The organism is Stenotrophomonas sp. 63632_Sma, from assembly GCF_056482875.1.
The window spans coordinates 1357664-1415181 of sequence record NZ_CM151220.1 but is presented as its reverse complement, the minus strand read 5'-3'; the positions used below and the strand labels follow the sequence as shown (position 1 = coordinate 1415181).

51 protein-coding genes (2 of these 51 running past the window's edge) are annotated in these 57518 nt (G+C 66.7%); 32 read left to right on the top strand and 19 right to left on the bottom strand.

The window, feature by feature from the left end; translation table 11 throughout:
* The 22 genes from ACZK45_RS06475 to ACZK45_RS06370 all read left to right on the top strand — a co-directional run.
* Positions 1-1090: the final stretch of a fimbria/pilus outer membrane usher protein gene (locus tag ACZK45_RS06475; RefSeq protein ID WP_478445601.1), read on the top strand. It extends 1289 nt beyond the left edge of the window; the window shows 1090 of its 2379 coding nt (coding positions 1290-2379); its start codon lies off the left edge, out of view; its stop codon occupies positions 1088-1090.
* On the top strand, positions 1087-2124 hold the full coding sequence (locus ACZK45_RS06470; RefSeq protein WP_346484886.1) for a Csu type fimbrial protein: 1038 nt from the start codon (positions 1087-1089) through the stop codon (positions 2122-2124). The genes ACZK45_RS06475 and ACZK45_RS06470 overlap by 4 nt, the downstream gene beginning before the upstream one ends.
* 260 nt (positions 2125-2384) lie before the next feature.
* Positions 2385-2603 carry a hypothetical protein gene (locus tag ACZK45_RS06465; RefSeq protein ID WP_049399532.1) on the top strand — a complete coding sequence of 73 codons (219 nt, stop codon included), beginning with the start codon at positions 2385-2387 and terminating at the stop codon, positions 2601-2603.
* Positions 2603-3301 (top strand): fimbrial biogenesis chaperone, encoded by a 699-nt coding sequence (locus ACZK45_RS06460; RefSeq protein ID WP_125893837.1) that lies wholly within the window; start codon positions 2603-2605, stop codon positions 3299-3301. The genes ACZK45_RS06465 and ACZK45_RS06460 overlap by 1 nt, the downstream gene beginning before the upstream one ends.
* Positions 3302-3521: 220 nt before the next feature.
* Positions 3522-4328: a 30S ribosomal protein S2 gene (gene rpsB, locus ACZK45_RS06455; protein ID WP_005408748.1), complete on the top strand. Its 807-nt coding sequence runs from the start codon at positions 3522-3524 to the stop codon at positions 4326-4328.
* Between the two features lie 126 nt (positions 4329-4454).
* Positions 4455-5330, top strand: a complete 876-nt coding sequence (tsf, locus tag ACZK45_RS06450; protein ID WP_032127939.1) for a translation elongation factor Ts — start codon at positions 4455-4457, stop codon at positions 5328-5330.
* Positions 5331-5588: 258 nt separating this feature from the next.
* Positions 5589-7127, top strand: coding sequence for a GGDEF domain-containing protein (locus ACZK45_RS06445; RefSeq protein WP_132809702.1), 1539 nt, complete (start codon positions 5589-5591; stop codon positions 7125-7127).
* Between the two features lie 121 nt (positions 7128-7248).
* Positions 7249-7977, top strand: coding sequence for a UMP kinase (gene pyrH / locus ACZK45_RS06440; protein ID WP_032127941.1), 729 nt, complete (start codon positions 7249-7251; stop codon positions 7975-7977).
* Between the two features lie 96 nt (positions 7978-8073).
* On the top strand, positions 8074-8628 hold the full coding sequence (gene frr / locus ACZK45_RS06435; protein WP_032127942.1) for a ribosome recycling factor: 555 nt from the start codon (positions 8074-8076) through the stop codon (positions 8626-8628).
* A gap of 5 nt (positions 8629-8633) precedes the next feature.
* On the top strand, positions 8634-9401 hold the full coding sequence (uppS, locus tag ACZK45_RS06430) for a polyprenyl diphosphate synthase (protein ID WP_032127943.1): 768 nt from the start codon (positions 8634-8636) through the stop codon (positions 9399-9401).
* Positions 9398-10234, top strand: coding sequence for a phosphatidate cytidylyltransferase (locus ACZK45_RS06425; RefSeq protein ID WP_010486331.1), 837 nt, complete (start codon positions 9398-9400; stop codon positions 10232-10234). The genes uppS and ACZK45_RS06425 overlap by 4 nt, the downstream gene beginning before the upstream one ends.
* A gap of 2 nt (positions 10235-10236) precedes the next feature.
* Positions 10237-11427 carry a 1-deoxy-D-xylulose-5-phosphate reductoisomerase gene (locus ACZK45_RS06420; protein WP_049399539.1) on the top strand — a complete coding sequence of 397 codons (1191 nt, stop codon included), beginning with the start codon at positions 10237-10239 and terminating at the stop codon, positions 11425-11427.
* A gap of 55 nt (positions 11428-11482) precedes the next feature.
* Positions 11483-12841 (top strand): RIP metalloprotease RseP, encoded by a 1359-nt coding sequence (gene rseP / locus ACZK45_RS06415; RefSeq protein WP_197614916.1) that lies wholly within the window; start codon positions 11483-11485, stop codon positions 12839-12841.
* A gap of 74 nt (positions 12842-12915) precedes the next feature.
* A complete protein-coding gene (gene bamA / locus ACZK45_RS06410) occupies positions 12916-15279 on the top strand; it encodes an outer membrane protein assembly factor BamA (RefSeq protein ID WP_049463624.1) in 2364 nt (787 codons plus the stop codon).
* Between the two features lie 434 nt (positions 15280-15713).
* Positions 15714-16736: a UDP-3-O-(3-hydroxymyristoyl)glucosamine N-acyltransferase gene (lpxD, locus tag ACZK45_RS06405; RefSeq protein WP_010486339.1), complete on the top strand. Its 1023-nt coding sequence runs from the start codon at positions 15714-15716 to the stop codon at positions 16734-16736.
* Positions 16733-17191, top strand: coding sequence for a 3-hydroxyacyl-ACP dehydratase FabZ (gene fabZ, locus ACZK45_RS06400; RefSeq protein WP_032128326.1), 459 nt, complete (start codon positions 16733-16735; stop codon positions 17189-17191). Before lpxD ends, fabZ begins: the two co-directional genes overlap by 4 nt.
* A gap of 16 nt (positions 17192-17207) precedes the next feature.
* The gene (lpxA, locus tag ACZK45_RS06395) at positions 17208-17999 is read left to right on the top strand and encodes an acyl-ACP--UDP-N-acetylglucosamine O-acyltransferase (RefSeq protein ID WP_032128327.1); all 792 of its coding nucleotides are present in this window, start codon (positions 17208-17210) and stop codon (positions 17997-17999) included.
* A 53-nt stretch (positions 18000-18052) separates the two neighbouring features.
* Entirely contained in the window at positions 18053-19255 is a 1203-nt protein-coding gene (lpxB, locus tag ACZK45_RS06390; RefSeq protein ID WP_100437555.1) for a lipid-A-disaccharide synthase, read from the top strand.
* Positions 19252-19920, top strand: coding sequence for a ribonuclease HII (locus tag ACZK45_RS06385; RefSeq protein ID WP_253143335.1), 669 nt, complete (start codon positions 19252-19254; stop codon positions 19918-19920). The genes lpxB and ACZK45_RS06385 overlap by 4 nt, the downstream gene beginning before the upstream one ends.
* 218 nt (positions 19921-20138) lie before the next feature.
* Complete coding sequence (dnaE, locus tag ACZK45_RS06380) at positions 20139-23729, top strand: DNA polymerase III subunit alpha (protein WP_121503847.1); 3591 nt, start codon at positions 20139-20141, stop codon at positions 23727-23729.
* A 64-nt stretch (positions 23730-23793) separates the two neighbouring features.
* Positions 23794-24663: a hypothetical protein gene (locus ACZK45_RS06375; RefSeq protein WP_125893830.1), complete on the top strand. Its 870-nt coding sequence runs from the start codon at positions 23794-23796 to the stop codon at positions 24661-24663.
* A gap of 113 nt (positions 24664-24776) precedes the next feature.
* Entirely contained in the window at positions 24777-25736 is a 960-nt protein-coding gene (locus tag ACZK45_RS06370; protein ID WP_032128332.1) for an acetyl-CoA carboxylase carboxyltransferase subunit alpha, read from the top strand.
* 140 nt (positions 25737-25876) lie between these two features.
* On the opposite strand, the gene ACZK45_RS06365 is transcribed toward ACZK45_RS06370, so the two are convergent.
* The gene (locus tag ACZK45_RS06365) at positions 25877-26332 is read right to left on the bottom strand and encodes a CopD family protein (RefSeq protein ID WP_032128333.1); all 456 of its coding nucleotides are present in this window, start codon (positions 26330-26332) and stop codon (positions 25877-25879) included.
* Positions 26333-26481: 149 nt separating this feature from the next.
* On the opposite strand from ACZK45_RS06365, the gene ACZK45_RS06360 reads away from it, so the two are divergent.
* Together ACZK45_RS06360 and ACZK45_RS06355 are read left to right on the top strand one after the other, a co-directional pair.
* Complete coding sequence (locus tag ACZK45_RS06360) at positions 26482-27072, top strand: class I SAM-dependent DNA methyltransferase (RefSeq protein ID WP_253143336.1); 591 nt, start codon at positions 26482-26484, stop codon at positions 27070-27072.
* 93 nt (positions 27073-27165) lie between these two features.
* Positions 27166-28473 (top strand): polyhydroxyalkanoate depolymerase, encoded by a 1308-nt coding sequence (locus ACZK45_RS06355; RefSeq protein ID WP_049461547.1) that lies wholly within the window; start codon positions 27166-27168, stop codon positions 28471-28473.
* A gap of 199 nt (positions 28474-28672) precedes the next feature.
* Here the strand turns inward: ACZK45_RS06355 and ACZK45_RS06350 are convergent, their stop codons facing one another.
* Both ACZK45_RS06350 and ACZK45_RS06345 read right to left on the bottom strand, forming a co-directional pair.
* The gene (locus ACZK45_RS06350) at positions 28673-29662 is read right to left on the bottom strand and encodes a sensor domain-containing protein (protein WP_253143337.1); all 990 of its coding nucleotides are present in this window, start codon (positions 29660-29662) and stop codon (positions 28673-28675) included.
* On the bottom strand, positions 29659-30024 hold the full coding sequence (locus ACZK45_RS06345; RefSeq protein ID WP_032128337.1) for a PadR family transcriptional regulator: 366 nt from the start codon (positions 30022-30024) through the stop codon (positions 29659-29661). The genes ACZK45_RS06350 and ACZK45_RS06345 overlap by 4 nt, the downstream gene beginning before the upstream one ends.
* Positions 30025-30160: 136 nt before the next feature.
* Here ACZK45_RS06345 and ACZK45_RS06340 point away from each other — a divergent pair, with 136 nt between their 5' ends.
* Complete coding sequence (locus tag ACZK45_RS06340; RefSeq protein WP_478445600.1) at positions 30161-31063, top strand: peptidylprolyl isomerase; 903 nt, start codon at positions 30161-30163, stop codon at positions 31061-31063.
* A 561-nt stretch (positions 31064-31624) separates the two neighbouring features.
* On the opposite strand, the gene ACZK45_RS06335 is transcribed toward ACZK45_RS06340, so the two are convergent.
* Positions 31625-32497, bottom strand: a complete 873-nt coding sequence (locus tag ACZK45_RS06335; RefSeq protein WP_313300470.1) for a DMT family transporter — start codon at positions 32495-32497, stop codon at positions 31625-31627.
* 115 nt (positions 32498-32612) lie between these two features.
* Here ACZK45_RS06335 and ACZK45_RS06330 point away from each other — a divergent pair, with 115 nt between their 5' ends.
* The gene (locus tag ACZK45_RS06330) at positions 32613-33557 is read left to right on the top strand and encodes a LysR substrate-binding domain-containing protein (protein WP_478445599.1); all 945 of its coding nucleotides are present in this window, start codon (positions 32613-32615) and stop codon (positions 33555-33557) included.
* Positions 33558-33625: 68 nt separating this feature from the next.
* Positions 33626-33919: a hypothetical protein gene (locus tag ACZK45_RS06325; RefSeq protein ID WP_005415831.1), complete on the top strand. Its 294-nt coding sequence runs from the start codon at positions 33626-33628 to the stop codon at positions 33917-33919.
* Between the two features lie 31 nt (positions 33920-33950).
* On the opposite strand, the gene ACZK45_RS06320 is transcribed toward ACZK45_RS06325, so the two are convergent.
* Entirely contained in the window at positions 33951-34730 is a 780-nt protein-coding gene (locus ACZK45_RS06320; RefSeq protein WP_197655712.1) for a DUF4349 domain-containing protein, read from the bottom strand.
* A gap of 32 nt (positions 34731-34762) precedes the next feature.
* On the bottom strand, positions 34763-35119 hold the full coding sequence (locus tag ACZK45_RS06315; RefSeq protein ID WP_046983156.1) for a GFA family protein: 357 nt from the start codon (positions 35117-35119) through the stop codon (positions 34763-34765).
* A gap of 113 nt (positions 35120-35232) precedes the next feature.
* On the opposite strand from ACZK45_RS06315, the gene ACZK45_RS06310 reads away from it, so the two are divergent.
* Positions 35233-37041 carry a DUF885 domain-containing protein gene (locus tag ACZK45_RS06310; protein ID WP_012510496.1) on the top strand — a complete coding sequence of 603 codons (1809 nt, stop codon included), beginning with the start codon at positions 35233-35235 and terminating at the stop codon, positions 37039-37041.
* A gap of 142 nt (positions 37042-37183) precedes the next feature.
* Here ACZK45_RS06310 and agp read toward each other — a convergent pair whose 3' ends face one another.
* From agp to ACZK45_RS06290, 4 genes are all read right to left on the bottom strand, one after another.
* Positions 37184-38413, bottom strand: coding sequence for a bifunctional glucose-1-phosphatase/inositol phosphatase (gene agp, locus ACZK45_RS06305; RefSeq protein WP_478445598.1), 1230 nt, complete (start codon positions 38411-38413; stop codon positions 37184-37186).
* 44 nt (positions 38414-38457) lie between these two features.
* Entirely contained in the window at positions 38458-40290 is a 1833-nt protein-coding gene (gene smrA / locus ACZK45_RS06300) for a multidrug efflux ABC transporter SmrA (protein WP_180838104.1), read from the bottom strand.
* Positions 40291-40377: 87 nt separating this feature from the next.
* Positions 40378-41262: a hypothetical protein gene (locus ACZK45_RS06295; protein WP_478445597.1), complete on the bottom strand. Its 885-nt coding sequence runs from the start codon at positions 41260-41262 to the stop codon at positions 40378-40380.
* Between the two features lie 119 nt (positions 41263-41381).
* On the bottom strand, positions 41382-42947 hold the full coding sequence (locus ACZK45_RS06290; protein ID WP_478445596.1) for a serine hydrolase: 1566 nt from the start codon (positions 42945-42947) through the stop codon (positions 41382-41384).
* Positions 42948-43057: 110 nt separating this feature from the next.
* On the opposite strand from ACZK45_RS06290, the gene ACZK45_RS06285 reads away from it, so the two are divergent.
* Genes ACZK45_RS06285 through ACZK45_RS06275 form a run of 3 tightly spaced genes read left to right on the top strand, consistent with a single transcriptional unit; the run spans position 43058 to position 45310 of the window.
* Entirely contained in the window at positions 43058-43501 is a 444-nt protein-coding gene (locus ACZK45_RS06285; RefSeq protein WP_032128347.1) for a VOC family protein, read from the top strand.
* Positions 43498-44328 carry a DUF72 domain-containing protein gene (locus tag ACZK45_RS06280; protein WP_478445595.1) on the top strand — a complete coding sequence of 277 codons (831 nt, stop codon included), beginning with the start codon at positions 43498-43500 and terminating at the stop codon, positions 44326-44328. Before ACZK45_RS06285 ends, ACZK45_RS06280 begins: the two co-directional genes overlap by 4 nt.
* Before the next feature lie 34 nt (positions 44329-44362).
* Positions 44363-45310, top strand: a complete 948-nt coding sequence (locus ACZK45_RS06275; RefSeq protein WP_049461762.1) for a DMT family transporter — start codon at positions 44363-44365, stop codon at positions 45308-45310.
* 30 nt (positions 45311-45340) lie between these two features.
* Here the strand turns inward: ACZK45_RS06275 and ACZK45_RS06270 are convergent, their stop codons facing one another.
* The 6 genes from ACZK45_RS06270 to ACZK45_RS06245 form a co-directional block, all read right to left on the bottom strand.
* Positions 45341-46501 carry an AAA family ATPase gene (locus tag ACZK45_RS06270; RefSeq protein ID WP_032128350.1) on the bottom strand — a complete coding sequence of 387 codons (1161 nt, stop codon included), beginning with the start codon at positions 46499-46501 and terminating at the stop codon, positions 45341-45343.
* Between the two features lie 117 nt (positions 46502-46618).
* Complete coding sequence (locus tag ACZK45_RS06265) at positions 46619-47689, bottom strand: sensor domain-containing diguanylate cyclase (RefSeq protein WP_125893804.1); 1071 nt, start codon at positions 47687-47689, stop codon at positions 46619-46621.
* Positions 47690-47833: 144 nt separating this feature from the next.
* The gene (locus ACZK45_RS06260) at positions 47834-48556 is read right to left on the bottom strand and encodes a pseudouridine synthase (RefSeq protein WP_032128352.1); all 723 of its coding nucleotides are present in this window, start codon (positions 48554-48556) and stop codon (positions 47834-47836) included.
* A 34-nt stretch (positions 48557-48590) separates the two neighbouring features.
* The gene (locus ACZK45_RS06255) at positions 48591-50255 is read right to left on the bottom strand and encodes a sensor domain-containing diguanylate cyclase (protein WP_125893802.1); all 1665 of its coding nucleotides are present in this window, start codon (positions 50253-50255) and stop codon (positions 48591-48593) included.
* A gap of 109 nt (positions 50256-50364) precedes the next feature.
* Complete coding sequence (locus ACZK45_RS06250) at positions 50365-52788, bottom strand: putative bifunctional diguanylate cyclase/phosphodiesterase (RefSeq protein ID WP_478445594.1); 2424 nt, start codon at positions 52786-52788, stop codon at positions 50365-50367.
* Positions 52789-53015: 227 nt separating this feature from the next.
* The gene (locus ACZK45_RS06245; protein ID WP_478445593.1) at positions 53016-54962 is read right to left on the bottom strand and encodes a DEAD/DEAH box helicase; all 1947 of its coding nucleotides are present in this window, start codon (positions 54960-54962) and stop codon (positions 53016-53018) included.
* A 265-nt stretch (positions 54963-55227) separates the two neighbouring features.
* Between ACZK45_RS06245 and ACZK45_RS06240 the strand changes: the two genes are divergently transcribed.
* Positions 55228-55449, top strand: a complete 222-nt coding sequence (locus ACZK45_RS06240) for an RNA-binding S4 domain-containing protein (RefSeq protein WP_004150681.1) — start codon at positions 55228-55230, stop codon at positions 55447-55449.
* A gap of 25 nt (positions 55450-55474) precedes the next feature.
* On the opposite strand, the gene ubiM is transcribed toward ACZK45_RS06240, so the two are convergent.
* The 3 genes from ubiM to ACZK45_RS06225 all read right to left on the bottom strand — a co-directional run.
* Positions 55475-56653 carry a 5-demethoxyubiquinol-8 5-hydroxylase UbiM gene (ubiM, locus tag ACZK45_RS06235; protein ID WP_071228464.1) on the bottom strand — a complete coding sequence of 393 codons (1179 nt, stop codon included), beginning with the start codon at positions 56651-56653 and terminating at the stop codon, positions 55475-55477.
* An 80-nt stretch (positions 56654-56733) separates the two neighbouring features.
* On the bottom strand, positions 56734-57123 hold the full coding sequence (locus ACZK45_RS06230; RefSeq protein ID WP_032128357.1) for an MAPEG family protein: 390 nt from the start codon (positions 57121-57123) through the stop codon (positions 56734-56736).
* 11 nt (positions 57124-57134) lie between these two features.
* Positions 57135-57518, bottom strand: the 3' portion of a protein-coding gene (locus ACZK45_RS06225; protein WP_032128358.1) for a DUF4019 domain-containing protein. Its footprint extends 162 nt past the window's final position; 384 of the gene's 546 nt are visible here — the last part of the coding sequence; its start codon lies beyond the right edge, outside the window — the gene reads right to left on this strand; it ends in the stop codon at positions 57135-57137.

Sequence of the window (57518 nt, the reverse complement as noted above, 5' to 3'; positions counted from 1 at the left end):
CACCGTGCGCAGCCATGGTGATTACCGCGACCTGGGCGCACTGCAGGGCAACCTGCCACCCAGCATCAGCGAACAGGCCACGGTCGGCGCCGATCTGCTGCGGCTGGGCACGCTCAGCGCCAGCTACCTGCGCCTGCGCTACCCCGATGGCGAAGACAACCGCTACGCCAGCCTGTTCTGGTCGCGGACCTGGAGCCAGCGCTGGTCGGCCTACCTCTCGGTGAACCAGAACCTGGACCAGAGTGATGACCGCAGCATCTATCTGTCGGTGACGGCCAGCCTGGGCAACAACCGCCAGGCCAGCCTGTCCAGCCAGCGCAATGGCGACAGCCAGACCTGGGTGGCCGACGTCACCCAGCCGGTGCCCGGCGATGGCAGTGCAGGCGGCATCGGTTGGCGCGCGCAGGTGCGCCACGGCGAGGACGGCAGTGGCGGCCTGGCCGAAGTCGGCATCCTCAATGACGTCGGCCGCTACTCCTTCGGGGCCTCGCGCCAGGGCGGGCTCAACTATGCCTACGGCAGCGCCAGTGGCAGCCTGGTCTGGATGGGCGGGCACGCGTTTGCCACCCGCGAGGTCTCCGATGCATTCGCGGTGATCAGCACCAATGGTGTTGGTGGCGTGCCGGTGCGGCTGGAGAACCGCCTGATCGGCGTCACCGATGATCGTGGCCTGTTGCTGGTCAGCCCGCTGCTGTCCTGGCAGCGCAACCGGGTCTCGATCGACACCCTGGACCTGCCCGAGGACATGCGTGCCGACCGCATCGAGGACTGGGTGACGCCGCGCCAGCGCGCTGGGACCCACGTGACATTCCAGTTGCGCTCGCGGCCCTCTCTGAGCCTGACGCTGCAGAGCATGGACGGGCAGCCGCTGGAAGTGGGCAGCGAAGTGCAGTTGCCCGGCGGACGCCAGGCCACGGTGGGCTATGACGGCCTGCTGTATCTGGAAGACGTCGCTGCCGGCAGCGTGCTGTACATCACCACCAGCCGCGGCCAGTGCCGGGTGAAGGTACCCGAGCAGCCCAAGGTAGTGGCGTCCGGCGCCCGGCCGAAGCCGGCACCGCTGCCGTGCATCCCGGAGGTGGCGCAATGAGAGTGCTGCTGCTCGGCATGCTGCTGTTCGCCGGCCTGCTCGTGGCACTACCGGCCCAGGCGACAGCGGTCTGCACGGCAACCGCGAACCCGACTCTGCCGTTCGGCAACATCAACAGCAACGCTCCCGGCCCTACGGCGGCGACGCTGAACATCACGGTGACCTGCACCACCGCCGCACTGAGCCTGCTGGCCACCACCGGCGTCCGCGTCTGCGTGGGTATCGGCGCAGGCAGTGGCGGCGGCAGCACCTCCACCTTCCGCACGATGTCCACTTCCAGCAGCGACACCATGAATTTCCAGCTCTACAACAACGCCAGCTACGGCCAGGTCACCGGCCTGGTGCCACGCGGCACGCCGCCGGCGCAGGAACTGACCATGAGCTACAACGTGCCGCTGCTGACCGGCGGCAGCGGTGCGCAGTCCGTGCAGCTGTTCGCGCAGATCCCCGCCAACCAGATCCTCGCTTCGGGTGCTTACAGCAGCACCTTCAGTGGCGCCAACGTGGTGCTCACCTGGGCCTGGAATGAAGTCCTGCTCGGCAACGCCACCGTGCCGGCCACCTGCAACGGCGGCGCAACCGGCACCAACAGCGCCAGTGCGGCCTTCAGCTTCACTGCCACTGCCAACGTGCTGCCGCAATGCGGCAGCTACGTCACCACCAACATGGACTTCGGCAACGTCACCGGCAGCATTTCCGCCAACATCGACCGGACCGCCACGCTCACGCTGACCTGCCTGAAGAACACCGCCTACCAGATCAGCCTCAACAACGGCCAGAACAACCCCGCCGCCTCCACCACCCGGCGCATGGCCACCACCATTGGCAGCGGCACCTACTACCTCCCCTATGAGCTGTACCGCGACGCCGCGCGCAGCCTGCGCTGGGGCAATACCCTCAATGTCGATACCGTTGGCGGCACCGGAAATGGCAGCGCGCAGCAGCTGACCATCCATGGCCGGGTGCCGCCGGTCACCGGCCAGCCCCCGGCCGGTACCTACAACGATCTGGTGCAGGTGACGATCACTTACTGACCTGTGTGCCGACCAACGGTCGGCATCCACCGGGATGGATTGGAATGGTCGGCACCCACCGGGGTGGGTTTGGAATCGTCGGCACCCACCGGGGTGGGTTCCGGTAGATCCACGCCGTGCGTGGATGTGCGCATCCCTCCTGCGCCAGGACCAGTCGACTGGCAGTCGAGCCTACAGATTCGGCCGATCCGGCCGATACCGCGCAACGGGTCCTACAGTACGGTGGATGGCAGGTGGTTCGCGCACTTCTGATCGGGGCGATGCTGGTCGCCAGTACGCCCGCGTGGGCCGATCCCGGCAGCACCTCCCTGCAGATCCGGCTGACTGTGGTCGAGGGCTGCAGCAGTGATGCCGGCAACACCCGATGCACGGCACCGCACCGGCGCAGCGACGCGCCCGAGCTTCCGCAACAGATCCGCGACCTCGCGCCGCCGGCCGACAGCGACGACGCGGCGCCTGCCGTGACCCTCATCTACTGATGCGCATCCTGCTGAGCCTGCTGGCACTGCTGCTGGCACTGCCCGCTGCGGCGCTGGACCTGGTGCCCACCACCCTGCAGCTGCCCGCCGAAGGGGGGCACGGCGAGCTGTGGCTTTACAACCCCGGGCCCGGCCGCTGGCAGGGCGAGGTTCGGATCCTGGCCTGGGAACAGCAGGTCGATGCGGAAAAGCTGCGGCCCAGCGACCAGATCCTGGCCAGCCCCGCCCGGCTCGACCTCCCGCCCGGCACCCGTCAACGCATCTGGCTGCTGCCTCGGGAGACGTCGCCCGTTGCCGTCGAGCAGGCCTACCGGGTGATCCTGAGCCCCAGCGGACCGGGCCTGCCACGCTACTCGCTGCCCTTGTTCCGGGGGCATGCGGCGCCCCTGGCGCGGCCGGACCTGCATGCCGGAATCGAATCCGGCACGTCGCAGCCTCTTCTGCGACTGCGCAACGCAGGTTCCGTTCACGCCCGCCTGCACGATCTTGCGTTCGTCGCCGGCGATGGACGCCGCACCCTGCTGCTGCCGGGACTGGCCGGCTACCTGCTGGCGGGCCGGGAACGCCGCTGGGCCCTCCCCGTCCATGCCGACAGCTATGCCGGTGGCCATTTCCAGGCCCGGCTGCAGGACGGCCGCGTGGTCGATCTGACCGCGCCGGACCCGGCAATTGCAGCGAGCGCTCCCAGCGGGCTATAATCGACCGGATTCCTGCCGCCTGCGTGCGCGGGAGACCGTCCACACCGGACGTCACCGGTGAATCCACACCTGCTGCCCCCATCCGTGCCGGGGTGCTCCGCAAGGAGTTCGGCCACGGAGGCAACAGGGAAGCCCAACCCCGGAACCATCCGCGCTTCCACGCGTCCCGCATACCTATCCCCGCGGGCGGAATCGCCGGTTCCATATCAGGAGTATTGCAATGCCCCAGGTCACCATGCGTCAGATGCTGGAAGCCGGCGTCCACTTCGGCCACCAGACCCGCTACTGGAACCCGAAGATGGCTCCGTACATCTTCGGCGCCCGCGGCAAGATCCACATCATCAACCTGGAAAAGACCGTCCCGCTGTTCAACGATGCGATGAACTTCATCTCGTCGGTTGCCCAGAAGCGCGGCACCGTCCTGTTCCTGGGCACCAAGCGCAGCGCCCGCGAAACCATCAAGGAAGAAGCCGAGCGTTGCGGCATGCCGTTCATGAACCAGCGTTGGCTGGGCGGCACCCTGACCAACTTCCGTACCGTCAAGCAGTCTGTTGCCCGCCTGAAGGAACTGGAAGCCGGTGAAACCGACGGCACCTTCGAGAAGCTGGTCAAGCACGAAGTGCTGGGCCTGCGTCGCGAGCGCGACAAGCTGGAAGCCTCGCTGGGCGGCATCAAGGACATGAACCGTCTGCCGGACGCCATCTTCGTGATCGACATCGGCCACGAAGACATCGCGATCAAGGAAGCCAAGAAGCTGGGCATCCCGGTCATCGCCGTGGTCGACACCAACTACAACCCGGAACTGGTGGACTACGCCATCCCGGGCAACGACGACGCCATCCGCGCTGTGCAGCTGTACGCCCGCGCCGCTGCCGACGCCGTGCTGGAAGGCAAGGCTGCTGCTCCGCACGCTGCTTCGGTGCGTGAGGAAGAGTTCGCCGAAGCCGCTGCTGAAGGCGAAGAGAAGCCGGCCCGCCGCGCTCCGGCCAAGAAGGCTGCCAAGAAGGGCGACGACGCCCAGGCCTGATCCAGGCCCCGGGGTGGACGCCCGGCGTCCACCCTCCCTGCGCGCAGCCTTTGGCGCGTGACAGGACCGTGTCACACGGGCCGGCCACCATGCCGGCCCAACCCCTTTCTTTCGTGAGGTAATCCCGTGGAAATCACTGCTTCCCTGGTCAAGGAACTGCGCGAGCGCACCGGCGCCGGCATGATGGAATGCAAGAAGGCTCTCACCGAAGCCAACGGCGACATCAACGCTGCTGCTGAAGCCATGCGCAAGTCCGGCGCTGCCAAGGCCGACAAGAAGGCTGACCGCGTGGCCGCCGAAGGCCGTCTGGGCCTGGCCCAGGATGGCGGCAAGGCCGTGCTGGTCGAAGTCAACTCGGAAACCGACTTCGTCGCCAACGATGACAACTTCAAGTCCTTCGTCAATGCCGTCGCCGCTGCCGCCCTGGCATCGGGCGCCAACGACGTCGAAGCCGTGAAGGCTGCCAAGCTGGCCGATGGCCGCACCGTTGAAGAAGCCCGCGCCACCGCCGTGCAGACCCTGGGTGAAAACATCCAGATCCGTCGCATGGTGAAGGTTGATGGCAACAACACCATCGGCGCCTACGTCCACACCAACGGCAAGGTTGGCGTGCTGGTCGACCTGGTCGGCGGCGACGTCGAGCTGGCCCGTGGCCTGGCCATGCACGTGGCAGCCCTGAAGCCGCCGCACAACAAGGCTGCGGACGTCCCGGCCGAGTTCGTCGAGAAGGAAAAGGAAATCGAGCTGGCCAAGATGTCCGAAAAGGACAAGGCCAAGCCGGCCGAGATCCTGGAAAAGATCATCAGCGGCAAGATCAACAAGATCGTCAGCGACGTGACCCTGTACGGCCAGACCTACGTGCTGGGCGACACCACCGTCGAGCAGGTGGTCAAGGCCGCTGGCGCCGACGTGGCGGGCTTCAAGCTGCTGATCGTCGGCGAAGGCATCGAGAAGGTGGTGGAAGACTACGCCGCTGAAGTTGCCAAGGCGATGCAGGTCTGATTCCAGCCTTCCGGCTGTGAAGCGACCAGAAGGAGCCGCGGGAAACCGCGGCTCTTTTTTTATGTATGGGCCAAGGGATGAACCCATGCCCCATCGGCCGGTGCGCACCGTTGGTGCGCACAACCGGCACCTTTGCGTTGCGCGCGAATCAAGCCGATACTCGGCGCAGGGAATCCACAGTCACATAGCAGGAACGAAAATCGCGGACTGTGATGCATTCCTAGGTATTCTTGTCCCAATGGAATTGAACGACCCGACATGCCTCCCGAGCTGACAGCTGCCCTGGCGCTCTGCCGCAACCTGCCCTCGCCACCCGGTATTGCCCTGCGCATCATCGAGCTGGCCCAGGACCCGGAAGCGGATATCGCCACCGCCGCCGACATCATCGCCATCGACATGGCGCTGAGCGCTCGCATGCTGCGCATCGCCAATTCGCCGCTGTACGCCAGCCGCCGCCGCATCGAGAACCTCGGCCAGGCGCTGACCATGCTCGGCCTGAATGCCACGATCAGCCTCGCCCTCGGCTTCACCGTCACCCAGGGCCTGACCGGTGGCGGCGGTGCCGACCACGACCTGCGCCAGCGCGCGTGGAAGCGCAGCATTCTCAGCGCCCTGGCCGCCAGCCAGCTGGGCCAGGCACGCGGCCTGCGTCGGCTGGAGGAACTGATGCTGGCCGGGCTGCTGCAGGACCTGGGCGTGCTGTGCCTGGCCCAGGCCGAATCGGAGCGCTACCTGCCACTGCTGCGCGAAGCCCGTGACAATACCGATCTGGTCGCACGCGAGCGCGAGGAACTGGGCTGCAGCCACGCCGATGTCGGCGCCTGGGTGGCCGAACAGTGGGGCCTGCCGCGCTACCTGGTGGAAAGCATCAGCCACAGCGAGGACGACGACGCTGCCGATTCGCCGTTCCAGGCATGCGTGCAGCTGTCCGGCGCTGTTGCCGACATCTGGCTGGACGAAGACGCCGATGCCGCCCGCGAACGCGCTCTGCACCAGGTGCATGACCGGCTGGAGCTCGACAGCGCCCGTTTCGATCAGGTGCTGACCCGCATCAGCGATGCCCTTCCGGATATCGCCAGCTTGTTCGAGGCCGGCCTGAACTCGCCCTCGCGGGTCCGGGAGCTGATCGACCACGCGCAGGAACTGGCCACCCTGCGCAACCTGCGCGAGCTGCAGGATGCCGATCAGGCACGCCGCCGCGCCGACGAATTCGAGGCGCGGGCCAAGCGCCTGGCCGACCAGGCCCACCGCGACGCCCTGACCGGCGTGCTCAACCGCCGCCAGCTGGAGGCGGTGCTGGAACAGGAGTTCCTGCGCGCCGGGCGCCAGGGCTGGCCGCTGTCGGTGGCCTTCATCGACCTGGACGACTTCAAGAAGATCAATGATGCCCACGGCCACCTGACCGGCGACGAGGTGCTGCGCGCCTTTGCCGGCAAGCTGCAGGGCCAGCTGCGCAACAGCGACACCGTGGCCCGCTTCGGTGGCGAGGAATTCGTCGCGCTGCTGCCCAACACCAGTGAATCGGTGGCGCTGGACGTGATCCGGCGCGTGCTGGCCAACATCGTCGCCACGCCGATGGCCGAGCTGGAGGAAGGCCCGCTGTTCGTCACCTTCTCCGCCGGCGTGGCCACCCAGGGCGGCTACGAACGCTTTGCCGACGTGCAGGACCTGCTGCGCGCAGCCGACGATGTGCTGTACCGCTCGAAGAACCTGGGCCGCAACCGGGTGATCGCCCGCTCCCCCGGCGCCCTCGGCCACGACGAGCTTTCAGCCACCGCCGGCGCCGAGCTGGGCTGAACGGGACGCCCCGCGTGAGCGGGGCGGACGGCAGGATTTCGCGCCGCAGTGCACAAAACACTTTGGCCCAACGCCGCATGCGCGTAGAATCGCCCGCGATTTCCACGCACCCGAGGTCCCTATGTCCAAGCTCGCCTATCGCCGCATCCTTCTGAAACTGTCCGGGGAGGCGCTGATGGGAGATGAGGACTACGGCATCGACCCGAAGATCATCAATCGCCTGGCCCGTGAGGTCATCGAAGCCCAGCAGGCCGGTGCCGAAGTGGCGCTGGTGATCGGCGGCGGCAACATCTTCCGCGGCGCCGGCCTGGCCGCTGGCGGCATGGACCGGGTCACCGGCGACCAGATGGGCATGCTGGCCACGGTCATCAACGCCCTGGCCATGCAGGACGCCCTGGAAAAGCTGGGCGCCAAGGCCCGCGTGATGAGCGCGATCAAGATCAACGACGTGTGCGAGGACTACATCCGCCGCCGCGCCATCCGCCACCTGGAAAAGGGCCGCCTGGTGATTTTCGCCGCCGGCGTCGGCAGCCCGTTCTTCACCACCGACTCCGGCGCCGCGCTGCGTGCGATCGAGATCGGTGCCGACCTGCTGCTGAAGGCCACCAAGGTCGATGGCGTGTACGACAAGGACCCGAACAAGCACAGCGACGCGGTCCGTTTCGACAGCCTGAGCTACGACGAAGTGATCCGCCGCGGCCTGGAAGTGATGGATACCGCGGCCTTCGCACTGGCCCGCGACAGCGACCTGCCGATGCGCGTGTTCGACATGGGCCAGCCGGGCGAGCTGCTGAAGATCCTCAGCGGCGCGAACATCGGCACCCTGGTCCAGGGCCGCGACCCGGCCTGAGCCTGAGCGCCAGGCGAGCTCCGGGCCGATTCTGGCCCGGCAGCGTCCCGTATTCGCCTATAATCGCCCGATTCCAGTTACACCCAGGACCGGGCGATGCTCAACGACATCAAGAACAACGCGCAGACGCGCATGGCCAAGAGCATCGACGCTCTGAAGCACACCCTCACCTCGATCCGCACCGGCCGCGCCACCCCGGCCCTGCTGGACCGCGTCACGGTCAGCGCCTATGGCAACGCCAGCACCCCGCTGAACCAGGTCGCATCGATCTCCAACGCCGACGCCCACTCGCTGCTGGTCACGCCGTTCGACAAGAGCATGATCAAGGAGATCGAAAAGGGTCTCTACAACGCCGAGTTCACCCCGAACACCCTGGGCACCGCGATCCGCATCAACATGCCGCCGCCGACCGAAGAGCGCCGCAAGGAGCTGGCCAAGCAGGTGCAGAAGGAAGGCGAAGGCGCCAAGATCGCGATCCGCAACATCCGTCAGGACGCGAACAAGGAAATCGCCAAGCTGGTCAAGGACAAGGCGATCAGCGAAGACGAGAAGAAGCGCGGTGAGGACGACATCCAGAAGTTGACCGACACCAACATCAAGGACGTCGACAAGGTCGTTGCCGACAAGGAAAAAGAACTGCTGTCGGTCTGAAGTCGATGCCTTCAGTCCCGCCTCCGTTGCCGGCCGCCCTGCCCCGCCACATTGCCATCATCATGGATGGCAATGGGCGCTGGGCACAGCAGCGCCGTCGTCCGCGCGTGATCGGCCACCGGGCCGGCGCGCGTGCGGTCAACCGCACCATCGAGCGCTGCCTTGAGCTGGGAATTCCGGCGCTGACCCTGTTCGCGTTTTCCAGCGAGAACTGGGGCCGGCCGCAGGAAGAAGTCGATGCGTTGATGAAGCTGTTCCTCGGCGCGCTCGACCGCGAAGTGGACGAGCTGCATCGGCGCGGCGTGCGCGTGCGCTTCATCGGCGAGCGCGAACGCTTCGGTGCCGGGCTGGTCAGCCGCATGCAGCTGGCCGAGCAGCGCACCGCAGACAACACCACCCTGACCCTGTCGATCGCCGCCAGCTACGGTGGCCGCCAGGACATCGCCCGTGCCGCGCGCGCGCTGGCCGCTGAAGTCGCCGCCGGCCGCCTGCTGCCCGAACAGATCGACGAATCGCTGCTGGGCAGCCAGGTCGCCCTGGCCGACCTGCCGCCACCGGACCTGTTCATCCGCACCGGTGGCGACACCCGCATCAGCAACTTCCTGCTGTGGCAGCTGGCGTACACCGAGCTGTGGTTCACCGAGGCGCTGTGGCCAGACTTCGATCCCGCCCTGCTGCAGCAGGCGCTGGACGCCTACGGCAGCCGTGAGCGTCGTTTCGGCCTGACCAGCGCCCAGATCGCCGCACTGGCCACCGAGACTTCCAGCCCATGACCAAGACCCGAGTCCTTGCCGCGCTGATCATGGCGCCGGTCGCCATTGCCGCGATCCTGCTGCTGCCGACCCAATGGCTGGCAGCGGCGGCCGCTGCGGTGCTGCTGATCGGCCTGTGGGAGTGGCTGAAGCTGGCCGGCATCGAAGACACCCTGGCGCGCACCGTGCTGCTGGTACTGAACCTGCTGCTGATGGTGCTGCTGGTGTGGGCCGATGGCAGCACGCTGGTGCTGTTCCAGATCACCACATTGGCCGGTGTTGCCTGGTGGCTGGCGGCGCTGGTCTGGCTGCGCTTCTTCAATTTCGGCGCGCAGCCGTCGGCACCCTCGCGCATCGTGAAGATGCTGGCCGGTACGCTGGCCATCGTTCCGGCCTGGGCCGCGCTGGTGCTGATCCATGCCGGCGGCGATCCGCCGGGCAAGCAGGGCCACCTGTGGCTGCTGGCAGCGCTGGCACTGGTCTGGGCGGCCGATTCGGGCGCCTATTTCGCCGGCCGTCACTTCGGCAAGCACAAGCTGGCCCCGCGCATCAGCCCCAACAAGACCTGGGAAGGCCTGTTCGGCGGCCTGCTGGCCGGTGTCGCCGTGGCCGTCGGCCTGGGCTGGCTGGCCGGCATCGATACCGCACACCTGCCGGGCCTGCTGATCACTTCGGTGGTGGCCGTGTTCGCCTCGGTGCTGGGTGATCTGTTCGAAAGCCTGATCAAGCGCCACGCGGGCGCCAAGGACTCGGGCCACCTGATTCCGGGCCATGGTGGCGTACTCGACCGTGTCGACGGCGTCCTGGCTGCAGTGCCGGTGTTCGCACTCGGCAAGGAAATCTTCGGGTTCTGACCATGAATGCTGTCGCAGACCTGCGCCGGGTCGCCGTATTCGGCGCCACCGGCTCGATCGGTGCCTCCACGCTGGACGTGATCGCCCGCCACCCGCAGCGCTACCAGGCCACCGTGCTGGCCGCCGGTCGTCAGGTGCAGGCGTTGCTGGCACTGTGCCGCCAGCACCGGCCCGCGCACGCGGTGATCGCCGACGAATCGCTGTTCGCTGAGCTGCGCGATGGCCTGCGCGATGCCGGACTGGCCACCGAGGCGCATGCCGGCCATGCCGCGCTGGACCAGCTGGCCGCCAGCGATGCCTGCGACACCGTGGTCGCCGCCATCGTCGGTGCGGCCGGGCTGTCTTCCACCCTGGCCGCCGCCGCCGCGGGCAAGCGCATCCTGCTGGCCAACAAGGAATCGCTGGTGCTGGCCGGTGAGCTGCTGACCCGCACCGCAGAACGCGCCGGCGCCGAGATCATCCCGATCGACAGCGAACACAGCGCGATCTTCCAGTGCCTGCGCTCGCGCGATGCCAGCGTCGATGGCGCCGGCGTGCGCCGCATCCTGCTGACCGCCTCCGGCGGCCCGTTCCGTGGCCGCAGCCGCGCCGAGCTGGCCCAGGTCACCCCGGCCCAGGCCGTTGCCCACCCGAAGTGGTCGATGGGGCCGAAGATCTCGGTCGATTCGGCGACGTTGATGAACAAGGGCCTGGAAGTGATCGAGGCCCACCACCTGTTCGGCATCCCCGGAGAGCGCATCGAAGTGCTGGTGCACCCGCAGAGCCTGGTCCACTCGCTGGTCGAGTTCGTGGACGGCTCGACCCTGGCGCAGATGGGCCTGCCGGACATGCGCACCACACTGGCCGTTGGCCTGGGCTGGCCACAACGCATTGAATCGGGCGTATCCGGGCTGGATCTGCTGGCCCAGGGCCGGCTCGATTTCGAGGCCCCGGACACCGACGCCTTCCCCTGCCTGGCCCTGGCCTGGCAGGCGATGCAGGCCGGCGGCACCGCCCCGGCGGTGCTGAACGCTGCCAATGAAGAGGCGGTTTCAGCGTTTCTTCAGGGCCGGATCGGTTTCCTGACCATCCCGGAGCTGGTTGCTAACGCTCTTTCAACACTGCCGACCCAGCCAGCCGATACACTGGAGGTCCTGTTGTCCGCCGACCAGCGGGCACGCCAGCTGACCCTGAACGCCATCGACGCCGCCTGAACGACCGCCTCGCCCAGCATGACGACGCCGCCCCTGCCCGCCACTGTGAGCCTGCATGACTGACTTCATCGGATCGGTCTGGTGGATGATTGTCAGCCTCGGGCTGCTGGTCACGTTCCACGAGTTCGGGCATTACTGGGTCGGGCGCCTGTGCGGGGTCAGGATCCTGCGCTTCTCGGTCGGCTTCGGCCGGCCGCTGTGGTCGCGCCGGGACAGGCACGGCACCGAGTTTGCCATCGCCGCCATCCCGCTGGGTGGCTATGTGAAGTTCCTGGACGAGCGCGAGGTCGAAGTGCACCCGCACGAGCGCGGCCAGGCCTTCAACCACAAGACCGTCTGGCAGCGCATCGCCATCGTCGCCGCCGGACCGATCGCCAACCTGCTGCTGTGCATCCTGCTGCTGTGGGCGATGTTCGTGATCGGCAAGCAGGATTATTCGCCGACCATCGGCCGTGTCAGCGGCATCGCCGCCAGCGCCGGCCTGACCAGCGGCGACCGCGTGCTGCGCGTGGACGAGCGCCCGGTGGTCACCCTCGGCGAGGCCAGCATGGCGCTGACCGCCGCCGCGATGGACCGCCGCGACGTGAAGCTGGAAGTGCTGGACCCGGCCGACCAGGTGCGCGTGCGCAGCCTGCCGCTGTCGCAGCTGCCCCCCGGCTTCGATGAACGGCGCGTGCCGATCCTGGCTGGCCTGTACTGGCAGTCGTGGCTGCAACCGGCGCTGGTCGAGTCGCTCACCGCGGACTCCGTGGTGGCCGGGCAGCTGCAGCCGGGCGATCTGATCGTAGCGATCGACGGCCAGCGCATCGACGGCGCCGACCAGGTCATCGGCGAGATCCAGACGCTGGGCCGCGCCGGCGGCCCGGGCATGATCGAGGTCCTGCGGGGCGGCGAGCGCCTGGCGCTGGAAGTCACCCCGCGCCAGGGCAAGGATTCAAAGGGCGAGCCGATCTGGCAGATCGGCGTGCAGTTCCCGACCTCGTTCAGCCCTCCCTACGACACCCTGCTGCGCTATGGCCCGCTCGACGCGGTCACCGTGGCCGTGCGCGAAACCGGCCGCCTGGCGGCCGATTCGCTGGGCATGATGGGCCGCATCGTCACCGGCAAAGCCTCGCTGCAGAACGTTTCCGGGCCCGTCACCATCGCCCGGGTAGCCAACATCTCGGCCAAACGCGGCCTGGACTGGTTCCTGCAGTTCCTTGCCCTGCTGTCACTCAGCCTGTGCATCATCAACCTGTTGCCGATCCCGATCTTGGACGGCGGCCACCTGCTGTATTACCTTATCGAGTTGGTCAAGGGCAGCCCGCTGAGCGAGCGTGCCATCGCCGCCGGCCAGTACATCGGCCTGGCGTTGCTGGCCGGGCTGATGGGGTTGGCGTTCTACAACGACATCCTCGGCCTGGTCCCGCGATGAACTTTTCCACGTTGTTGCCGTCTACAGCGTCGGCATCCCGCACCAATGAAATCGACCTTCCTACCGGACGTGACATGACGCGACTCCCCAATCGCCGCCTGCTGGCCCTCGCCCTCGCCGCCGTCACCGGCGCTCCCGCCCTGGCCCAGGCAGCCGAGCCCTTCACTGTCAGCGACATCCGCGTGGATGGCCTGCAGCGCATCAGCTCGGGCACGGTATTCACCTACCTGCCGGTGGAGCGTGGCGAGACGGTCACCGACAACAAGGTCGGCGAGACCATCCGCGCCCTGTACAAGACCGGCTTCTTCGAAGACGTGCAGCTGGACCGCCAGGGCAGCATCCTGGTGGTGACCGTCAAGGAACGCCCGGCGATCAACAAGCTGACCGTGACCGGCAACAAGGACATCAAGTCCGAGCAGCTGCTCAAGGGCCTGTCCGACATCGGCCTGACCGAGGGCGGCACCTTCGATCGCCTGAGCCTGGACCGCGTGACCCAGGAACTGCGTCGCCAGTACAACGACCGCGGCAAGTACAACGTCGAGATCACCCCGACGGTGAGCCCGCTGGACCGCAACCGCGTGGACATCGCGATCGCCATCAAGGAAGGCAAGGCGGCCAAGATCCGTCACGTCAACCTGGTCGGCACCGAGAAGTTCGAGAGCAAGGACATCCTGGAGACCTGGGAGTCCAAGGAGCACAACTGGGCATCGTGGTACCGCCGTGACGACCAGTACTCCAAGGAAAAGCTGTCCGGCGACCTGGAAAAGCTCAATTCCTGGTACCTCGACCGCGGCTATGTCGACTTCAGCATTGATTCGACCCAGGTGTCGATCAGCCCCGACAAGCGCGACATGTTCCTCACCGCCGGCGTGACCGAAGGTGCGCAGTACAAGATCTCCGAGATCAAGGTCAGCGGCGACACGATCCTTCCGCAGGAGGACGTCGAGCGCATGGTGATCCAGAAGTCCGGCGACACGTTCTCGCGTGCGCTGCTGGAATTCAGCTCGGACACCATCACCAACTCGCTGTCCAACATCGGCTACGCGTTCGCCAAGGTTAACCCGATCCCGACCACCAACCGCCCCGAGCAGACCGTGGCGATCAACATGCAGGTCGTGCCCGGCCCGCGCGTGTCGGTGCGTCGCATCCTGTTCCGTGGCAACACGCGTACGTCCGACGAAGTGATGCGTCGCGAAATGCGCCAGTTCGAGAACAGCTGGTACTCGCAGGCCGCGATCGACCGCTCCAAGATCCGCCTGCAGCGCCTGGGCTACTTCGAGTCGGTGGATGTTGAAACCCCGGCCGTAAGCGGCAGCAACGACCAGGTCGACGTCGTCTACAACGTCAAGGAAACCACGTCCGGCAGCTTCGTGTTCGGCCTGGGCTACTCGCAGTCCTACGGCATGACCACCTCGGTGCAGCTGTCGCAGAACAACTTCCTCGGCGGCGGCAACCGCGTGTCGGTCGAAGCCTCGCGCAGCAGCTACCTGCAGCGCTACGGCTTCAGCTACACCAACCCGTACTTCACCGATGACGGCGTGTCGCTGGGCTACAACCTGTCCTGGCGCGAACTGGACTACTCCGACTTCAACACCGCGCAGTACAACAGCACCAATGGTTCGGCGCAGGTGGTGTTCGGCGTGCCGATCACCGAGACCGATACCGTCTCGCTGATGTTCGGCATCGACAGCAACCAGATCACCACCTACCAGGGCTCGACCCCGCAGTCGATCATCGACTACATCAACGCCGTCGGTAGGCGCACGTTCCATGCCTGGCGCACCGAGCTGGGCTGGGCGCGTGACTCGCGCAACGACTACTTCATGCCGACCCGCGGTACCTACCAGCGCATCGGCCTGGAAACCACGCTGCCGGGTTCGACCATCGAGTACTACAAGCTGAACTACCAGATCAGCAAGTACTGGCCGATCATGCCGTCGCTGGTGATCAACACCCGTGCCGAAGTGGGCTACGGCGATGCCTATGGCAACGACTACACCCGCACGCTGACCAACCCGGACGGCACCACCCGTACGGTGACCGCCAGCGGCCTGCCGTTCTTCGAGAACTTCTACGCCGGCGGTACCAACTCGGTGCGCGGCTTCGAAGACAACACCCTCGGCCCGCGCGAAGTCACCAACGGCTACCCGGAAGGCCAGCCGCTGGGTGGTTCGCTGAAGACCGTCGGTTCGGTCGAAGCCTACTTCCCGCGCCTGTTCGACAGCCCGTCGGCACGCGTGTCCGCCTTCGTCGACTTCGGTAACGTCTACAACGGCACCAAGAACTTCAAGGCCAACGAACTGCGCGTGTCCACCGGTGTGGCCCTGCTGTGGCGCGCCCCGGTCGGCCCGATCTCGATCAGCTACGCCTTCCCGCTGAAGAAGGAAGACGATGACAAGATCGAACGTCTGCAATTCACGTTCGGTGGCCAGTTCTGAGGAACAACGTTCCTCAGAACTGATCCACCTCCGGTGAATTGCCCGCGCATTTCACCTATCCCCCGCGCCGCTGGCGCGCCCCCCTTAACAGAAGGGGGGCTCTCCACCAGACGGGATGCGAAGCGCCGGGCTCTGCCCGGCGTTTTCGTTTGGCCTGGATGCCGGAAGCGCCCGCTCTGCTTTTGATCTTTTCTGTTTTTCCGTGGCTGGCACTCGCGCCACGCCCTCGGAGGTCGGACGGGGTGGGGCTGCGGGGGTGTGAGCCGCATGGATGCGGCGACCAAGGCTACATGGACGTACTTGCGCCGCCCCCCGCAGCCCCGCCCCGTCCGACCCAGCCCATGACACTGGCTCTGCCGGCCGCGAGGGGCCCTGCCGTTGGCTGCATGACCGCCCCGCATGACCGCAATGCCGTCACACGTTAAACTCCCGCCGTGAATACTCCCACCTACACCGCCCAGCAACTCGCCGAGCAGTTCGGCCTGCAGGTCCACGGCGACCCCGCCACCGCCATCCATGGCGTGGCCACCCTCGCCCATGCCGGTCCTGGCCAGCTGACCTTCCTCGCCAACCCGCGCTACCGCGCCCAGCTGGCCGACAGCCAGGCCTCGCTGGTGGTCCTGCGTGCCGACGACGCCGAGGCCGCCCCCGGCGCCGCGCTTGTGGCCAAGGACCCGTACACCACCTTCGCCAAGATCGCCGCGCTGTTCGACATCGCGCCGACGCGCCCGCCGGGCATCCACCCCAGCGCCGTCATCGATCCCAGCGCGCAGGTCGCCGCCAGCGCGCATATCGGCCCGTTCGTCTCCGTCGGCGCACGCAGCGTGGTCGGCGAAAACTGCATCATCGGCACCGGCAGCGTGATCGGCGAAGACTGCAGCCTGGACAACGGCTGCGAACTGATCGCGCGGGTCACCCTGGTCACCCGGGTCAAGCTCGGCAAGCGGGTTCGTGTGCATCCCGGTGCCGTGCTCGGCGCCGATGGCTTCGGCCTGGCCATGGACGCCGGCAAATGGATCAAGGTGCCGCAGCTCGGCGGCGTGCGCATCGGCGATGACTGCGAGATCGGCGCCAACACCTGCGTCGACCGTGGTGCGCTGGAAGACACCGTGCTGGACGAAGACGTGCGCCTGGACAACCTGGTGCAGATCGCGCACAACGTGCAGATCGGTGCGCACTCGGCCATCGCCGGCTGCACCGGCATCGCCGGCAGCGCCAAGATCGGCCGCTACTGCCTGCTCGGCGGCCACGTTGGCGTGGTCGGCCACCTCGAGATCTGCGACAAGGTCGTGATCACCGGCAAGTCGGTGGTCCGCAATTCCATCCATGAGCCGGGCGAGTACTCGTCCGGCACCCCGTTGACCGACAACCGCACGTGGCGCAAGAACGCCGCGCGCTTCAAGCAGCTGGACGCATTGGCTCGCCGCGTCCTGGCTGCTGGCAAGGAGAAAGAATGAACGACACGCTGCAGCTTCCGATCGACGTCTGCCAGATCCAGGAACTGCTCCCGCACCGCTACCCGTTCCTGCTGGTGGACCGGGTGCTTGAGCTCGACATCGACGCCAAGCGCATCCTTGCGCAGAAGAACGTCAGCATCAACGAGCCGTTCTTCCAGGGCCACTTCCCGGGCCGCCCGATCATGCCCGGCGTACTGATCATCGAAGCGCTGGCGCAGGCCGGTGGCGTGATGACCCAGCTCACGCTCGGCCGTGACTCGCAGTCCAAGCTGTTCTACATGGTCAAGGTGGAAAACGCCCGCTTCAACAAGCAGGTCGTTCCCGGCGACGTGCTGATGCTGGATGTGCAGATGAAGCGCCTGATCCGCAACATGGGCTGGTACTACGGCGAAGCCAAGGTCAACGGTGAAGTCGTTGCCTCGGCCGAAGTCATGTGCGCCGGCGCCAAGGGCTGATCCACTGGAGGCAGGAATGACTGACAACGCACCGCGGATCCACCCGACCGCCGTCATCGACCCGGCCGCGCGCCTGGCCGATGACGTCCAGGTGGGCGCGTTCACCCTGATCGGTGCCGATGTGGAAATCGGTGCCGGCACGGTGATCGGCCCCCACTGCAGCATCCACGGCCCGACGAAGATCGGCCGCGACAACCGCTTCATCGGCCACGCAGCCGTCGGTGGCGAACCGCAGGACAAGAAGTATGCAGGGGAGCGCACCGAGCTGGTGATCGGCGACCGCAATGTGTTCCGCGAGTTCGTCACGCTGAACCGTGGCACCGGCGGCGGCGGCGGCATCACCACCATCGGCGACGACAACTGGATGCTGGCCTACACGCACGTGGCGCATGACTGCCATGTCGGCAACTTCTGCGTGTTCTCCAACAACACCACCCTGGCCGGCCACGTGACCGTGGGTGACTACGTGATCATCAGCGGCTTCGCCGGGGCCCACCAGTTCTGCCGGATCGGCGCGCATGCCTTCCTCGGCATGGGCGCGCTGACCAATGGCGATGTTCCGCCGTTCACCATGGTCGGCACCGATTCGTTGGGCCGCCCGCGCGGCATCAACAGCGAAGGGCTGAAGCGCCGCGGCTTCGACGCCGAGCGCATTTCCGCCATCAAGCGTGCCTACCGCACGCTGTACGTGGCGGGCCTGCCACTGGCCGAAGCCAAGGTGCAGCTGACCGAACAGGCGCGCGACAGCGATGACGTGAAGGCCATGCTGGACTTCATCGAGCACGCCGAGAGGCCCTTGCTGCGATGAGCAGCACGACCGGCCAGGCGCCGGCCGGCGCCGCCGTGATTCCGCTGGCCTCGATGGCCGGCAGCGTCCCCGCGCAGCGGGTGCTCAGCGAGCGCCCCTTGCGGATCGCGCTGGTGGCCGGTGAGGCCTCTGGTGATCTGCTGGGTGCGGGACTGGTGCGCGAACTGAAGGCACGCTTTCCGAATGCCGAATTCGCCGGCATCGGTGGCGATGCCATGCGCAGCGCCGGCTGCCTGACCTGGCACGATGCCAGCGAGCTGGCGGTGATGGGCCTGACCGAAGTACTGCGCCATCTGCCACGCCTGCTCAAACTGCGTTCCGCGTTCCGCCAGCGTGCGCTGGAATGGCAGCCGGACGTGTTCATCGGCATCGACGCGCCCGACTTCAACCTGGGCATCGAACGCTGGCTGAAGCAGCGCGGCGTGCGCACCGTGCATTACGTGAGCCCCTCGGTCTGGGCCTGGCGCGAGAAGCGCGCCGAGAAGATCGGCAGCAGCGCCGACCTGGTGCTGTGCCTGTTCCCGATGGAACCGCCCATCTATGCCAAGCACGGCATCGACGCGCGTTTCGTTGGCCATCCGATGGCCGATGACATCCCCCTGCAGGGCAACCGCGAGGAAGCGCGCGCCGCGCTTGGCCTGCCGACGTCGGCCAAGGTGCTGGCGGTGTTGCCAGGCAGCCGCCTGGGCGAAATCTCGCGCCTCGGTGAACCCTTCTTCGAAGCCGCCTGGCAGGTCTCCGAGCGCATCCCCGGCCTGCACGTGGTGGTGCCTGCCGCCAACCCCGCATGCAAGCGGCTGATCGAAGAGCAGCTGTCGCGCTCGGCGCTGCCGGTCGCGTACTCGCATGTGCTCGACGGCCAGGCGCGCAACGCCATGATCGCGGCCGACGTGGTGGTGTTGGCGTCCGGTACCGCGACCCTGGAGGCGATGCTGGTGAAGCGGCCGATGGTGGTCGGCTACCGTGTCAACGAGCTGACCTACCGTCTGGTCAAGGCATTCGGCCTGATCAAGGTCGACCGCTTTGCCCTGCCCAACATCCTGGCCGGCCAGGACCTGGCACCGGAGCTGATGCAGCATGACTGCACGCCGGACAAGCTGGCTGCGGCCATCCAGCAATGGTTCGACCACCCGCAGCGGGTGACCGACCTGCAGGACACCTATGCCCGCCTGCATGAGCGCCTGCGCCGCAATGCGTCGGCACGTGCCGCCGACGCCGTCGGCGAGCTGCTGATGCGCGACCAGGCCCAGGCATGAGCCGCCGCCACGCCGCAGCGGCCAGCCTGACCCTGTTCGATGGCGCGGCGGTGGTCGAGCCGGAGCGCCTGGTCGCCGGCGTCGACGAAGCCGGTCGTGGCCCGCTGGCCGGGCCGGTCGCGGTGGCGGCCGTGGTGTTCGACCCGGCACGGCCGCGCATCAACGGCCTGGACGATTCCAAGCAGCTGACCGCGGCGCGCCGCGAGCAGCTGCATGACCGCATCATCGAGCGCGCCCTGGCCTGGCATGTGGTGCTGGTGGACGTGGACACCATCGACCGTCTGAACATCTACCAGGCCACCCTGCAGGGCATGCGCGACGTGGTCGCAGCGGTCGCCCACGTGGCCGGCTTCGCGCGCATCGATGGCAACGTGGTGCCCAAGGGTCTGGTACTGCCGGCGCAGGCGCTGGTCGGCGGCGATGGCATCGACCGCGCGATCATGGCCGCCTCGATCCTGGCCAAGGTCTCGCGCGACCGCTACATGCAGGAGATGCATGCCCGCCATCCGCAGTACGGCTTCGAGCAGCACAAGGGCTACGGCACCCCGGCCCACCTGGCCGCCCTGCGCGAGCACGGCCCCTGCGTGGAGCACCGGCGCAGCTTCGCCCCGGTGCGCGAGTGCCTGGAAACAGCGCCAGCCCCCGCGATCACAGCCATCGCTTGAACAACGGCTGCCGGGTATCGTCCGGCGCTTTCACGGCAATGTGAACGCCTCCGCTGGCGCCGGGCCATGCCCGGCGACATTCGCGCAATCGGCGCACCGTCAAGTCCTTGTCGCTTCCCCCTGCCCTCGCTACCCTGACCGGGCACTCCAGCGCATCCCGACCCCGGCGACGATCTTCCGTCAGCACCCGGGGCCCGCGCGCTCCAACCTGGTCCGGCATGTCCAACTCCCGCTTCGTACATCTCCACGTCCACACCGAGTTCTCGCTGGCGGACTCGACCATCCGCGTGCCGGCCAAGCCCGACCAGGCGGACCCGAAGAAGGCCAAGCAGGCCAACCTGCTGTCGCGCTCGGTCGAGCTCGGCCTGCCCGCGCTGGCGGTGACCGACCTCAACAACCTGTTCGCGCTGGTCAAGTTCTACAAGGCCGCCGAAGGCGTAGGCATCAAGCCGATCGCGGGCGCCGACGTACTGATCGCCGAGGAAGGCCAGGACCCGTGGCGGATGACCCTGCTGTGCCGCGATCGCGAAGGCTACCTGAGCCTGTCGCGGCTGCTGACCCGCGCCTGGATGGAAGGTCATCGTCCGGAAGGCGGCGTGGCAATCCACCCGGACTGGCTGAAGGCCGGCAACGCCAACCTGTTCGCACTCGCTGGCCGGCAGAGCCTGGCCGGGCGCCTGGCGTTGGACGGCAAGCATGAACTGGCCGAGCAGCAGCTGGCCGACTGGCAACGCGTGTTCGGCGACGGCCTGCACCTGGAGCTGACCCGCACCGGCCGCGAGGGCGAAGAAACCTTCAACCAGTTCGCGCTGATGGCGGCCGGCCAGCGTGGCCTGCCAGTGGTGGCCAGCAACGACGTACGCTTCCTGTCGCCGACGGATTTCAGCGCGCACGAAGCGCGCGTGTGCATTTCCACCGGCCGCGTGCTGGACGACCCCAAGCGCCCGCGCGAATACAGCGACCAGCAGTACCTGAAGTCGGCCGAGGAGATGTGCGCGCTGTTCGCCGACATCCCCGATGCGATCGACAACACGCTGGCGCTGGCCGAGCGCTGCAACATCGAGATGCGGCTGGGCACCTACTTCCTGCCCAACTACCCGGTGCCGGACGACGAGACCCTGGACACCTGGATCCAGAAGATGTCGCGCGATGGCCTGGAAGAGCGCCTGGAGAAGAATCCACTGGCGCCGGGCAAGACCCGCGAAGAGTATTTCGAGCGCCTGGAGTTCGAGCTCAACACCATCATCAAGATGGGCTTCCCGGGCTACTTCCTGATCGTGGCCGACTTCATCCAGTGGGGCAAGAACCAGGGCATTCCGATCGGCCCCGGCCGCGGTTCGGGTGCCGGTTCGCTGGTGGCCTGGGCGCTGAAGATCACCGACCTGGACCCGCTGCCGTACAACCTGCTGTTCGAGCGATTCCTCAATCCCGAACGCGTGTCGATGCCCGACTTCGACATCGACTTCTGCATGGACCGCCGCGACGAGGTGATCGACTACGTCGCGCGCAAGTACGGGCGCGAGCGCGTCAGCCAGATCATCACCTACGGCACCATGGCCGCCAAGGCGGTGGTGCGCGACTCCGGCCGCGTGCTCGGTTTCCCGTATGGCCTGGTCGACGGTGTCTCCAAGCTGATCCCGAACATCCTCGGCATCCACCTGAAGGATGCGCTGGGCAAGGGCAAGGAAGGCCCGAGCTCGGAAATGGCGTCGGCCGAACTGATCCAGCGTTACGAGACCGAGGACGATGTCCGCGACCTGATCGACCTGGCGCTGCAGCTGGAAGACCTGACCCGCAACGCCGGCAAGCACGCCGGTGGCGTGGTGATCGGGCCCGAACCGCTGAGCGAGTTCTGCCCGCTGTACGCCGAACACGACGAGAACGGCCTCGGCAAGAACCCGGTCACCCAGTTCGACAAGAACGACGTGGAAGAAGTGGGCCTGGTGAAGTTCGACTTCCTCGGCCTGCGCACGCTGACCATCATCGACTGGGCGGTGAAGGCGATCAACAAGCGCCATGAGCGCGCCGGCATCCCGCCGGTGGACATCGCCGCGATCCCGCTGGACGACACGCCCACCTACAAGGACATCTTCGCCAACGGCAATACGGGCGCAGTGTTCCAGTTCGAATCCTCGGGCATGCGCCGCCTGCTGAAGGACGCGCGCCCCGACCGTTTCGAAGACCTGATCGCGCTGGTGTCGCTGTACCGCCCCGGCCCGATGGACCTGATTCCCTCCTTCAATGCGCGTAAGCACGGCCAGGAAGAAATCATCTATCCCGATCCGCGCACCGAAGCGATCCTGAAGGACACCTACGGCATCATGGTGTACCAGGAGCAGGTGATGCAGATGGCGCAGATCGTCGGCGGCTACTCGCTGGGCGGCGCCGACCTGCTGCGCCGCGCGATGGGCAAGAAGGTGCCGGCCGAAATGGCCAAGCACCGTGAGATCTTCCGCGAAGGCGCGGCCAAGGACGGCGTGGACGAGGCCAAGGCCGACGCGATCTTCGACCTGATGGAGAAGTTCGCCGGCTACGGCTTCAACAAGTCGCACGCCGCTGCCTACGCGCTGGTCAGCTACCAGACCGCATGGCTGAAGCGCCATTACCCGGCCGAGTTCATGGCGGCCACGCTGTCCTCGGACCTGGACAACACCGAGAAGGTGGTCGGCTTCCTCGACGAGGTGCGCAACCTCGGCCTGACCGTGCTGCCGCCGAAGGTGAACCACTCGGCCTTCATGTTCGAAGCCGTCACCCCGGACACCATCCAGTACGGTCTGGGCGCGATCAAGGGCGTCGGCCAGGGTGCCTGCGAAGCGGTGGTGGACGAGCGCCTGAAGGGTGGCGACTACAAGGACCTGCTCGACTTCTGCACCCGCGTCGGATCGGCCAAGCTCAACCGGCGCACGCTGGAAGCGATGATCAACTGCGGCGCACTGGATGAGCTCGGGCATAACCGCGCCTCGCTGATGCTGCAGCTGCCGGAAGTGATCAAGGCCACCGACCAGATGGCGCGCGAACGTGCGTCCGGGCAGAACTCGCTGTTCGGCGGCCCCGACCCGAGCGCGACCACGATCCAGCTGGACCTGCCCGAAGCCGAGGAATGGCCGCTGCTGCAGCGCCTCAATGGCGAGCGCGACACGCTGGGTTTCTATCTCAGTGGCCACCCGTTCGATCCCTGGCGCGACGATGTGCGCGACCTGGTCGGCAACGACCTGGGCTCGGTGGAGAAGATCTGGAGCGCCAACAGTGGCGGCGGCGGCGGCGGCGAGAAGCGCTGGCGCCCGGAAGTACAGACCGTGCTGGCCGGCCAGGTGGTCGGCGTGCGCCGCAAGGGTGAGAGCCAGATCTTCATCCAGCTCGAGGACGGCCGTGGCCGCGTCGAGTGCAGCGCGTTCTCCGACGCGATGGCCGAGTTCGGCCACCTGATGACCAAGGACCGCATCCTGGTGGTCAAGGGTGGCCTGCGCGAGGACGAATTCAACGGTGGCTTCGCGCTGCGCATCCGCCAGTGCTGGGACTTCGACGAAGTCTGCGCCAACTACGCCACCCGGCTCTCGCTGCGCCTGGACCTGCGCCAGCAGCGCCCGGTCTGGGAACGCATTGATGCGCTGCTCGACCGCCATCGCCCTGGCCGCACGCCGCTGCGCCTGGACCTGCTGCTGAAGGGGCCGCACGGCGGCGTCGCCGGCATGCTCGATGTGTCCGGGCAGAGCGCGGTACGCATCGATTCCAAGCTGATGGAGGCGCTGCGCGCCGACCCCGCCGTGCGCACCCTGAAGGTGCGCTACAGCCCGCCGTGGGCCAGCTGAAGCTGGCTCCCTGGTTTTGCTGAAACCCCTGCTTTCCCGTTCCATGTATCAAGGACGATTGCCGATGAAGACCCTGCTGTTCCCGTTCGCCGCCGCGCTGGCCCTGGCCGCCTGTTCGCCCTCGAAGGTCGAGTTCCAGATCGACAACCCGACCGACACGCCGCTGGCACTGAGCATCGATGGCAAGGACCTGCCGGTGGCCGCACAGGGCTCGCGCCCGATTTCGCTGGCCGTCGGCGAACATCGCCTGCACACCGAAAAGCTCGGCGACGTGCGCTTCATCGTCTACGTCGACGGTCGTGGCGGGCTGATCAACCCAACCCTGAGCGAGTACGTGGTCGCCCGCGAGATCTATGTCACCGATGAGAGCAAGCTGAAGAACTTCGGCACCGGCAAGGCCGGCATCGAGCTGGGCGGCGTCGACTTCGAAGGCCCGTTCGAAAAGAGCCACGAACTGTTCATCGACAAGACCTGGACCTACGGCGTGCGCGAACCGTTCCCCAAGGAAAAGGTGGTCGCCCACGTCGATTCCAGCGGCGGCCAGATCGTGGCCAAGGTGTTCACCGCGCCGGACTTCATCGCTTACGTGGAAGAAGGCATGGGAGAGCCCGGTGCGTTCAAGCGCGAGCAGCCGGCCGGCTACGTGGCCCCGGCGTTCAGCCTGGAACCGGCCCCGGCCAGCCTGCCGGCGCTGGTGCCGGCCTTCGAGGCGCATGCCGCGCCGCTGCGTGAGGTCTATGCGCGCTGGCTGAAGGCCACCACCGCCGATGAACAGAAGGCCCTGCGCAAGCAGGACTTCGCCGCGCAGATGGCCTTCACCTCGGCCACCGCCACCCTGGGCAGCGGGCTGGGCCGGGAGGCCAACGAGGCCTACAACGACTTCGTTTCCCAGCGCAGCCAGCTGATGGGCCGCAGCGCCCTGGTGGTGCCCTGAGCTGACTGGCGCCCCCTGCCCGGCTGCGCTACCGTCGCCTTCCAGACGAAGGCGTACGGGTGGTTTGCACGCATTCGGCTAGAATTCCCCTCTTCTTTACACGACGGCTTCCGATGAATCCGAACTACCTCGACTTCGAGCAACCCATCGCCGACCTGGAAGCCAAGATCCAGGAACTGCGCAACGCCAGTGCCGGGCCGGCGGTCAATGTCGAGGCGGAAGTGCACGCGCTGCAGGACAAGCTGCGCATGCGCACCGCGCAGATCTTCCGCAACCTGACCTCGTGGCAGGTGCTGCAGCTGGCCCGTCATCCGTCGCGCCCGTACACCGCCGACTACCTCCGCGTCATGTTCGATGAGTTCCAGGAGCTGGCCGGCGACCGTGCCTTCGCCGACGACAAGGCGATCATGGGCGGCCTGGCACGCATCAACGGCCGTGCAGTGATGGTGATCGGCCACCAGAAGGGCCGTGACACCAAGGAAAAGATCAAGCGCAACTTCGGCATGCCCAAGCCGGAGGGCTACCGCAAGGCCCTGCGCCTGATGAAGATGGCCGAGCGCTTCGGCCTGCCGGTGCTGACCCTGATCGACACCGCCGGCGCCTGGCCGGGCATCGATGCCGAATCGCGTGGCCAGTCCGAAGCGATCGCACGCAACCTGATCGAGATGGCCGAACTGAAGGTGCCGATCATCTGCACCGTGATCGGTGAAGGTGGCTCCGGCGGCGCGCTGGCGCTGGGCGTGGGCGACCGCACCGTGATGCTGGAGTACTCGGTGTACTCGACCATCACCCCGGAAGGCTGCGCCTCGATCCTGTGGAAGGATGCCGGCAAGGCCAAGGATGCCGCCGAACAGCTGGGCCTGACCGCCCCGCGCCTGAAGAGCCTGGGCCTGGTCGACAAGGTCGTGCGCGAGCCGACCGGCGGCGCCCACCGCAACCCGACGCAGATGGCCAAGCGCCTGAAGGCGGTGCTGCTGAACGAGCTGGACGCGCTGGACAAGCTGTCCACCGAGCAGCTGCTGGAACAGCGCTACGCCCGCCTGCGCAGCTACGGCACGTACGAAGCGGCCTAAGCCCGGTAGTGCCGGCCGCTGGCCGGCAACACGCAGGTGATTGCAGAAACGAAAGAGCCGGGCAATCGCCCGGCTCTTTCGTTTGCGCCCTGGCGGCATCCACGCATGGCGTGGATCTACCGGGTGCAGATGACCCCGCGTCAGAACGGCTTGGCCAGCACCAGCCACACGATCGGAATGAACGCCAGCAGCGGGATCTCGTTGATCCAGCGCAGCGCGCGCGACGACGGCAGCGCCCTGCCCTTGGCCACGCCCTTGAGCAGGCGCCCGATCCAGCTGAAGTACACCAGCAGCAGCACCACCAGCCCCAGCTTGGCATGCAGCCAACCGGCGCCGCCCGAGGCAACCATCGTCGGGAAATCCGGAATGACCTTGTAGCCCAGCCACAGCACCAGGCCCAGCAGGAACGCCAGACCGAACATCGAGTGGCCGAAACGGTACAGGCGCAGGCCCATCAGCTGCAGGCGCTCGGTCACCGCCGGCTGGCCTGCGGTCTCGGCCAGGTTCACCAGGATGCGCGGCAGGTAGAACACCGTCGCCATCCACGCCACCACGAACACGATGTGGAAGGTCTTGACCCAGTAGTAGCTCTGCATGCGCTCGCTCCGGCGGCTGGCGTAGGTTGGCGGCCATTCTCGCATGCCGTGGCCGGGCCACCCCACGCCCCAGCGCCGCGACACATCGACGCATGGCACGCCGCAACGCCGTACGATAAGCGCCGTTTTCCCCGATCGTGCACCGCCCCATGGACAAGACCTACGACGCCGCCTACTTCCAACGCTGGTACCGCAGCGCCGACATCGGTGGCAGCGCCCGCCTGGCACGCAAGGTGGCATTGGCTGTGGCCAGCGCCGAGTACTACCTGGAGCGACCGATCCGCAGCGTGCTGGATATCGGCTGCGGCGAAGGCGCCTGGCGCGCGCCGCTGCTGAAGCTGCGTCCGAAGGTCGAATACCTCGGCTTCGACAGCAGCGAGTACGCTGTGCGCCGCTACGGCCGCACCCGCAACCTGCACCTGGCCCGCTTCGGTGATTTCGCCTGGCTGCGGCCCTGCGCCCCGGTCGACCTGCTGATCTGCTCGGACGTGATGCACTACGTGCCCGACCGTGAGCTGCGTGCCGGACTGGCCGGCGTGGCGGAGCTGACCGGCGGCGTGGCCTTCCTGGAGACCTTCGCCGCCGAGGACGCGTTCGAGGGCGACCACGAGGGTTTCCAGGCCCGCCCGGCGCGCTGGTACCGGCGGACGCTGGCCCGGCACGGTCTGCAGCCGGTAGGGTCGCATTGCTGGCTCGGCCCCGCCCTGGCAGGCGATGCGGCCGCGCTGGAACGGATGTGAATCCGGATTCATTATTTTCAGCCAACTTAACCTGCGGGACACCCGGATGGGATATGCTGCGCGGCAACATATGACCATACATATTCGGTCGTCATGCTCTATCAACTGCACGAACTGACCCGCAACCTGCTCGCCCCCTGGGTGCACCAGGCCCAGGCCAACGCCAGGTTCTTCGCCAACCAGGGCCACTGGTGGTCGCAGATGCCCGGCGCTGATCGCCTGGCGGCGGTCAATGAACTCTTCCATCGCATCGGCAAGGATTACGAGAAGCCCGAGTGGGGCATCAACGAAATCGACGTCGATGGCGAGCGCGTGCCGATCGTCGTGCACGAGGAAGTGAGCAAGCCGTTCTGCAAGCTGCTGCGCTTCAAGCGCCACAGCAATGAAGCCGACCAGCTGCACACCATGCTCAACCAGCCGTTCGTGCTGGTGGTGGCGCCGCTGTCCGGCCACCACGCCACGCTGCTGCGCGACACCGTGCGCACGCTGCTGCGCGACCACCGCGTGTATGTGACCGACTGGGTCGACGCGCGCATGGTGCCGGCCAGTGAAGGCGAGTTCGGCCTGGACGACTACATCGCCTACATCCAGGAGTTCATCCGCCACCTCGGCGTGGAGCGCCTGCACGTGGTCAGCGTGTGCCAGCCGACCGTGCCGGTGCTGGCGGCAGTTTCACTGATGGCCAGCCGTGGCGAGCCGACGCCGCGCACGCTGGTGATGATGGGTGGCCCGATCGATGCACGCTGCAGCCCGACTGCAGTGAACAACCTGGCCACGCAGAACCCGCTGTCGTGGTTCGAGAACAACGTCATCCACACCGTGCCGGCCAGCTATCCCGGCGCCGGCCGCCGCGTGTACCCGGGCTTCCTGCAGCACGCCGGGTTCCTGTCGATGAACCCGAGCCGCCACTTCAGCTCGCACTGGGATTTCTACACCGACCTGGTCAAGGGCGACCTGGAAGACGCCGACGCGCACCGTCGTTTCTACGACGAGTACAACGCGGTGCTGGACATGCCGGCCAAGTACTACCTGGATACCATCCGCGTGGTATTCCAGGACTTCCTGCTGCCGCGTGGCGAGTGGGTGGTCAACGGTGAGAAGGTCGATCCGTCGGCGATCCGCGACACCGCGCTGCTGAGCATCGAGGGTGAGCTGGACGACATCGCCGGCCTCGGCCAGACCGAAGCCGCGCAGGCGCTGTGCACCGGCATCGACGCTGGCCGCCGTGAGCATTTCATCGTCGAAGGTGCCGGCCACTACGGCATCTTCAGCGGCCGTCGCTGGCGCGAAGTCGTGTACCCGAAGGTGCGCGACTTCTTCGCCGCGCATGCCGAAGCACCGGCGGCGAAGGTCACGAAGAAGAAGAGCAACGTCACCCCGTTGCGGCGAAAGGCGGGGTAACTCGCCCAGGGTGGGTGCCGACCTTGGTCGGTACGCCCTGATAGATGCCAACCTTGGTTGGCGCTCTACCCTGAATCCCGGTATCTGAAGGATTGTGCCAACCAAGGTTGGCACCTACCAAAGCGAATTCCGCCAAGCGCCCCTGCACTGATGGATCGTGCCAACCAAGGTTGGCACCTACCGGAGCGTCCGCACCCGCTTACAGCCGCACGAGCAGGTTCTTGGCGATCAGCCCATGCAGCTTGCCGATGCCGCGTGCCAGATGCATCGTCAGCAGCAGCAGCAGCGCCCCCGCCGCGGCAACCGCGATTGCCACCAGCGGCGAGGCCGCCATCGGCAGTACGTTCACGTCGTTGATGTACACGCCGGGGATGTCGCCACTGAAGATCGCCGCGACCGGCGCCCAGATCAGGCTCAGCGACAGCGACAGCAACGTCACCGCGAGGGTGAAGTAGATGACGCCCAGCGGCAGCATCAGCACGAAGTACAGCAGCGTCAGCCAGGTGCGGCCATCGGTGAACATGTCGCCGATGCGCTGCAGCCAGGTGCGGCTGCGGTCGGTGTAACGCGGACGACGTGGCATGCGCTCGCCCAGCAGCGCTTCCACCAGCCGCCCTTCCAGCAGCGCCAGCCCGCGCACCGAACCGAAGAACAGCACGGTCAGCGGGATGCCGATGATCAGGATCAGCAGGCCCAGCGACAGCGACAGGCCAGTCACCACCCAGGTGAAGAAGAAGATGCCGGTGGCCAGCGACAGCAGCATGTAGAACAGCGCACCGTAAGTGTGCGGATCGGCCACCACGCCGAAGAAGCGGGCCAGCAGCGAGCGCTGTACCGGCGCTGGTGGCGGCGCGGCCGGCTCGACACCACTGGCTTCCGCCGCCGCACGCAGCACCGGCGCGGTATCCGCACGCGGTGTACGCAGCGCGCGATTCACCGTCACTTCGGTCTCGCGGTAGATTTCGGCTACCTCGTCCGGCGCACCGTAGCTGCCGGCAACGTCGGCGATCACCTCGGCCTCGCTGCGGCCGGGCTGCGCCGCCAGCTCCGAGCGCAGGTATTCCTCGGCGTCGTACAGCGCGTCCTGCACCATCGCCGGGTCGGCGCCTTCCAATGACGCGCGCAGCTGCGCCAGGTACTGCGGGATGGTCGTGGGCAGGGCTCGGCCTGCCAGGCTCGGGTCGTTCATTGCGGTACCCCCTCCAACACGGAATCGACGGAATCGCGTGTGGCCTGCCAGGCCTGGCGCCATTGCGCCAGCACCTCGCGGCCACGTTCATTGATGCGGTAGTAGCGCCGCGGCGGCCCACTGCTGGACGGTTCCACATGGCTTTCCAGCAGGCCGGCGCCCTCCAGGTTGCGCAGCACCGGGTACAGCGCGCTCTGCTTGCCGCTCAGCACGCCCTCGCCCACCCGTTCCAGCTCCTTGGCAATGAGGTAGCCGTACAGCGGCTCCCCGGCCCGGGCCAGCACCGCCAGCAGGGCCAGCGACACCGTTCCGGCGCTGAGCTCCTTCTGGAACTTCTTCAGCTGGACATCGTCCTCGGACATGACCGGCCCTCCACTACGTTGAAGTCCACAGTAGTGCGAAGTTCGGTATAGCGAATGTGTCGTTAGTCATCGTGCCGGTTGGCGTGGCCGGGCCGCTCGCGCAGAATCGAGGCCTCGTTCATGTTCCGGGGTTCCCATGCCGCACCGTCGTCGCCTTGCCCTGACCGCCCTCGCCCTGTCCTGCCTGCTGCCCGTCCTGGCCGGCGCGGCCACGCCCTACCGCAGTCCACAGCAGATTCTTGATGCTTCGGCGGCCAGCGACTGGCGCACCCCGGACCCGGCCAACCTGCTGTACATGGACCTGCCGGCCGGGCGGGTGATCATCGAGCTGGCGCCGCAGTTCGCCCCGCGCCATGTCGCCAACATCCAGACCTTCGCCCGCGAGCACTTCTGGGACGGCACCAGCATCTACCGCTCGCAGGACAACTTCGTGGTGCAGTTCGGCGATGCCGACGCCGATGACGCCGCCAAGGCCAAGCCGTTCGGCAGCGCCGCGCGCAAGCTGCCGGCCGAATTCGAACGCGCCAGCGCCGGCCTGAAGGTCAGCGTGCTGCCGGATCGCGATGGCTGGGCCGCGCAGACCGGATTCGTCGACGGTTTCCCGGTCGGCCAGGACCCGCAGGCCGGCAAGGCCTGGCTGGCGCACTGCTACGGCATGCTCGGCGCCGGCCGCAGCAACGAGGAAGACAGCAGCATCGGCGCCGAACTCTATGTGGTGACCGGCCAGTCGCCGCGCCAGCTGGACCGCAACATCACCCTGGTCGGCCGCGTGTTGAAGGGCATGGAACTGCTCAGTGCAACGCCGCGCGGCCCGGCGCCGATGGGTTTCTATGCCGACCCGAAGCTGCGCACGCCGATCGTGTCTATCCGCCGTGCCAGCGATGTGCCGGTGGCCGAGCGCACGCCGATCCAGGTACTGCGTACCGACTCGAAGACCTTCGCCGATACGGTGGAAGCGCGGCGGAATCGCGTGGATGATTTCTACAAGCGCCCGGCGGGGCATATCGATCTTTGCAATGTTCCGGTGCCGGTGCGGTGATGGTTTCCGCACGTTACGCGTGCTGAAGGCGCTTCATCGTTCATGGGCGTTACTTTTCTTTGTACGCAAAGAAAAGTAACCAAAAGAAACGTTCCGCCGGCCGCGAGCCGGTGCTACGCACCGGTGCCCTGCGCTCCTCGGCCCGTCGAGGGACGGCGCGGGAACTCGCTGCGCTCAGACACCCGCGCCTCTTCGCCCTCGCCGGACCTGCGGTGCTCGGCTCGCTCAAGGCGGACTGGAAGGTCAAGATCAACGGCAAAGGCATCCACACATGGCGTGGATCTACTGGGTGCAGCTGCGGTCTTTGATCTGGGTCCGCCTTGAGTGAGCCGAGCATCGCAGGGGAATCAGGGGCGAAGAGGTGCCGATGTCTGAGCGCAGCGAGTTCGGCACCGTCCCCTGATTCACCGAGAAGCGCAGGGGACCGACGTGCGAAGCACGGCGGCTCGCGACCTGGCGGCGCGTTTCTTTTGGTTACTTTTCTTTTCGCGCGAAAAGAAAAGTGACGCCCATGAACGATGAAGCACCTTCAGCACGCGCCACGCGCAAAACGCCAACGCATCAGCCCTTCTGACTCACCGCCACACTACCCAGGATCAACGCACCGGCAATCAACATCTGCACCGTCACCGCTTCCCCCAGGAACAACCACGCGAACGCAGCGCCGAACAGCGGAATCAGATAGGTCACGGTCGACGCACGCGACGGGCCGATACGGCCGATCAAACGATAGAACATCAGGAACGCCAGCCCGGTGCAGGCCACGCCAAGCGCGATCGCTGCGCCCCAGGCCTTGGCCGGAATCGCCGCCTGCGGCCAATGGCTGACCGCCATCGGCAGCATCCACAGCGAAGCGCAGGACAGCGTTGCTGCCGCAGCGGCCGCCGACGGCAGCCCGGTCATGTGTCGCTTCACCAGGTTCACGCCCAGGCCGTACAGCAGCGAGGCCGCCGCACCGGCCAGCACCGCGGTGCCGATGCTCAGGCCAGAGACCTTGGCGGTGGCCAGCACCACCACGCCGGCGAAGCCGACCAGCAGCGCACCGGCACGGCGCATGCCGATCTTTTCACCGAAGAACAGGAAAGCGATCAGCGCGGCGAACAGCACGGTCATCGCATTGCAGATCGCACCGATCGCGGCCGGTGCCTGTTCGGCGGCATAGGCGAACAGCACGAACGGCAGCGCCGAGTTGATCAGGCCGATCGGTGCCAGCCACAGCCAGCGCCGCGGCGGGAACTGCGCGCGGGCGCGCCACAGGAACGGCAGCAGCACCAGCGCGCCCAGCACCAGCCGCACCTCGACCAGCGCGAACGGGCCGAACGACGGCACCGCCACCCGCATGAACAGGAACGAGCAGCCCCAGATGGCGCCCAGCAGGGTCAATTCCAGCGGCGTGCGCCAGTCGCGCTCGGCCGCCTGTGGGACCGCATTCATGCCCTGCCTCCGTCCATCGTCTGTTCCTCGCCAAGGCAGAAAGGATCAGGCGCAGACGCCCGCCACACAAGCGCGTAGTATCGCTGCCAGCCACAAATATGGTTTGAGGCTGGACATGCAGCTACGCCCTTCCCTGCTCCCCGCACTGGCCGTGTTCGCGGTTGCAGCGCGCCACCAGAACTTCGCCCAGGCTGCCCAGGAGCTGCACCTGACCGCCAGCGCGGTCAGCCATCACGTGCGCCGCCTGGAGGAGGTGCTGGAGACCCGGCTGTTCCTGCGCCATGCCCGCGGCGTGCGCCTGACCGCCGAGGGCCGGCAGCTGGCCGACGCCGCCAGCGCCGCCTTCACCGATGTCGCGGCCGTCGCCCACCATCTGCACCCGGATGCGAACAGCGTGCCGTTGCGGATCACCACGCTGCGTTCACTGTCGTACTGCTGGCTGCTGCCGCGGTTGCCGCGTTTCACCCAGGCCCATCCGCACATCCGCATCGAGCTGCATACCGGCAGCGGCCTGGACCGCTACGACGACAACGGGCCGGAAGTCGGCATCCGCTACGGGCTGGGCCAATGGCCGGGCCTGCGTGCACAGCACCTGATGGATGACTACCTGTTCCCGGTGGCCTCGCCGGCGCTGGCCGGGGTCGAAACGCTGGTCGATCCAGCGCGCATCGCTGACCTGCCGCTGCTGACCGACCTTTCGCCACAGGGCTGGCGTGACTGGTTCCGTCATGCCGGCGTGCGCCCACCCTCGCCACTGCCGCCGATGCATACCTTCGCCGACAGTACCGATGCGATGCGTGCCGCGGTGTACGGCATGGGCGCGGTGCTGGCACGCACCCACATCGCGCAGCCCTACCTGCAGCGCTACGAAGTGGTACGCCTGCCCGGCCCGGCACTGAAAGCGCGCTATGCGTATCACGTAGTGCACGCCGAAGGGCAACCGCCGAGCCACGCCGCGCGCCTGTTCATCGACTGGCTGCTGGAACAGGCGCAGGACGAACGCACGCCGATTCCCGCATTGCCGGAAAGCCTGCTCGGGCGCCCGGCCACGCACGGCTGACTGCGCCCTCACCCGTTCTTTGCTTCACGCTGGCTAGGCTGCAGGCAACCCCACACCGTATCGACGCCATGGCCATGCTGCGACTGCGCATCACCGGAACCGAAGACGACGCCCGTGCCATCAGCGACCTGCTGCTCGGCCTGGACGGCATCGAACATGTCGAGGAAACCGACGACCTGATGCCGCACATGGACGACGACGATTCCAGTTCTGCCGGGCTGTCCGATGACATCGGCCCGGGCATCCACGAACTGGAGGTGGAAGTCGGCAACGAAAGCACCGCGCAGAAGGTGCGCGATGCGGTGCAGGAACTGGCGCTGGAGCTGGATGTGTTCGTCGAGTACGAGACCGACGAGGGCTGATGCCGGCTGGCTGCCGGCATCAACCTTCACCTCAGAGGCTGGGCGGCAGCCTGCGGCGTCGGCGACGCCACCACGCCCGCACACCCCAGGCCGCGATCAGGGCCAGCACCGCCACCGGCAGCAGCGCGGCCGCGGCGCGGATCAGAAACGCAACGCTGGTACTGAGGATGCTGCCCGATTCGCTCAGCGCCTCGCCAATCTCGCTGCGGCTGCGCTGGCCCGAGGTGGTATCGAAGTGCATCGTGACCAGCTGGGTATCGATGCGCCGGCGTTGCTGCGCCGAATCCTTGTTGGCCTGTTCGACGCCCGCTTCGATCTCCGACAGGCGCGTGGTGATCGCCATCAGGTCCTCGATCTTCAGGTCCTTGCGGTCCTGGTAGGACAGCAGCCGCGCGTGTTCCTTCTCCAGCCGCGCCTTGGTCAGTGCGGTGTCTGCTACCTCCTGCGCCAGGTCCTCGGCGCGGGTATTGCGCGACTGCAGCGTGCCCCCCTCACCGGCCAGAGCGATCAACGGCTCGGTGCCCTTCGGCGCGATGCGTACCTTGACCTCACCGCTGGGCTGCTCGCCACTGCGCTGGTCGACCTGCAGCACCGCGCAGTCACCGAACTTCGCGCTCTGGCAGGCCTGCGCCACCTGCTGGATGCGCGGTGCAATCTGCGCCGCTTCCAGCTGGATCTGCACGTCATGCTCGTAGGCCAGAAACGCACCTTCCGGCGAAGCGACAGCAGCATCGGCAGCGGCCGCACCCGCCTCCTGCGCCCTCTCGCCGTTCTTGGCACAGGCCGCCAGCGCCAGCAGCAGCACCGGCATCGCCACCACACGCGTCCACGCGCGCAGCGGCGTCACAGTGCCGCTCCGTCGTAGGACATCACCGCCAGCGTGGCCAGGTCTACCTGCGGTACGCAGCGCACGTTCACCGCCACCATCGGCGTACCGGTGCGCGGGTCCACCGCTTCGCTGTAGGGGGCAACGCCGCACTCGCGGCAGTGGTGATGATCGATGTGGGCTTTGTTGAAGTGGTAGGTGGCCACGTCCGCGGGATTGGTGCTCAGCTGGAACGCCTCGCGCGGGGCAAACCACAGCAGGCTGCCGCGGCGACGGCACATCGAGCAGTTGCAGTCGATGACGTCGCTGATCGGCGCCTCGGCCTGTACGGTGAATGCGATCCTGCCGCAATGGCAGCTTCCCTGGTATTCCATGTCCTGCGCTCCGCTGGAGTGTCCTTGTCAGTGCCCATGGTAATCCTATGGCACGGGGACAAAGCAGCCCCGGAGGCCTATGCTCGGGAATTGACCCCAGTACAGGAACGCCGATGCGCCCGCATCTTCTTGCCCTCGCCCTGGTCGCCGCCCTTGCCGGTTGCCAGCCGGCCGACGCCCCGACCAACGGTTCCACCCCGGCCGCCAACCAGCAGGCCGGTGACGCGGCGGTTGATGCCGCCTTCGCCGACCTGTCCAAGCGCGCCCTGGACACCTGGATGCAGCTCTCGCCGGTCAGCGCCACCCAGATCGGTGACCACCGCTACGACAGCGAGATCGACGACCTGAGCGCCGCCGGCCAGCAGAAGACCCTGGCCGCCTACAAGGCGCTGCTGGGCGAGCTGGACAAGATCGAGGTGGCCAAGCTCGGCCGCGAAAACCAGGTGGACGCGGCGATCCTGCGCAACCAGCTGCAGTCCGAGATCTGGAATGCCGAGGTCATGCAGTCCGGCAAGTGGGACCCGCAGCTGTACAACGGCGTGGCCGGCAGCGCGATCTACGGCCTGATGGCCCGTGAGTTCGCACCGCTGCCCGAGCGCCTGAAGTCGGCCACCGCGCGCATGGAGAAGCTGCCGGCGATCTTCGCCCAGGCCCGCGAGAACCTGGATCCGGCCCGCGTGCCGAAGATCCATGCCGAGACGGTGGCCAAGCAGAACAAGGGCATCCTCAGCATCGTCGATACCTTCATCACCCCGCACATCGGCGAACTGCCGCAGGCCGACCAGCAGCGCCTGCAGGCCGCCATCGATGGCCTGAAGAAGGCCGTGGACGAACAGCAGACCTGGCTGGACAAGACCCTGGTGCCGAACGCCAAGGGCGACTTCCGCATCGGTGCGGAAAAGTACGACCAGAAGCTGAAATTCGCGCTGAACTCGTCGCTGTCGCGCCAGGAGATCGGTGAGCGAGCACGCGCCGAACTCAAGCGCGTGCGCGAAGACATGTACGGCATCGCGCAGACCGTGCTGAAGGACAAGCCGGGCGCACCGGAGATGCCGGCACAGCCGACCGACGAGCAGCAGCAGAAGGCGATCGAGGCCGCGCTGGAGCTGGCCTACGCCGACAAGCCGGCACGCGACAAGGTCGTCGACGATGCCAAGGCCGCACTGGAGCAGTCCACCGCATTCGTGCGCGAGCACGATCTGATGACCCTGCCCGACGCGCCGGTGGACATCATCCTGATGCCGGAATTCCAGCGTGGCGTGGCCGTGGCCTACTGCGATTCGCCGGGCCCGCTGGACAAGAACCTGAAGACCTTCTACGCCGTGTCGCCGATTCCGGACGACTGGAACGACAAGCAGGTCGACTCGTTCCTGCGTGAGTACAACTCGCGCATGATCCACCTGCTGAGCATCCACGAAGGCACCCCGGGCCACTACCTGGAAGGCTGGCATTCGGCCAAGTTCCCCTCCACCCTGCGTGCGGTGCTGCGTTCGGGCCTGTTCGCCGAAGGCTGGGCGGTCTACACCGAGCGGATGATGCAGGAGCAGGGTTACCTCAACAACGACCCGCTGTTCCACCTGGTGCAGCTGAAGTTCTACCTGCGCACGATCTCCAACGCGATCCTCGACCAGGGCGTACACGTGGACAACTGGGATCGCGAGAAGGCGATGCACCTGATGACCCACGATGCCTTCCAGCAGGAAAGCGAAGCCTCGGGCAAGTGGGTGCGCGCGCAGCTGACCTCGGCACAGCTGCCGACCTACTTCGTCGGTGCGCAGGAACACTTCGACACCCGCAAGGCGATGCAGGACAAGCTGGGCGACAAGTTCAACCTCAAGGCCTATCACGACCAGATGCTGTCCTACGGCGCGCCGCCGGTGCGTTTCGCACGCCAGCTGATGCTGGACCAGCCGATCGAGTGATCGCGCAGGTGTGAGTTGGAAACGGAACGGCCCGGGGAAACCCGGGCCGTTTTCTGTTCGGCGTCCCGGGATGGACCCATCCACGCATGGCGTGGATCTACTACCCGCCTGCCAGTAGATCCACGCCATGCGTGGATGGCATTCAATTCACCGCGCGATGCAGCACGCGCTCGAACTGCACGTCACTGCATCCATTCTGCCCACACCCGGGAAGCGCGAGCTCCACCCGACCGGGTGGCTGTACATCGCTCAACGGCAGCGCATCTCGCAGTTGCGCGGTGGTCGGGTAGACGTAGGCCAGGCGGAAACGCACTTCGCCGGCCCCACGATCACGCCAGCGTTCAAACTGCAGAAGGCCGCCGATCGGTGTCTTCTCATACTGGCCCGGCAACGTGTAGTCCGTGATTCCCAGCGCCGCCAGCACGGAACCGATGTTGGAATCGTGGCCGACCAGCAGGCTCACCTTCGGTGACGCCGGATCTTCGAACAGCCCGTTTATTCTTGCCAAAAGCGGCGCGGCCACGTCCCGCGCCACCTCGGGTGTTCCGAACAGGATGTCCTGGTAGCGGTTGCGGATCTGCGCCAGCGCCTGCCATTGGGCCTCCGTGTTCAATCGGCCCCACCCTTCGCGGGGGATGCCACTTCCCTGGTAGTGCTCCATCAACAAGGCATCGACCAACCCGCTGGCCAGGGCCAGCGAACCGGAAGTACGCGGTTCTTTGCCCGGCTCTGCGCTGAAAATGGAATCGGCCGGCGTCAGGTGGCATTCGCTGCGGCCTGCGCACGCAGCCGACTGCGGGTAGCGGGTGATCGCCTCCACCGCCGCCAACGCCGGTGCCAGATCCGATGCGGCCTGCGCCTGTTGCATCGCCGACAGCGCACGCTCGCGGAAGAGCGTGTCTCTGTTGTGGATCACCGGATTGAACAATGGATCCATCGTGCCCAGCGGCATGCGCTGTTCCACCGTCACGTGGCAGCCCGGGAAGGCACCTGCAACGAAGAACTGTGCGGTCGCCTGGGTGCGCTGCAGGCTGTTGGCGTGCGCGTGGAAGTCGCTCGGCTGCGGACAGCCCGTTGCCGGCATCAACTTTGCCTGCCGCAGCCATTGGCCGATGTAGCGGCCCATGTAGACCTCCAGCACGCCGCCCTTGGTGGTCAGCTCGCCGGCGCCTACGTCCCAGCTCGGCCAGCGCTCCGGAGTCGCATTGGCCAACGCACCCGATGCCACCACCGGTGCGCGCAGGTTGTGGCGGCTGAGAAGGATGACCTGCTCGAGGGCTTCGCCTTCCACTGATGGCGATGCAGCGGCTGCGGCAGTGGCGACCAGTGCCAGCACCAGCGCCAGCAGCAGGGGGCGTAGAGAACGAATCATGCGGGCCTCCGACCCCAGGGAATGCATCCACGCATGGCGTGGGTCTACTGGTCTGCAGCCACAAAACCACCGGTCTGCCGCGCCCACAAGCGCGCGTACAGGCCACCGGCCGTAATGAGCTCGGCATGGGTGCCGGTCTCGACAATGCGGCCCTGGTCCATCACCACCAGCCGGTCCATGCGTGCGATGGTCGACAGCCGGTGCGCGATCGCGATCACCGTCTTGCCGCCCATCAGCTGGTCCAGGCTGTCCTGGATCGCCGCTTCCACTTCCGAGTCCAGTGCCGAGGTCGCCTCATCCAGCACCAGGATCGGTGCGTCCTTCAGCAGCACGCGGGCGATGGCGATGCGCTGGCGCTGACCACCGGACAGCTTCACGCCGCGCTCGCCCACGTGCGCGTCATAGCCACGCCGGCCCTGCCCGTCCACCAGCGTATCGATGAAGGCTGCGGCGCGCGCCTTGGCCACGGCGGCATGCAGCTGCTCGTCAGTGGCATCGGGGCGGCCATACAGCAGGTTGTCGCGGATCGAGCGATGCAGCAGCGAGGTGTCCTGGGTGACCACGCCGATCTGCTGGCGCAGGCTCTCCTGGGTGACATGGGCGATGTCCTGATCGTCGATCAGGATGCGGCCGCTTTCCAGGTCGTACAGGCGCAGCAGCACGTTGACCAGGGTCGACTTGCCGGCACCGGAAGGACCGACCAGGCCGATCTTCTCGCCCGGCTTCACCACCAGATCGAGGCCGGCAATCACACCGCCCTTCTTGCCGTAGTGGAAGTGGATGTCCTGGAAGTGCACGCCACCACGGGTCACCTGCAACGGCACTGCATCCTCGCGGTCCTGCACGGTCAGCGGCTGGGCGATGGTAGTGATGCCATCCTGCACCGTACCGATGTCCTCGAAGATGCCGTTGATGGTCCACATGATCCAGCCGGACATGTTGTGGATGCGGATCACCAGGCCGGTCGCCAGCGTGATCGCGCCAACAGTGATGTGGCCACCGTTCCACAGCCACAGCGCGAGCCCACAGGTACCGGCAATCAGGAAACCGTTGACGATGGCGATGGTCAGGTCCATGCCGGTGGTGATGCGGGTCTGCGCACGGTGCTTGACCGCCAGTTCCTGGATCGACTCGGCCACATAGGCCTGCTCGCGTCCGCCATGGGCGAACAGCTTCAACGTGGGAATGTTGGTGTAGCCATCAACGATGCGGCCCATCGCCTTGGAACGCGCTTCGGAGGCGATCCATGCGCGTTCCTTCGCGCGCGGAACGAAGTAGGCCAGGATCACTGCATAGGCCAGCAGCCACAGGATCAACGGCACCATCAGGCGCCAGTCGGCCTGCGCGAACAGGTACAGCGCGGTGCCGGTGTAGACCACGATGTACCAGAGCGAGTCGACCATCTGCACTGCCGATTCGCGCAGCGAGGTACCGGTCTGCATCACCCGGTTGGCCACGCTGCCGGCGAAGTCGTTCTGGAAGAAGTTCAGGCTCTGCCGCACCACGTAGTTGTGCATCAGCCAGCGCGAGCGGTTGCTCAGGCCAGGCACGATGGCCTGGTTGACCAGCAGGTTGTGCAGGCCGACCAGGATCGGCCGCGCGATGACCGTGATGAACAGCATCCAGCCCAGCTCATTGGCATGGCGCTTGAAGAAATCGCCCCCCGGCTGCTCGGCGACCATGTCGACGATGCGGCCCAGGTAATCGAACATTGCCACTTCCACCAGCGCCAGCAGCAGGCCGGCGATCAGGGTGGCCAGCAGCACCGGCCACACCGGGCGCAGGTAGTGCAGGTAGAACGGCACCACCTTGCGCGGCGGCATGCGCCCGTCCACGGGCGGGAACACCGGAATCAGGGATTCAAACCAACGGAACATCACAAGTTCTCACTGCTGTTAATGGCTCCCTGACGCGGTAATCCATCTGCGAAATGAAGGTACAAGACCGCCCTTAAAAGCACACTCTTACCAGAGCCGAAACGCCAAGTACGCAATGCCGACAAGTGAGAGAAATCCGAACATATAAGATACACCCTTTATTCCCTGGCTACTCGTCAAGCCATCAAAGAGTTTTCTATTTGCCGTCAAAACATCACTATCCTCATAGATTCCCGAGGACCACATTGACTCAACCGAATTTAGCTCAGACTCCTTGAAACCGGAAGGAACCTTCTCACGCCAAGTCAAAAAATCGTCCTTATCGCCATGCCATGGTATTGACAGCAAACCCTTACGAATTGAGTCACCCACAATTCGTTCTTTCCCATAGACATGCGCGGCAGCAAGCGCCATTAGAATTGAGAAGACCGTAAAAACTCCAACAACGTAGAATATCCAATCCTTCTGGGACTTAACCTGAAGAGAAACATCTTTTACAGAACTAACAAAGCTCAACTCCTTTAACCCTGCAATTCTAGCGGTAGCGCCAACCTTTGGACGATCCGTTGAGAACAGCACGGAAACAAGTGTCGCATCCCCCGGGTTCAGAAGAGGAAAACCAACCAATAGCTGACCAGGCTTATCACCCAGAGCGAACTTAACATCAAGATCCTGGGGCTTACGCCCCTTAATTTCGAAATCGATGACCTGCCCACTAAATTGAATAGAAAGTGGAGACACTACATCTTCGGCTCGAATAGGGGTGCGCCCAGAATTCTTAATCTCCACCTCGACTCTGGACAGACTGGAAACGAGCTTACCTCCATAAACAAATCTCAACCCGTCGAGGTCAGCATTCGCACTTGCCACGACAGCACGCGAAACCTCCCGTATTTCCAAGGATGTCTTTGTTTTGTAAGCATCCCAGAGGATCGGCAGAACAATGCCCAGCATTGCGAACAACAGGGTCAAAGCTGTCACAAGACCTACAGAGTTCCGTTTCACTCGTTTCCCTTATCCGTCGAACCACACAGTCTGTGCTCTGGACAAGTTTGCATCCGTTCATACAAGGCAGCAAGAGGCGCCCAGCGTCAGCCCTGTGTCACCGGGGCGAACAGCAGGTCCTGGAAATCGAAGCTGAAATCGGTCAGGTCGGAGATCGACTGCATGCGCACCTCGCGCACCTTGCCGTCCGGATCCAGGCTGAAGTTCACGAACGCGTCGGCGTTGAGCGAACGGTCGTCCCAGCGCACGATGAAGGTGTCATGCTGCCAATGCTCCAGGCGCCCGCTCAGCTGCGCGGTCTTCATGAAGCGCAGGCGCAGGCCCTTGCCCTCCGCACTGACCTGCATGTCGCCATACCAGCGGTCGCGGAACGTGCCGGTGTAGCCGGCCAGTGCCAGCGATGGCTTGCTGCCCTTGTCGCGCGCGCTCTGGTGCTTGGCCCAGGCCTCGTCGGCCTTGTCCTGGCCCTTGGCCACGGCCTTGGCATAGGCATCCACCCAGTCGTGCTTCTCACCGCCCAGGTAAGCATCAAGCACGCTCAGGGTGATCGCGTTGAACGCCGCGCCCACTTCCTGGTTGGTCAGCACCACCACGCCCAGCTTCTCGCCTGGCACCAGGGTCAAACGCGAGACCATGCCCGGCCAGCCACCGGTATGCCAGACCAGTTTCTGGCCGCGGTAGTCACTCAGGCTCCAGCCTTCGCCGTAGCCGGCAAAGTTGGCCCGTGCCGGCGCCAGCTCCGGCACGCTCGGCGCCGGAATCGACTGCGGCGTGATCATCCGCCACATCTGCTGCTGGCTCTTGTCGCTGAACAGCGCGGTGCCATCGGCCAGCTTGCCTTCGTCCAGCTGCACCTGCATCCAGCGCGCCATGTCGTGCGCACTGGAATAGATGCCACCGGCGCCGGCATTGTTCGACCAGGTCAGCGGTGCAACGGTACGCATGTCCTTGAAATCGTACTTGGCGTGGCCGACCGCGGCCTTGTCGCCCGGCTTCAGGTGATCGGCGTTGTAGCGTGTGCCGGCCATGCCCACCTTGTCGAAGATGCGGGTCTGCAGGAACTGCTGGTAGCTCATGCCGGAGACATGCTCGATCACCTGCTGGGCAACCGCGTACAGGATGTTGTCGTACGCATAGCTCTCGCGGAAACCGCCCTTCAGCGGCACCTTGCCCAGCCGCTCCACCACTTCGGCATTGCTGTAGGAGGTGGTCGGCCAGAACAGCAGGTCACCTGCGCCCAGGCTCAGCCCGCTGCGATGCGACAGCAGGTCGCGGATCGTCATCTGCCCGGTCACGAACGGATCGGACATGCGGAACGACGGCAGGTGGTCGATCACCTTGTCGTCCATCTTCAGTTTGCCGTCCTCGGCCAGCAGGTTCAGCGAGGTGGCGGTGAACGCCTTGGTGTTGGAAGCAATGGCGAACAGCGTATCGGCCTGCACCGGTTCCGGCTTGCCCTGCTCGCGCACGCCCCAGCCGCGTTCCAGCACCACCTCGCCATCCTTGACCACGGCCACGGCAATGCCGGGCACGTCGAACTGCGCGCGCACGCGCTCGACGGTCGCATCCAGGTCCTGCAGCTGCGCCGGGGTGGCAGCACTCGCCATGGTCGTGCACGCCAGCAGCACGGCTCCTCCAATCCAGGGTTTCATCCAGCACGATCTCCGAACAGGGGTGGCGGCCATGTGCAGGCCGTCACCGGGGTTTCGCGCGATGGTAACGGTCTGCGGCGCACCCTGCCCTGTGCCATAGGAGGGGTGTCATGGGCGGGAACGGCCAACCGAGCAACGGCTCCACCATCATTCCATGCCTGCGCTATCGCGACGCGCAGGCCGCCATCGACTGGCTGCAGCGTGCCTTCGGCTTCCATGCCCAGGCCGTCTACGCCGATGGCGATACGGTCTTCCATGCACAGCTGACCTTCGGCACCGGCATGATCATGCTCGGCTCGGCCGACAAGGAAAGCGAGTGGAACCAGCATGCGGCGATGCCTGATGAGGTCGGCGGCCGCCAGACCCAGAACGCCTGCGTGATTGTCACCGATGCCGATGCGCACTATGCACGGGCCAAGGCCGCCGGTGCCCGCATTGTCATCGACATCGCCGACCAGGACTATGGCGGACGCGGTTACGCCTGCGCCGACCCGGAAGGCTATCTGTGGTGGTTCGGCAGCTACGACCCGTGGCGCGCGGACCACGGCCAGTGACCGCGACCGCCCGTCCGGGGGAGATCCGCTGCGGCATTGGTGGCTGGGTGTTTCCCGAATGGCGCGGCGGCGTTTTCTACCCGGTTGGCCTGCCGCAGCGTGAAGAACTGGCCCATGCCAGCCGTGCCCTGCGTTGCATTGAAATCAACGGCACCTTCTACCGCACGCCCACCGCGGCGCAGTGCGCGCAGTGGGCCGCACAGACGCCGGAAGGCTTCCAGTTTTCGATGAAGGCGCCACGCTACCTGGTACAGCGCCGTGACCTGTCCAGCACCGTGGAGGCCGCCGCACCGTTCCTTGAGGCGGCGTTGGCACTCGGTGACCGGCTCGGCCCGTTGCTGTGGCAGTTCGATCCGCGCCATCCGGCCGATGCCGATGCGTTGGGTGCCCTGATGGCGCAGCTGCCGAAGCAATTGGAAGGGGTGACTCTGCAGCATGCGCTGGAGGTCCGCAACGCCGAGGCACATGGCCCGGCACTGGTTGCTGCCGCCCGTCGACAGGGCGTGGCGCTGGTGATCGAGGACAGCGACGAGGCGCCACTACACGGCGATGTCAGTGCCGGCTTCGTCTACGCCAGGATCAAGCGCAGCCAGGCCCGCTTGAACGAGGGTCTGCCGGCACCCGTGCAGCAGCGCTGGGCCGAACGCGCGCTCCACTGGTCACGCGGCGAGCCGGTGGACGACCTGCCCTGCCAGGCCGCGCCGGCACCGTCAGAACCGCGCGAGGTCTACCTGCTGTGCATTGGTGCGGGCAAGGCACGCAACCCGGCGGCGGCGATGGCCCTGCAGCGGCGGGTAGATGGGGCCAGCAATTCCTCACGCGGATAGCGCTGCGGTCATCGCCTTGCCTCACAATAGGCGGATGAGCACACCCGACACCCGCAAAGCGCTGTGGCAGATCCACTTCTGTGTCCTGCTGTGGGGCGTCACCGCCATCCTCGGCAAGTTGATCACCCTGCCGGCGCTGCCGCTGGTGTGGTGGCGCATGCTGCTGGTAACGGCAATGTTGGCGCTGCTGCCGCGGGTCTGGCGCGGATTGCGCACCCTGCCACTGCGCCTGGTGGCGGGCTACGCCGGCATCGGCGCGCTGGTCGCCCTGCACTGGCTGACGTTCTACGGCGCGGTGAAGCTGGCCAACGCCTCGGTGGCCGCCACCTGCATCGCGCTGGCGCCGGTATTCACCTCGATCATCGAACCGTGGGTAGCCAAGCGACCGTTCCAGCTGCGTGAACTCGCCTTCGGCCTGGCCGTGCTGCCGGGTGTTGCACTGGTGGTCGGTGGCGTGCCCGATGGCATGCGCCTGGGTGTGTTGATCGGCGCGATATCGGCGCTGCTGGTGGCGGTGTTCGGCTCGCTCAACAAGCGCATGGTCAGCCACGCCGATCCGCTTACAGTCACCGCACTGGAGCTGGGCGCCGGCACCCTCACCCTGACCCTGCTGGCACCGCTGATGCCCTACCTGCTGCCGGCGCTGGCCAGCCCACTATGGGTGGTTCCGGACCTGCACGACGGCATCCTGCTACTGGTACTGGCCGGGTTCTGCACGCTGCTGCCGTTCGCCCTGGCCTTGGTCGCGCTACGCCACCTGAGCGCCTACACCGTGCAGCTGGTGACCAACCTGGAACCGGTCTACGCGGTGGTGCTGGCAGTGGTGCTGCTGCGCGAGCAGCACGAGGTCACGCCGTGGTTCTACCTGGGCGTGGCGATCATCGTCGGCGCGGTGTTCCTGCATCCGTTGTTGAACCGCCGCAAGCCGGTGCAGCACCCGGAGATTCTCGGTACGTCGGAAGCACGCAACATCGCCGATTGAGCGTATCCGCGCAGGGTGCGAATCGCCTTGTCAGCGCTGCGGCCAGTGCCATGCCGGGGCATCCAGCAAGCCCTGCCCGCTCAACAGCGTGCGCCCCTGTTCCTTGTGCAGATGCAGCGAATGACAGCCGGGCGCCTGCTCCAGTGCTGCGATCAGTCGGCTGGCGTGTGAGACCACCCACACCTGGCTGCGCGCACTGGCCGCGATGATCAGCCGCGCCAGCGCCGGCAGCAGGTCCGGATGCAGGCTGGTCTCCGGTTCGTTGAGCACCAGCAGCGGCGGCGGGCGCGGCGTGTGCAGTGCCGCGGCCAGCAGCAGGAAGCGCAGCGTGCCGTCGGACAGCTCGGCCATCGACAACGGCCGCAGCAGCCCCGGCTGGTGGAAGCGCAGGGCCAGCCGGCCATCCAGTTCCTCGAACCCCACCGTGGCGCCCGGGAACGCATCCTCCACGCTGCGCGCCAGTGCGCCCGGATCACCGATCTCGAGGATGGTCACCCAGGCCGCCGCCAGATCGCGACCGTCGTGATGCAGCACCGGCGTGCGCGTGGCCATCGCCGGTTGCCGTGCCGGGGCATCGGCGTCGCTGCGGAAATGGTCGTAGAAGCGCCAGCGACGGATGTACTCGCGCAGGGCGATGGTTTCCGGCATGCGCTGCGGATCGCCAACCTGGGTGAACAGACTGTCGAACAGCGACAACCGGTCATCGACCAGATCCCAACCGCGCGCATGGCGTTGCCGCACCATTGCCCCACGTCGGTCGACCAGCAGGTTGGCGCTGCGCAGGAACGGCCCGGCCCAGATCGCCTCGGCCTTGATCTGCGGGTCCAGTGCGAAGGCCGAACGGCTGGGCGGTGGGTAGCCCAGGTCGATGGCATAGCCGAACTCGTCGGTGGTGAAGCCCAGCTTCAATCCCACCGATTCCTGCCGTGGGCCGCCCTGCAAGGGAATTTCGCCGGCAGCAACCCGACGGTCCATTTTTTCCGGCCCCGCCCACAGCGCCGAACCGAGCCCACCTTCGCGGGCCAGAACCGCCGCGACGCCGCCCTGCGCGGTCTCTGCCAGCAGGCGCAGCGCGCGGTACAGGCTGGACTTGCCGCTGCCGTTGTCGCCGGTGACTACGTTCAGCTGCTGCAGCGGCAGCACCAACCCGTGCAACGAGCGGTAGTGGGCGATGGCCAGGGTCTGCAGCATGGTCGGCGTCCGTGGGAACAGGAACGGCATGGTGCAGCACGTGGATCGCAGGGAATGCGACGCGCATGGCGTTCGAATGGATATTTCATCCACGCGTGGCGTGGATCTACCTGGGGCTCAGCCCGCCCGTTCCACCCGGTTGCGACCATTGCCCTTGGCCCGGTACAGCGCCTTGTCGGCGCGCGCCAGCATGTCATCCACGCTTTCACCTGGCTGGTGCTGGGCAACACCGATGCTGATCGTGACCGGGAATCCAAGCGGCAGGTCAGCCACGGCCAGGCGCAGGAACTCGCATTGCAGTTCGGCCGTGTGCAGGTCGGTGCCCGGCATTACCGCCACGAACTCCTCGCCGCCGTAGCGCGCGGCCATGCCGCGGCCGGCGAAGTGCGAGCGCAGCAGCACGCCCAGCTCGGCCAGCACCCGGTCGCCTGTAGCGTGGCCCTGGAAATCATTGATGTGCTTGAAATGATCGATGTCGAGCAACGCAACGCAGGCGACGCCCGGTTGCCCATCGATCTCCACCACCGCCTCTTCCAGTGCCGCCGCCATTGCGCGGCGGTTGGGCAGGCCGGTCAGCGCATCGGTGCGGCTCTGCTCGGCCAGGTCGGCATTCTGCGCCAGCAGCACGTCCTGGTACTCCGCCAACAGGCGCTCGTAGTCATCGCGCTCCAGCATGTGCTTCTGGATGTCGAGCGCGAAACGGCGCAGCTCCATCACCAGCATCACCTGCCGTGACAGCGCGGCCAGTGCCTCGGCCTTGTCGCTGGGCAGGTGCTGCGGATGTGCATCGAACACGCACAGCGTGCCCAGAGGCAGGCCATCGGAACTGATCAGTGGCGCACCGGCGTAGAAGCGGATGTGCGGGTCGCCGGTCACTACCGGATTATCGTGGAAGCGGATGTCCTGCAACGCGTCCTCGACCACCATGATTTCCTGCGGCTGCAGGATGGCGTGGCCACACATCGATTCGCTGCGCAGGTTTTCCGCCGCGTCGATGCCCTGGATCGACTTGAACCACTGCCGTTCGACGTCGATCAGGGTCACCGCCGCCATCGAGGTACCGCAGACCGCCTTGGCGATCGCGACCAGGTCGTCGAAGGATTTCTCACGCTGCGAATCCAGGATCCGGTAGCGGTACAGCGCCTCGAGCCGAAGGGCTTCGTTGGCAGGCTTGTCGGGCTTGATCATGCAGCGTCACATTCCGGCAGGTCACTGCGGAGTCTAGCTGATGCCGGTGCGCAATCCGCACAACGGGGAGTGCCGGCCGCTGGCCGGCATCCCGCGCTCATTCGATGCCTGGTGCAGCCGGCCAGCGGCCGGCACTACCGCGCGTTACCAGTCCAGCTGCTTCGGCAGCAGGCCCTGCAGTTCCTGCTCGGTCAGGTTGCGCCACTGGCCCGGCTTCAGCGCGCCGATCTTGATGTTGTCGATGCGCACGCGGCGCAGCTGGGTCACGCGATAGCCGAACTCGGCGGCCATCAGGCGGATCTGCCGGTTCAGTCCCTGCTGCAGGGTGATGCGGAATCCGAACTTGGCGATGCGCGAGGTCTTGCACGGCAGCGTCATCTGGTCGTGGATGCGCACGCCGCGCGCCATGCCACGCAGGAACTCGTCGGTGACCGGCTTGTTCACCGCCACCAGGTACTCCTTCTGGTGGCCGTTCTCGGCACGCAGGATCTGGTTGACGATGTCGCCGTTGCTGGTCATCAGGATCAGGCCTTCGGACTCCTTGTCCAGGCGGCCGACCGGGAAGATGCGCTGTTCGTGGCCGACGAAGTCGACGATGTTGCCCTTGACCGAGGTTTCGGTGGTGCAGGTGACGCCCACCGGCTTGTTCAGCGCGATGTAGACGTGGCGGCGGGCGCCGGGCTTGCGTGCCACGCGCGCGCGCAGCGGCTGGCCGTCGACCAGCACCTGGTCTTCCTCGCCCACCACCGCACCGGTGCCGGCCGCGTGGCCGTTGACGGTGACGCGGCGGGCGGCGATCAGGCGATCGGCCTCGCGGCGGGAGCAGAAGCCGGTGTCGGCGATATGTTTGTTGAGTCGGGTGGTCATCGGTCCATTATCCGGCATCGCCGCCCGCTGCGCTTCATGCCGGGGCCGGCGGATCGAGCTCTTCGCCGTCGAACACCCGGTTGCGACCCGCCCGCTTGGCCACGTACATGGCATGGTCGGCCCGCCGCAGCAGCCCGGCCAGGTCATCCTCACCCGGCCGCCACTGCGCCAGTCCGATGCTGGCGGTCACTTCCAGGCCCGGCACCTGCAGGGCCTGGCCGGCTTCGGTGATGCGCTGGCGCAGGCGGTCCAGGCGTGCCGACGCCGCCTCGCGCGGCATGCCCGGCATCAGCAGCAGGAACTCCTCGCCGCCCATCCGCACCACTTCGTCCTGGCTGCGGACTGCCGTGCGCAGGGCACGCGCTACCGCCACCAGCACCTGGTCGCCCACCGCGTGGCCATGGCGGTCGTTGATGTCCTTGAACAGGTCGATGTCGAGAAAACCGATCACCAGCGGGCCGCGCTCACGGTCGACCTGTGCCAGGTGACGGGCCAGCTGCTGCAGGCCGGCCCGGCGGTTGGGCAGCCCGGTCAGGCCATCGGTTTCGGCCAGCTGGCGCAGTTCATCGCGCTGCTGGCGCAGCCGGCCCAGCCGCTGGTTCATGGCATAGGCGGCCATCATCAGCAGCCAGGTCACCGACAGCTGCAGTGCTTCCACCCGGTACTCCAGCAGCCACCCCGCACTGCTGGCATCGGCTGCGATCATCACCAGCAATGGCACCAGCGCCGCCAGGCCCGCCAACGCCCAGCAGTCACCGCGCAACCAGGCACGCATGCCAGCGGCCAGTGACAACAGGCAACCGAGGATGAAGGTCAGCTGCAGGCTCTGCGCGACCAGCGCCAGGGTGTCCCAGCGCAGCCACGGCACCAGCGCGGCCAGTCCCATCAGGCCCCACAGCACAGCCTGCTGTGCCGGCCGCGAGCGCGGCAGCAAGCGGTCCCCACCGTTGAGGCGCCACAGAGCGGGCAGTACCAGCGCCTGGGTCGCGGCGGTCAGCGCCAGCAGCCACCATGCGCCGCGCTCGCCCACCGGCAGCCACGGTTCGGGGTAGCCGCTCAAGCCGCCAAGAACCGCCTGCCACACCACCACCACGATCGTCGCGCCGATGTAGACCAGGAAGCTGCGGTCACGGGTGGTCAGGTAGGCCATCAATGCCGACAGCGCCAGCGCGATCGCCACCGCGATGCAGGCCGCGCGCACCAGCAGGCGGGCGGTATCGTTCTGCTGGACCGGACTGGGCGCCCCCAGCCGCAAGGTCGGCACCCAGCGCGCTTTCAGCGGCGCCTGCCACGACACCAGGAACGGCTCATGGCTGCCTGCCGCTGGCACCGCCACCAGGCCGATGCCGGCGCGGAAGCGCGAATCACGGGTGCGCGCATCGTGCATGTTGCCGCAGATCTCGCGGTCACCATGCTGTACGCGGACTTCGCCAGCGAACACGTTGAACACATCCAGCGCCTGGGGTTGCCCCGACCAGCCCCCGGGCGGCGCCGGTACCTCTACCTGCTCGCGCGGCCCGGCCAGCATCGCGGGCGTACAGCCACGATGGGGTGTCGGTTCGTCCGTCGGTGCGCCAACCAGCAGGAAATCCCGGCCGGCCTCGGCCAGGCGCGCGTGCACCAGACCGGGAAGCAACACTCCCATCAGCAGGACGACCAGCAGCGCCCCTGTTTCGTACCGCCACTGCCTGACGCCCACGCCACATCCTGTTCCTGCTTACGTCCGCGCCCACTGCGCGTCGCCCCTGGCGCGCATTATCGCAGCCGGGCACGCCACGCATGTGTAGACCAAAGTCGCCGTGCGCCGTTCAGCCAGCGGCCGGAGGCCCCTTCACCGCCACCAGGCGGACCGGCCTCAGGTCACTCAGGGTCATCCGTTCCAGCGGCTGCGGCCGCTCGATCGCGTAGCCCTGCAGGCCCTGCACGCCGAGCCGGGTCAGTGCGCCAGCCACCTCGGCGGTTTCCACCCATTCGGCCACCACCTCCATCTGCAGTTCCCGCCCGAGCTCGCTGATCGCCCGCACCGTGGCGTGGCTGACCGGGTCGGTGTCCATGTCACGCACGAAGGTGCCGTCGATCTTCAGGATGTCCGCAGGCAGCTGGCGCAGATAGCCGAACGAGGACAGGCCGGAGCCGAAGTCATCCAGTGCCATCCGGCAGCCACGCGCTTTGACCGCATCGATGAAAGCGCGTGCCTGGCTGAGGTTGCTGATCGCCGCGGTCTCGGTGATCTCGAAACACAGTTTCGAGGCCAGCGCGCGGTTGCGCTCGAGCAGGTCGCAGACGAAGGCGAGGAATCCCGGCTCGGCGATCGACTGCGCCGAAACGTTGACGTTGCACAGGCCCAGCTGGCGCACGTGTGCCGGGCAGACTTGCAGGTGGCGGAACAACAGCCCGAGCACGTGCCGATCCAGCGCCACCGCCATGCCGTATCGCTCCACCGCCGGCATGAACTGACCGGGCAGATGCAGGCTGCCATCGGTACCACGCATGCGCACCAGCACCTCGTAATGCAGGTAGGACGGATCGCCCACGCGGGCGATGCGCTGCGCGTACAGCAGCATGCGATTCTCCGCCATGGCCAGGCTGACACCCTGCAGACGCTCGGCCTCCTGCCGCCGCTCCTCCAGCGCCATGCGGTTCTCGTTGAAGCAGTGCACACGGTTGCGACCGGCCTGCTTGGCCGCATAGCAGGCGCTGTCGGCGGCGCTCATCAACCAGTTCGCGTCCGGCGCCTCGGCACTGACCTCGACCACGCCGATGCTGCAGCTCAACTGCGGGCTGCCCTCGCTGATCGGGAACGTGGCCTGGCCCAGGTTGCGGATCACCCGCTGCAGTACCCGCTTGGCTTCATCCTGGCCGGCGTGGGCGAGAAACACCGCGAACTCATCGGCCCCCAGGCGGCCGACCCAATCGCCATCACGCACCGCCGCCACCAGATAGTCGGCGAAACCGCGCAGCATCTGGTCGCCGGCGGCATGACCGAAGCTGTCGTTGACCAGCTTGAAGTGGTCCAGGTTGATGTAGCACAGCGCATGCGTACCACCGTCCGTCCGGACCTGCAGCAGCGCGCGTTCCAGCAGGCGTTCGATCTCGCGGCGGTTGATCAGGCCGGTCAGCGGATCGTGGCTGGCGTGATGCTCGATCTCGCGCGCCAGTGCATGGTTCTGGCTGACATCCTCGATGATCGCGAACACCGACAATCCACCGCCCGAGCTGCGAACCGCGGTACCGCTCCAGCGTCCCCAGACGAGGCTGCCATCGCGCCGCCGGAAACGCAGCTCGCTCGGCCGCAGCTGCCGGTCCCAGTCGATGCGGCCGACACCGTCGAGGACCAGTTCCCCCTCCATCAGCAGGTCACCCAGCAGCATCTGCAGCAGCACATCGCGCCGGTAGTCGAGGATATCCGCCATCGCCTGGTTGGCCTCGACCACGCGGCCATCGGTGTCGAGCTTCAGCATGCCGACATTGGCCTGGTAGAAGTCCGCGCGGAAGCGGCTCTCGTGCTCGGTCAGATCCTTGCCGACGCGACGCGCCAGCGCCACTGCCATCAGGCTGATCACCAGCACCGACAGGCCGCCAACCATCAGCGTGGCGATCCGGACCATGGTGGCCATCCTCAGCAGCGCCTGCGAGAACGCCTGGGCCTGCACCTGCAGGCGGCGGTCGAGATCCCGCAGCTGCTGCAGGTAGCGATTGCGGTCGGCCACGGGCAGTTCACCTGCCGCATGCCTCCGTTGCAGCTCGGCGACCAGGGCCTGCACAGCCTCCAGATCACCATCGGTCTGCCGCCACAGTGCAGTGGCTTCGCGGAATGCTCCCAGGTCACGGGCGTAGCGGAACGAGAACACCAGGCGTGGAATATCGGCGCGCGCGTTGCCGCCCTGCAGGAAACCCTGCCGGGCCTTCTCCTCGTCCGGTACCGCCTGTTCCAGCGCCAGCCGGGCCTGCAGATCCCCCAACGGAATCCGCAGGGCCTGGCGCGCGTCATCCAGGTCCTGCGCATCGCCACGCGCCAGATAGCGGCTCAGCGCAGCGGTCGCATCCTGCTGCCCTCGCGACCAGTAGCCCTGGCCGGCAATCCAGGCCGTCGAGGCCGCCTGCAGTTCCTGGATCAACGCGGACAGCGCGACCAACCCGATCGCCATGCCCGTCAACAACGCAAAGCGCAATCCCAGGCCACGGGTCATCGGCACCCGCCGGCTCTGCTGGTCCGTGCCACTTCTACCCATCCCGGATCCCCCCGAATGTGCTGCGGTGACAACCTCCCTTGGAACCGGCCCAGCCTATGACCGGCAATGTGTTTGCCATGCGAAAAGGGGACGGAGGGGATTAAGTCGTTTTCGGCATAAGCGCACTGCCGGGCATAAACGACTTAATCCCCTCCGTCCCCTTTTCCAGGCCCATAACGGACAACGCCAACCCGGAGGCTGGCGTTGTTCAGGACCGCAGGTGCGGCTTAGAAGCTGCGCGGGCCGCGCGGCTTGAAGCCGTCACGACGCGGCGGGCGGCTGTCGCGGTCACCGCCGCGGTCGCCACCGTGGCCACCCGGACCGCCCGGGCCACCGCGACGCGGGCCACCCGGGCCGCCCGGACCACGCTTGTCGAAGCGCGGCTTGAACGAACGCGGGGCCGGGTTGGTGTCTTCACCCGGAGCCAGCGCACGCATCTGCAGCTGCTGGCCGGACACCCACACCTTCTGCAGGTGCGACAGCACGTCCGGCGGCATCTGTGCCGGCAGGTCCAGCAGCGAGAAGTCGTCGTGGATGTCGATGCGGCCGATGAAGCGGCTTTCCAGGCCAGCTTCGTTGGCAATGGCGCCAACGATGTTGGCCGGCTTCACGCCGTGCTGGTGGCCGACCGAAATGCGGTAGGTCTCCATGCCCTGCTCCGGCGCACCACGTGGCGGAACCTCACGGCGCGGACGCTGCTCGAAGCCACCTTCGGCGTCGTCGCGGCGCGGGCCACGCTCGAAGCGCGGACCACGCTCGTTGCGGTCGAAGCGATCGCCACGTTCCGGGCGGTCACCACGGTCGAAGCGTTCGCGCGGTGCGCGCTCTTCACGCGGGGCACGCACCGGCGGCTGCAGCAGGAACGGGGTGTCACCCTGCAGCATCTTGGCCAGCGCGGCAGCCACTTCAATGGCCGGCACGTTCTGCTCGTTCTCGAAACGCTCCAGCAGCTGGCGGTAGAAGTCCAGGCCACCGGCGCCGAGGGTTTCGCTGATGCGCGAGGTGAACTTGTTGATGCGGGTGTCGTTGACCGCTTCCACGCTCGGCAGCTGCATCTCTTCGATCGGCTGGCGGGTGGCGCGCTCGATCTGGCGCAGCATGCCCTTCTCGCGCGGGGTGGCGAACAGGATCGCCTCGCCGCTGCGGCCGGCACGACCGGTACGGCCGATGCGGTGCACGTAGCTTTCGGTGTCGTACGGGATGTCGTAGTTCAGCACGTGGCTGATGCGCTCCACGTCCAGGCCGCGGGCAGCCACGTCGGTGGCGACCAGGATGTCCAGCTTGCCTTCCTTCAGCATGGCGATGGTGCGCTCACGCTGGGCCTGCTGCATGTCACCGTTGATGGCGGCAGCGGCCAGGCCACGGGCCTGCAGCTTGCTGGCCAGTTCCTCGGTGCCGGCCTTGGTGCGCGCGAAGATGATCATCGCGTCGAACGGCTCGACTTCCAGGATGCGGGTCAGCGCGTCCAGCTTGTGCATGCCGCTCACCCACCAGTAACGCTGGCGGATGTTGGCCGAGGTGGTGGTCTTGGCCGCGATGGTCACTTCCACCGGGTCCTGCAGGTAGGTCTGCGCGATGCGGCGGATCTGCGGCGGCATGGTGGCCGAGAACAGGGCCACCTGGCGCTGCTCCGGCAGCTTCTTCAGCACGGCTTCGACGTCGTCGATGAAGCCCATGCGCAGCATTTCATCGGCTTCGTCCAGCACCAGCGTCTTCAGCTCGGACAGGTCCAGGGTGCTGCGGTCCAGGTGGTCGATCACGCGGCCGGGGGTACCGACCACGATGTGCACGCCGCGGCGCAGGGCCGACAGCTGCTGGCCGTACGGCTGGCCGCCGTACACCGGCAGCACCCGGAAGCCCGGGATCTTCGACGAATAGGACTGGAACGCCTCGGCAACCTGGATGGCCAGTTCGCGGGTCGGTGCCAGGATCAGGGCCTGCGGCTTGATCTGCTGCAGGTCGATGTTGGACAGTACCGGCAGCGCGAACGCTGCGGTCTTGCCGGTGCCGGTCTGGGCCTGGCCCAGCACGTCGCGGCCTTCCAGCATCGCCGGGATGGTGGCGGCCTGGATCGGCGACGGGGTTTCGTAGCCGATGGCGGTGACCGCCTGCATCACGGGCTCGGACAGGCCGAGCTGCGCAAACTGCAGCGGCGCTTGGGAATCTTGGGACATGGGGAACTCCGAAGACACTGCCGTCTTCCTGGCAGTGCGATAAAAAAGGTGATGGTCCGCGCTTTGGGCGCCCTTCTTATCGCGTGCCCTGGCGCTGCTCGGTTGGAGGAGATTTCACTCGCTCAGAGCGGAATCATACCGCATTGATCCTGAACAAGGCGTACAGCTTGCCGTGCGCGTACCGTCATGCCCCAAGCTGGCGCACAATACGCGCCCTCTTCACCGGCCCGGCCGCTGCTGCGCCCTTCCCCAGGAACCCCGCTCCATGCAGATTCTCGAATTCGACCTCGACGGTGACTACGTCGAACTCAAGCAGCTGCTCAAGCTGGCCGACCTGGTCACCAGCGGCGGCGAGGCCAAGATGGTCATCAGCGACGGCCAGGTGCTGGTCGACGGCGAGGTCGAACTGCGCAAGGCCTGCAAGATCCGCGCAGGCCAGGTGGTTGAATTCGCCGACAGCCAGATCCGCGTGCTGGCCGCCGGCTGATCTGAACGGGCTGATCTGAACCGGTTCAGGCCACGCGCTGGGTCAGGTGCGAGGCGATCAGCTGCCTGAACGGCGCAACGCCCTGCGCCAGGCGCAGGCCGGCCGCGCGCAGCAGCCGCGCCGGGCGGCGATCGTCGGTATACAGGCTGGCGATCGCGTTGGTGGCCTCGTACAGCGGCCTCGATGCCAGCCGATGACCGCGCTGGTAGCTGGCCAGCATGCCGGCGGCGGCGATGTCGGCACCGCGACGCTGCTGTTCGACGATGCCCTGCGCCAGCCGCTGCGCACTGGCCAGGCCCAGATTGAAGCCATGTGCGGTGACCGGATGCATGCCGACGGCGGCATCGCCGATCAGCGCCGAACGCTCGCCGACGAAACGGTGCGCGTACACACCCACCAGCGGATACGCCTGCGGCGTGGCCACTGGCTGCATGCGGCCAAGACGGTGTTCGAAGCAGGCACCGATGGCCTCACCGAAGGCCACCTCGTCCATCGCCAGCAGTTCTTCAATCTGCCGCGGTGGCAGCGTGATCACTGCTGATGCCTGGCCTTCGTTGAGCGGCAGCAACGCCATCGTGCGGCCGTAGCCGAACCATTCCCAGGCAGTGTGGTGATGATCACGCTCAACCTGCATGCGGCACACCAGCATCGACTTGCCGAAGTCGCGCATCTGCGCGCCGATGCCGAGCATGCGGCGGGTTGCGGAGAAGCGGCTGTCAGCGGCGACCAGCAGGCGCGCATGAAGTTGGCTGCCGTCATCGAGTTTGACCACGTGGCCCTGCGCATCGGCCTGCACGCCCAGCACCTTGCGCCCGTCGAACAGCTCCAGGCCGTCCTGCCCCTGCACGGCATCCCATGCAGCGCGGCGGATCAGATGGTTGGGCACCAGCCAACCCAGCGGCTGACCGTCCACCTGGCTGCTGGCGAAGGTCAGCGCGAACGGCGAGCCGCCGTTCATCACCTTGGCATCGCGCAGTTCAGCGACTTCGGCCTGCGGCAGGCGCTGCCACAGCCCCAGCTGCTCCATGCTCTGCCGCGAGGCATGGGTCAGCGCGATCTCACGGCCATCGAAGGCGGCCTCGGCAAGGGCCTGGCGCGGTTGAACTTCGACCAGCCCGACCTGCAGGCCGCTACCGGCCAGCGCACGCGCGAAACACAGCCCCGCCGGTCCGGCGCCGACCACCACCACGTCCATCCTGCGCATGCGCGCCTCCTGCCGTTGATTCAGTCCGCGCCAGCATAGCGCCGCGCACCTGACCGGCCTTGATCTGGATCAGGCCGGGATCACAACAACGCGAACACCAGCGCCAGGATCGACAGCAGCGACACTGCCCAGACCAGGCTGCGCACGTAGGGCACGCCCGCGGCATACAGCGGCAGGTAGACCACGCGCGCCCAGAAGTAGGCCTGCGCCGCCAGCGCCGTGGTGTCGTTGCCGCGCCCGGCCACGACCACTGCGATGGCGGCGGCAGCGAAGAACGGGAACGTCTCCAGGAAGTTGGCCTGCGCACGCTGCAGGCGCCCGGCCAGCGGGCTGAGTGGCCTGGCTTCGCCATCACGCGCCGAGGCATTCCACTTCATCCCGCGCTCGCGGGTGACCACGGTGGAGGTAGCGAAGATGTAGACAAAGCCCAGCAGCACCGACCAGGCCAGCATCGTCAGTTCAGTTGCCATCGATCATCTCCTCAGGGTGCCGACGCACGCAGGCTGTAACCGGCCAGGCGCCACACCTGGTCCTCGTCGAAACGGAACGAGACCAGCTCGCGTACCGGCTGCGCGCTGTTGGCGAAACGGGTCGGGAAGCTGACGTTGATGTACAGCCCCTCCGGCACCGCGGCACCGGCGCTGTACTTGACCCGGGTGATGGTCGGCTGGCCACGCCCGGCCAGCGCGCCCAGGCGCGTGCGCTCGGCAGTCAACTGGCTGACGAAGGCGGCCTTCGGTACTGCACGGCGCGCGACGGCCGAAGCGCCATCCCACAACTCGCCTGCGCGGTTGGCATCGACCAGCTGCGCCGCCTTCACTGCGGCCGCGCCCATTTCCGCATCCTGCTTCTGCACCTGCGCCTG

Bases quoted from the DNA above. Each gene is read 5' to 3' on its own strand.
- ACZK45_RS06260 (WP_032128352.1), bottom strand. From the start codon at position 48,556: ATGACCACCCGACTCAACAAACATATCGCCGACACCGGCTTCTGCTCC.
- ACZK45_RS06230 (WP_032128357.1), bottom strand. From the start codon at position 57,123: ATGGCAACTGAACTGACGATGCTGGCCTGGTCGGTGCTGCTGGGCTTT.
- bamA (WP_049463624.1), top strand. From the start codon at position 12,916: ATGACGCGACTCCCCAATCGCCGCCTGCTGGCCCTCGCCCTCGCCGCC.
- ACZK45_RS06420 (WP_049399539.1), top strand. From the start codon at position 10,237: ATGAATGCTGTCGCAGACCTGCGCCGGGTCGCCGTATTCGGCGCCACC.
- ACZK45_RS06310 (WP_012510496.1), top strand. From the start codon at position 35,233: ATGCGCCCGCATCTTCTTGCCCTCGCCCTGGTCGCCGCCCTTGCCGGT.
- rseP (WP_197614916.1), top strand. From the start codon at position 11,483: ATGACTGACTTCATCGGATCGGTCTGGTGGATGATTGTCAGCCTCGGG.
- ACZK45_RS06460 (WP_125893837.1), top strand. From the start codon at position 2,603: ATGCGCATCCTGCTGAGCCTGCTGGCACTGCTGCTGGCACTGCCCGCT.
- fabZ (WP_032128326.1), top strand. From the start codon at position 16,733: ATGAACGACACGCTGCAGCTTCCGATCGACGTCTGCCAGATCCAGGAA.
- ACZK45_RS06320 (WP_197655712.1), bottom strand. From the start codon at position 34,730: ATGCCGGTGCTGCTGCTGGCGCTGGCGGCCTGTGCCAAGAACGGCGAG.
- ACZK45_RS06290 (WP_478445596.1), bottom strand. From the start codon at position 42,947: ATGAAACCCTGGATTGGAGGAGCCGTGCTGCTGGCGTGCACGACCATG.
- ACZK45_RS06445 (WP_132809702.1), top strand. From the start codon at position 5,589: ATGCCTCCCGAGCTGACAGCTGCCCTGGCGCTCTGCCGCAACCTGCCC.
- ACZK45_RS06365 (WP_032128333.1), bottom strand. From the start codon at position 26,332: ATGCAGAGCTACTACTGGGTCAAGACCTTCCACATCGTGTTCGTGGTG.
- ACZK45_RS06375 (WP_125893830.1), top strand. From the start codon at position 23,794: ATGAAGACCCTGCTGTTCCCGTTCGCCGCCGCGCTGGCCCTGGCCGCC.
- frr (WP_032127942.1), top strand. From the start codon at position 8,074: ATGCTCAACGACATCAAGAACAACGCGCAGACGCGCATGGCCAAGAGC.
- rpsB (WP_005408748.1), top strand. From the start codon at position 3,522: ATGCCCCAGGTCACCATGCGTCAGATGCTGGAAGCCGGCGTCCACTTC.
- ACZK45_RS06350 (WP_253143337.1), bottom strand. From the start codon at position 29,662: ATGAACGACCCGAGCCTGGCAGGCCGAGCCCTGCCCACGACCATCCCG.
- ACZK45_RS06275 (WP_049461762.1), top strand. From the start codon at position 44,363: ATGAGCACACCCGACACCCGCAAAGCGCTGTGGCAGATCCACTTCTGT.
- ACZK45_RS06325 (WP_005415831.1), top strand. From the start codon at position 33,626: ATGGCCATGCTGCGACTGCGCATCACCGGAACCGAAGACGACGCCCGT.
- ACZK45_RS06285 (WP_032128347.1), top strand. From the start codon at position 43,058: ATGGGCGGGAACGGCCAACCGAGCAACGGCTCCACCATCATTCCATGC.
- dnaE (WP_121503847.1), top strand. From the start codon at position 20,139: ATGTCCAACTCCCGCTTCGTACATCTCCACGTCCACACCGAGTTCTCG.
- ACZK45_RS06355 (WP_049461547.1), top strand. From the start codon at position 27,166: ATGCTCTATCAACTGCACGAACTGACCCGCAACCTGCTCGCCCCCTGG.
- lpxB (WP_100437555.1), top strand. From the start codon at position 18,053: ATGGCCGGCAGCGTCCCCGCGCAGCGGGTGCTCAGCGAGCGCCCCTTG.
- agp (WP_478445598.1), bottom strand. From the start codon at position 38,413: ATGATTCGTTCTCTACGCCCCCTGCTGCTGGCGCTGGTGCTGGCACTG.
- ACZK45_RS06340 (WP_478445600.1), top strand. From the start codon at position 30,161: ATGCCGCACCGTCGTCGCCTTGCCCTGACCGCCCTCGCCCTGTCCTGC.
- ACZK45_RS06360 (WP_253143336.1), top strand. From the start codon at position 26,482: ATGGACAAGACCTACGACGCCGCCTACTTCCAACGCTGGTACCGCAGC.
- ACZK45_RS06345 (WP_032128337.1), bottom strand. From the start codon at position 30,024: ATGTCCGAGGACGATGTCCAGCTGAAGAAGTTCCAGAAGGAGCTCAGC.
- ACZK45_RS06265 (WP_125893804.1), bottom strand. From the start codon at position 47,689: ATGATCAAGCCCGACAAGCCTGCCAACGAAGCCCTTCGGCTCGAGGCG.
- ACZK45_RS06240 (WP_004150681.1), top strand. From the start codon at position 55,228: ATGCAGATTCTCGAATTCGACCTCGACGGTGACTACGTCGAACTCAAG.
- ACZK45_RS06330 (WP_478445599.1), top strand. From the start codon at position 32,613: ATGCAGCTACGCCCTTCCCTGCTCCCCGCACTGGCCGTGTTCGCGGTT.
- ACZK45_RS06470 (WP_346484886.1), top strand. From the start codon at position 1,087: ATGAGAGTGCTGCTGCTCGGCATGCTGCTGTTCGCCGGCCTGCTCGTG.
- lpxA (WP_032128327.1), top strand. From the start codon at position 17,208: ATGACTGACAACGCACCGCGGATCCACCCGACCGCCGTCATCGACCCG.
- ACZK45_RS06385 (WP_253143335.1), top strand. From the start codon at position 19,252: ATGAGCCGCCGCCACGCCGCAGCGGCCAGCCTGACCCTGTTCGATGGC.
- ACZK45_RS06250 (WP_478445594.1), bottom strand. From the start codon at position 52,788: ATGGGTAGAAGTGGCACGGACCAGCAGAGCCGGCGGGTGCCGATGACC.
- ubiM (WP_071228464.1), bottom strand. From the start codon at position 56,653: ATGCGCAGGATGGACGTGGTGGTGGTCGGCGCCGGACCGGCGGGGCTG.
- ACZK45_RS06335 (WP_313300470.1), bottom strand. From the start codon at position 32,497: ATGAATGCGGTCCCACAGGCGGCCGAGCGCGACTGGCGCACGCCGCTG.
- uppS (WP_032127943.1), top strand. From the start codon at position 8,634: ATGCCTTCAGTCCCGCCTCCGTTGCCGGCCGCCCTGCCCCGCCACATT.
- ACZK45_RS06465 (WP_049399532.1), top strand. From the start codon at position 2,385: ATGCTGGTCGCCAGTACGCCCGCGTGGGCCGATCCCGGCAGCACCTCC.
- smrA (WP_180838104.1), bottom strand. From the start codon at position 40,290: ATGTTCCGTTGGTTTGAATCCCTGATTCCGGTGTTCCCGCCCGTGGAC.
- ACZK45_RS06370 (WP_032128332.1), top strand. From the start codon at position 24,777: ATGAATCCGAACTACCTCGACTTCGAGCAACCCATCGCCGACCTGGAA.
- ACZK45_RS06315 (WP_046983156.1), bottom strand. From the start codon at position 35,119: ATGGAATACCAGGGAAGCTGCCATTGCGGCAGGATCGCATTCACCGTA.
- ACZK45_RS06245 (WP_478445593.1), bottom strand. From the start codon at position 54,962: ATGTCCCAAGATTCCCAAGCGCCGCTGCAGTTTGCGCAGCTCGGCCTG.
- ACZK45_RS06270 (WP_032128350.1), bottom strand. From the start codon at position 46,501: ATGCTGCAGACCCTGGCCATCGCCCACTACCGCTCGTTGCACGGGTTG.
- pyrH (WP_032127941.1), top strand. From the start codon at position 7,249: ATGTCCAAGCTCGCCTATCGCCGCATCCTTCTGAAACTGTCCGGGGAG.
- ACZK45_RS06425 (WP_010486331.1), top strand. From the start codon at position 9,398: ATGACCAAGACCCGAGTCCTTGCCGCGCTGATCATGGCGCCGGTCGCC.